Annotated in this window: 45 protein-coding genes (1 of these 45 running past the window's edge); 24 read left to right on the forward strand and 21 right to left on the reverse strand. The window is 73.1% G+C overall.

Features of this window, described 5'->3' with window-relative positions; translation table 11 throughout:
• Window positions 1–139 precede the first annotated feature (139 nt).
• From AB0I42_RS20190 to AB0I42_RS20205, 4 genes are read right to left on the reverse strand one after another with little or no spacing between them, the layout of a single operon-like run.
• Window positions 140–1,216 carry an ABC transporter permease gene (locus tag AB0I42_RS20190; RefSeq protein WP_357539069.1) on the reverse strand — a complete coding sequence of 359 codons (1,077 nt, stop codon included), beginning with the start codon at window positions 1,214–1,216 and terminating at the stop codon, window positions 140–142.
• Window positions 1,213–2,106: an ATP-binding cassette domain-containing protein gene (locus AB0I42_RS20195; RefSeq protein ID WP_357539070.1), complete on the reverse strand. Its 894-nt coding sequence runs from the start codon at window positions 2,104–2,106 to the stop codon at window positions 1,213–1,215. The genes AB0I42_RS20190 and AB0I42_RS20195 overlap by 4 nt, the downstream gene beginning before the upstream one ends.
• 53 nt (window positions 2,107–2,159) lie before the next feature.
• Window positions 2,160–2,855 carry a response regulator transcription factor gene (locus AB0I42_RS20200; protein WP_357539071.1) on the reverse strand — a complete coding sequence of 232 codons (696 nt, stop codon included), beginning with the start codon at window positions 2,853–2,855 and terminating at the stop codon, window positions 2,160–2,162.
• Entirely contained in the window at window positions 2,852–4,114 is a 1,263-nt protein-coding gene (locus AB0I42_RS20205) for a sensor histidine kinase (RefSeq protein ID WP_357539072.1), read from the reverse strand. The genes AB0I42_RS20200 and AB0I42_RS20205 overlap by 4 nt, the downstream gene beginning before the upstream one ends.
• Before the next feature lie 157 nt (window positions 4,115–4,271).
• Here AB0I42_RS20205 and AB0I42_RS20210 point away from each other — a divergent pair, with 157 nt between their 5' ends.
• From AB0I42_RS20210 to AB0I42_RS20230, 5 genes are all read left to right on the forward strand, one after another.
• Window positions 4,272–4,781 carry a hypothetical protein gene (locus AB0I42_RS20210; RefSeq protein WP_357539073.1) on the forward strand — a complete coding sequence of 170 codons (510 nt, stop codon included), beginning with the start codon at window positions 4,272–4,274 and terminating at the stop codon, window positions 4,779–4,781.
• Window positions 4,782–5,029: 248 nt separating this feature from the next.
• Complete coding sequence (locus AB0I42_RS20215; protein ID WP_357539074.1) at window positions 5,030–5,764, forward strand: ATP-binding cassette domain-containing protein; 735 nt, start codon at window positions 5,030–5,032, stop codon at window positions 5,762–5,764.
• A complete protein-coding gene (locus AB0I42_RS20220) occupies window positions 5,761–6,561 on the forward strand; it encodes a hypothetical protein (RefSeq protein ID WP_357539075.1) in 801 nt (266 codons plus the stop codon). The genes AB0I42_RS20215 and AB0I42_RS20220 overlap by 4 nt, the downstream gene beginning before the upstream one ends.
• A gap of 21 nt (window positions 6,562–6,582) precedes the next feature.
• On the forward strand, window positions 6,583–6,924 hold the full coding sequence (locus AB0I42_RS20225) for a hypothetical protein (RefSeq protein ID WP_357539076.1): 342 nt from the start codon (window positions 6,583–6,585) through the stop codon (window positions 6,922–6,924).
• A 41-nt stretch (window positions 6,925–6,965) separates the two neighbouring features.
• Window positions 6,966–7,985, forward strand: coding sequence for a helix-turn-helix transcriptional regulator (locus AB0I42_RS20230; RefSeq protein ID WP_357539077.1), 1,020 nt, complete (start codon window positions 6,966–6,968; stop codon window positions 7,983–7,985).
• Here AB0I42_RS20230 and AB0I42_RS20235 read toward each other — a convergent pair.
• Entirely contained in the window at window positions 7,979–8,950 is a 972-nt protein-coding gene (locus AB0I42_RS20235) for an ornithine cyclodeaminase family protein (protein WP_357539078.1), read from the reverse strand. The two genes, AB0I42_RS20230 and AB0I42_RS20235, sit on opposite strands and share 7 nt — an antisense overlap.
• 153 nt (window positions 8,951–9,103) lie before the next feature.
• Here AB0I42_RS20235 and AB0I42_RS20240 point away from each other — a divergent pair, with 153 nt between their 5' ends.
• The 4 genes from AB0I42_RS20240 (at window position 9,104) to AB0I42_RS20255 (ending at window position 19,315) form a co-directional block, all read left to right on the forward strand.
• On the forward strand, window positions 9,104–10,552 hold the full coding sequence (locus AB0I42_RS20240) for a hypothetical protein (RefSeq protein WP_357539079.1): 1,449 nt from the start codon (window positions 9,104–9,106) through the stop codon (window positions 10,550–10,552).
• A gap of 1,465 nt (window positions 10,553–12,017) precedes the next feature.
• On the forward strand, window positions 12,018–12,269 hold the full coding sequence (locus AB0I42_RS20245) for a phosphopantetheine-binding protein (protein WP_357539080.1): 252 nt from the start codon (window positions 12,018–12,020) through the stop codon (window positions 12,267–12,269).
• Complete coding sequence (locus AB0I42_RS20250; RefSeq protein ID WP_357539081.1) at window positions 12,266–14,590, forward strand: beta-ketoacyl synthase N-terminal-like domain-containing protein; 2,325 nt, start codon at window positions 12,266–12,268, stop codon at window positions 14,588–14,590. Before AB0I42_RS20245 ends, AB0I42_RS20250 begins: the two co-directional genes overlap by 4 nt.
• A gap of 6 nt (window positions 14,591–14,596) precedes the next feature.
• The gene (locus AB0I42_RS20255) at window positions 14,597–19,315 is read left to right on the forward strand and encodes an SDR family NAD(P)-dependent oxidoreductase (protein ID WP_357539082.1); all 4,719 of its coding nucleotides are present in this window, start codon (window positions 14,597–14,599) and stop codon (window positions 19,313–19,315) included.
• Between the two features lie 42 nt (window positions 19,316–19,357).
• Here AB0I42_RS20255 and AB0I42_RS20260 read toward each other — a convergent pair whose 3' ends face one another.
• On the reverse strand, window positions 19,358–19,795 hold the full coding sequence (locus tag AB0I42_RS20260) for a MarR family winged helix-turn-helix transcriptional regulator (RefSeq protein ID WP_357539083.1): 438 nt from the start codon (window positions 19,793–19,795) through the stop codon (window positions 19,358–19,360).
• A gap of 9 nt (window positions 19,796–19,804) precedes the next feature.
• Here AB0I42_RS20260 and AB0I42_RS20265 point away from each other — a divergent pair, with 9 nt between their 5' ends.
• Complete coding sequence (locus AB0I42_RS20265) at window positions 19,805–20,134, forward strand: hypothetical protein (RefSeq protein ID WP_357539084.1); 330 nt, start codon at window positions 19,805–19,807, stop codon at window positions 20,132–20,134.
• Here the strand turns inward: AB0I42_RS20265 and AB0I42_RS20270 are convergent.
• The 9 genes from AB0I42_RS20270 to AB0I42_RS20310 form a co-directional block, all read right to left on the reverse strand.
• On the reverse strand, window positions 20,101–25,701 hold the full coding sequence (locus tag AB0I42_RS20270) for an SDR family oxidoreductase (protein ID WP_357539085.1): 5,601 nt from the start codon (window positions 25,699–25,701) through the stop codon (window positions 20,101–20,103). The genes AB0I42_RS20265 and AB0I42_RS20270 overlap by 34 nt on opposite strands.
• A gap of 2 nt (window positions 25,702–25,703) precedes the next feature.
• Complete coding sequence (locus tag AB0I42_RS20275; protein ID WP_357539086.1) at window positions 25,704–27,056, reverse strand: acyltransferase domain-containing protein; 1,353 nt, start codon at window positions 27,054–27,056, stop codon at window positions 25,704–25,706.
• A gap of 293 nt (window positions 27,057–27,349) precedes the next feature.
• On the reverse strand, window positions 27,350–27,958 hold the full coding sequence (locus AB0I42_RS20280; protein ID WP_357539087.1) for a GNAT family N-acetyltransferase: 609 nt from the start codon (window positions 27,956–27,958) through the stop codon (window positions 27,350–27,352).
• On the reverse strand, window positions 27,951–28,568 hold the full coding sequence (locus tag AB0I42_RS20285; RefSeq protein WP_357539088.1) for a helix-turn-helix domain-containing protein: 618 nt from the start codon (window positions 28,566–28,568) through the stop codon (window positions 27,951–27,953). The genes AB0I42_RS20280 and AB0I42_RS20285 overlap by 8 nt, the downstream gene beginning before the upstream one ends.
• A gap of 75 nt (window positions 28,569–28,643) precedes the next feature.
• Window positions 28,644–29,444: an NAD-dependent protein deacylase gene (locus AB0I42_RS20290; protein WP_357539089.1), complete on the reverse strand. Its 801-nt coding sequence runs from the start codon at window positions 29,442–29,444 to the stop codon at window positions 28,644–28,646.
• Between the two features lie 57 nt (window positions 29,445–29,501).
• Window positions 29,502–30,728 carry an epoxide hydrolase family protein gene (locus tag AB0I42_RS20295; protein ID WP_357539090.1) on the reverse strand — a complete coding sequence of 409 codons (1,227 nt, stop codon included), beginning with the start codon at window positions 30,726–30,728 and terminating at the stop codon, window positions 29,502–29,504.
• A gap of 180 nt (window positions 30,729–30,908) precedes the next feature.
• A complete protein-coding gene (locus tag AB0I42_RS20300) occupies window positions 30,909–31,901 on the reverse strand; it encodes a hypothetical protein (RefSeq protein ID WP_357539091.1) in 993 nt (330 codons plus the stop codon).
• A complete protein-coding gene (locus tag AB0I42_RS20305; protein ID WP_357539092.1) occupies window positions 31,898–32,950 on the reverse strand; it encodes a DUF916 domain-containing protein in 1,053 nt (350 codons plus the stop codon). Before AB0I42_RS20305 ends, AB0I42_RS20300 begins: the two co-directional genes overlap by 4 nt.
• Before the next feature lie 68 nt (window positions 32,951–33,018).
• Window positions 33,019–34,530 carry an HtaA domain-containing protein gene (locus AB0I42_RS20310; protein ID WP_357539093.1) on the reverse strand — a complete coding sequence of 504 codons (1,512 nt, stop codon included), beginning with the start codon at window positions 34,528–34,530 and terminating at the stop codon, window positions 33,019–33,021.
• A 207-nt stretch (window positions 34,531–34,737) separates the two neighbouring features.
• Between AB0I42_RS20310 and AB0I42_RS20315 the strand changes: the two genes are divergently transcribed.
• The 9 genes from AB0I42_RS20315 (at window position 34,738) to AB0I42_RS20355 (ending at window position 43,911) form a co-directional block, all read left to right on the forward strand.
• Window positions 34,738–35,583, forward strand: coding sequence for a hypothetical protein (locus tag AB0I42_RS20315; protein ID WP_357539094.1), 846 nt, complete (start codon window positions 34,738–34,740; stop codon window positions 35,581–35,583).
• Window positions 35,580–36,605 (forward strand): ABC transporter substrate-binding protein, encoded by a 1,026-nt coding sequence (locus tag AB0I42_RS20320; protein WP_357539095.1) that lies wholly within the window; start codon window positions 35,580–35,582, stop codon window positions 36,603–36,605. The genes AB0I42_RS20315 and AB0I42_RS20320 overlap by 4 nt, the downstream gene beginning before the upstream one ends.
• On the forward strand, window positions 36,602–37,717 hold the full coding sequence (locus AB0I42_RS20325; protein ID WP_357539096.1) for an iron ABC transporter permease: 1,116 nt from the start codon (window positions 36,602–36,604) through the stop codon (window positions 37,715–37,717). Before AB0I42_RS20320 ends, AB0I42_RS20325 begins: the two co-directional genes overlap by 4 nt.
• Entirely contained in the window at window positions 37,714–38,565 is an 852-nt protein-coding gene (locus tag AB0I42_RS20330) for a heme ABC transporter ATP-binding protein (RefSeq protein ID WP_357539097.1), read from the forward strand. Before AB0I42_RS20325 ends, AB0I42_RS20330 begins: the two co-directional genes overlap by 4 nt.
• Window positions 38,549–39,244, forward strand: a complete 696-nt coding sequence (locus tag AB0I42_RS20335) for a biliverdin-producing heme oxygenase (RefSeq protein ID WP_357539098.1) — start codon at window positions 38,549–38,551, stop codon at window positions 39,242–39,244. Before AB0I42_RS20330 ends, AB0I42_RS20335 begins: the two co-directional genes overlap by 17 nt.
• Window positions 39,245–39,378: 134 nt before the next feature.
• Entirely contained in the window at window positions 39,379–40,551 is a 1,173-nt protein-coding gene (locus AB0I42_RS20340; protein ID WP_357539099.1) for a radical SAM protein, read from the forward strand.
• 31 nt (window positions 40,552–40,582) lie between these two features.
• Complete coding sequence (locus AB0I42_RS20345; protein ID WP_357539174.1) at window positions 40,583–41,563, forward strand: toll/interleukin-1 receptor domain-containing protein; 981 nt, start codon at window positions 40,583–40,585, stop codon at window positions 41,561–41,563.
• Window positions 41,563–41,937 (forward strand): signal peptidase I, encoded by a 375-nt coding sequence (locus tag AB0I42_RS20350; protein ID WP_357539100.1) that lies wholly within the window; start codon window positions 41,563–41,565, stop codon window positions 41,935–41,937. Before AB0I42_RS20345 ends, AB0I42_RS20350 begins: the two co-directional genes overlap by 1 nt.
• Before the next feature lie 123 nt (window positions 41,938–42,060).
• Window positions 42,061–43,911 carry a double-stranded RNA binding motif domain-containing protein gene (locus tag AB0I42_RS20355; RefSeq protein ID WP_357539101.1) on the forward strand — a complete coding sequence of 617 codons (1,851 nt, stop codon included), beginning with the start codon at window positions 42,061–42,063 and terminating at the stop codon, window positions 43,909–43,911.
• A gap of 13 nt (window positions 43,912–43,924) precedes the next feature.
• Here the strand turns inward: AB0I42_RS20355 and AB0I42_RS20360 are convergent, their stop codons facing one another.
• The 6 genes from AB0I42_RS20360 to AB0I42_RS20385 all read right to left on the reverse strand — a co-directional run bounded on the left by AB0I42_RS20360 (window position 43,925) and on the right by AB0I42_RS20385 (window position 52,909).
• The gene (locus tag AB0I42_RS20360) at window positions 43,925–46,549 is read right to left on the reverse strand and encodes a WD40 repeat domain-containing protein (RefSeq protein ID WP_357539102.1); all 2,625 of its coding nucleotides are present in this window, start codon (window positions 46,547–46,549) and stop codon (window positions 43,925–43,927) included.
• Entirely contained in the window at window positions 46,539–49,283 is a 2,745-nt protein-coding gene (locus AB0I42_RS20365) for an ATP-binding protein (RefSeq protein ID WP_357539103.1), read from the reverse strand. The genes AB0I42_RS20360 and AB0I42_RS20365 overlap by 11 nt, the downstream gene beginning before the upstream one ends.
• Window positions 49,280–49,846 (reverse strand): hypothetical protein, encoded by a 567-nt coding sequence (locus tag AB0I42_RS20370; RefSeq protein ID WP_357539104.1) that lies wholly within the window; start codon window positions 49,844–49,846, stop codon window positions 49,280–49,282. Before AB0I42_RS20370 ends, AB0I42_RS20365 begins: the two co-directional genes overlap by 4 nt.
• A 167-nt stretch (window positions 49,847–50,013) precedes the next feature.
• On the reverse strand, window positions 50,014–50,646 hold the full coding sequence (locus AB0I42_RS20375; protein ID WP_357539105.1) for an LUD domain-containing protein: 633 nt from the start codon (window positions 50,644–50,646) through the stop codon (window positions 50,014–50,016).
• Window positions 50,643–52,145 carry a lactate utilization protein B gene (locus AB0I42_RS20380; protein ID WP_357539175.1) on the reverse strand — a complete coding sequence of 501 codons (1,503 nt, stop codon included), beginning with the start codon at window positions 52,143–52,145 and terminating at the stop codon, window positions 50,643–50,645. The genes AB0I42_RS20375 and AB0I42_RS20380 overlap by 4 nt, the downstream gene beginning before the upstream one ends.
• Window positions 52,146–52,159: 14 nt before the next feature.
• Entirely contained in the window at window positions 52,160–52,909 is a 750-nt protein-coding gene (locus AB0I42_RS20385; RefSeq protein ID WP_357539106.1) for a (Fe-S)-binding protein, read from the reverse strand.
• A 58-nt stretch (window positions 52,910–52,967) separates the two neighbouring features.
• Here AB0I42_RS20385 and AB0I42_RS20390 point away from each other — a divergent pair, with 58 nt between their 5' ends.
• From AB0I42_RS20390 to AB0I42_RS20410, 5 genes are all read left to right on the forward strand, one after another.
• Entirely contained in the window at window positions 52,968–53,693 is a 726-nt protein-coding gene (locus AB0I42_RS20390) for an FCD domain-containing protein (protein ID WP_357539107.1), read from the forward strand.
• Window positions 53,694–54,007: 314 nt separating this feature from the next.
• Entirely contained in the window at window positions 54,008–54,850 is an 843-nt protein-coding gene (locus tag AB0I42_RS20395; protein ID WP_357539108.1) for a sugar ABC transporter permease, read from the forward strand.
• Window positions 54,851–54,879: 29 nt separating this feature from the next.
• On the forward strand, window positions 54,880–55,725 hold the full coding sequence (locus AB0I42_RS20400; RefSeq protein WP_357539109.1) for a carbohydrate ABC transporter permease: 846 nt from the start codon (window positions 54,880–54,882) through the stop codon (window positions 55,723–55,725).
• A gap of 68 nt (window positions 55,726–55,793) precedes the next feature.
• A complete protein-coding gene (locus AB0I42_RS20405) occupies window positions 55,794–57,113 on the forward strand; it encodes an extracellular solute-binding protein (RefSeq protein ID WP_357539110.1) in 1,320 nt (439 codons plus the stop codon).
• A gap of 64 nt (window positions 57,114–57,177) precedes the next feature.
• A protein-coding gene (locus AB0I42_RS20410; RefSeq protein WP_357539111.1) for a glycoside hydrolase family 43 protein crosses the window boundary here: on the forward strand, window positions 57,178–57,671 show its 5' portion. The gene runs 706 nt beyond the window's last position; the window shows 494 of its 1,200 coding nt (coding positions 1–494); the start codon lies at window positions 57,178–57,180; the stop codon falls past the right edge of the window.

Raw genomic sequence — 57,671 nt, forward strand, 5'->3', positions numbered from 1 at the left:
GCGCCGAGTCGGTCAGCCCACAGGTCTCCACCAGCCGCTCGATCGACCGGCGGCGCCCGAGGACCGCGAAGAGGTCCTGTGCCGCCGCGTTGTCGTGCCGGCGGGTGCCGGCCGTCGCCCACGTGATCGATCGCGTCGCTCACTTGGTCAGCCGGGCGGCCTCCCGGTCGCGCCAGGCCGCGGCGAATCCCGTACGGCCGCCGGTCTTGAGCAGCGACCCCTCGTAGATCCGGGCGCCGACGAACAGCATCGCCACCGCGGTCGCCGCGAGGATCACCAGCGACAGGATCGGCTCCCAGCCGGCCGCGTCGCCGTCGAACAGCCGTACCGGCATCGCGGTCGGCGACGACACCGGCAGGTACGACAGCAGGGTCATGACCGTCGGGTTGTCCTGCAGGAAGATGACGGCGAAGAACGGCAGCATCACGACCATCTGCATCGGCGTCGACGCGGCGCCGATGTCCTCCTGCCGGCTGACCAGGGCGCCGACGGCGGCCCACAGGGCGGCCAGCATCACGAACCCGACGACGAAGAACGGCAGGAACCAGGCGATCGCCGGGCCGAGCAGCGAGAGTAGATCGCCCGGTACGCCGGCTGTCGACACCCCGATGTAGGCGACGGCGGCGATCAGCGCGATCTGCCCGAAGGCCAGGATCGCCCCGGCGATCACCTTCCCGGCGAGCAGTGCCCGGATCGGCACGGTCGCCACGAGGATCTCCACGACCCGGGTCTGCTTCTCCTCGGTGACGCTCTGCGCGATCTGCAACCCGAACGTCAGGGACGTCATGAAGAAGACGAACGCGAACGCGTACGGGATGAGGAACGCGAGCGCCGGGTCGACCGCGCTCGGGTCGAGCAGTTCGACTGGCGGGCGGGCGCTGAGGGCGTTGACCACGTCCGACGGTGCGTCGTCCATCGCCAGTACGCGCGGACCGGTGACCACCGCCGCGTCGACGTCGCCGGCACGGACCAGCCGTTCGGCCTCCGCGTCGTCGCCCACCGTGCGGACCTCGAGCCCGGCGTCGGCCAGTGCCGTGGCGGCGGGGCCCTGGACCACGGCCACCGAGGACGGGCCGCCGCCGAAGATGTTCGGCAGCACCGTAGAGGCGGCCACGATCACCAGGAAGATGATCGTGCTCCAGATGAACGTCTTGTCCCGCAGCTTGACCCGGATTTCCCGGGCCGCGACGATGCGGGCGGCGTCGAAGGTGGTCATCGGACGACCTCCCGGAAGATTTCGGCCAGGGAAGGGGTGACGGGGCGGAACACGCGTACCGGCCCGCGGTCGAGCGCGGAGCGCAGCACCGACTGGTCGTCGGTGCCGGCGGCCAGGTCGAAGACGGCGTGCGCGCCGTCGAGGTCGACCAGCGTCACGCCGGGCTGGTCGCGCAGCCATCCGGCGTCGCCGTCGACGCGGATCTCGTAGCGCGGCAGGGCGTGGGCCTGGCGCAGCTGCTCGCGGCTGCCGGCGGCCCGGATCGCGCCCTCACCGATGATGACCAGGTCGTCGCAGAGGCGCTCGACGACCTCCAACTGGTGGCTGGAGAACAGCACGCCGACGCCGCGCGCGGTGTATTCGCGCAACACCGTCAGCACGGTGTCGACGGCGAGCGGGTCGAGGCCGGAGAACGGCTCGTCCAGCACCAGCAGGTCCGGTTCGTGGACGAGTGCGGCGGCGATCTGCGCCCGCTGCTGGTTGCCCAGTGACAGCTTCTCCAGCTTGTCGCCGGCCCGCTCGGCCAGCCCGAGGCGGTCGAGCAGCGCGTCTACGTTGCGGGTGGCGGCGTCCGCGCCGAGGCCGTGCAGCCGGCCAAGGTAGATCAACTGCTCACTGACGGACATCTTCGGGTAGAGCCCGCGCTCCTCCGGCATGTAGCCGAAGCGGCGCCGGTCGTCGCGGGTCAGCGGGGCGCCGTCCCAGGTCACCGTGCCGGAGTCGGCCGCGAGAGCGCCCATGATGATGCGCATCGTGGTCGTCTTGCCCGCGCCGTTGGCGCCCACGAATCCGGTCAGGCGGCCCGGTGTCACGTCGAAGGTGACGTCCCGGAGCACGCTGCGATCCCCGAAGGCGCGGTGTACCGCCTTCAGTTGCAGGAGCGAAGTCATGCATCGACGGTAGGCGCGACGGATGCCGTTGACCTCCGTCCCACGATCGATCGTCAGGGTCCGTCGCGCGACGGATGCCGTCCTCCGGGGGTGACGACGCCGTGCTCGTACGCGTACACGACCGCGTGCGTCCGGTTACGCAGTCCCAGCTTGGTCAACACGTGGCTGACGTGGGTCTTCACCGTCGCCTCGCCGAGGAAGAGAGCGGCCGCGATGTCGGCGTTGGTGGCGCCGCCGGCCAGCAGCACCAACACCTCGTGCTCGCGCGGGGTCAGTTCGGACAGCCGGGCGCCGTCGGTGCGACCGCTGTCGGCCAGCCCGCCCGGCCCGGTGAAGCGGGCGATGACCCGGCGGGTGATCTCGGGGGCGAGCAGGGCGTCGCCGCGGGCCACCACCCGTACGGCGTGGATCAGTGCCTCCGGTGTGCCGTTCTTCAGCAGGAAGCCGCTGGCGCCGGCCTGCAGGGCGGCGAACAGGTAGTCGTCGCGGTCGAAGGTGGTGAGGACCAGCACGGCGGGTCCGGCGCCGGCGGCGACTATCCGCCGGGTCGCCTCCAGCCCGTCGATGCCGGGCATCTCGATGTCCATCAGCACCACGTCGGGCCGTTCCCGCTCGGCGAGGTCGACCGCCCGCAGCCCGTCGTACGCCTCGCCGACCACCTCGATGTCGTCCTCGGTTTCCAGGATGACCCGGAACCCGGTCCGTACGAGGTGGTGGTCGTCGGCGAGCAGTACCCGGATCGTGTTCATGCCGTCACCCGTGCCAGGGGGAAGCGGGCCCGGACCCGGAACCCTCCGGTGGGCCGCGCGTCGGTCGTCAGCGTGCCGTCGTGGGCGGTGACCCGCTCACGCATGCCGATGAGGCCGAGGCCGGCACTGGGCCGTCCCGCCGTGCCACGCCCGTTGTCGGCCACGTCGATCTCCAGTTCGGCGGCGTGGTAGCGGATCCGTACGTCCAGGTTCGTCGCGCCCGCGTGCTTCAGCGTGTTGGTGACGGCCTCCTGCACGATCCGGTACGTGGCCTGCGACAGCGACTCCGGTAGCGGCGCCGGCTCGCCGTACACGCCGAACGAGGTCTCCAGGCCGGCGTCCCGGGCGTTGACGACGAGTTCCCCGACCTGGTCGACGCCCGCCCCGGGCGGCTCGTCGGGGACCGTGCCGCCGGCGCGCAAAAGGTTGAGCATCCGGCGCAGTTCGTCGACGGCCGTCCGGGCGCTCTGCTCGACCGCCGCCAGGGTGGTGCGGGCCTTGCCGGGATCCTTGTCCATCACCCGCCGGGTCGCCGCGGCCTGCACACCCATCACCGACACATGATGGGCCACGACGTCGTGCAGTTCGCGGGCGATACGTACCCGCTCACCCATGACCGCGGCCTGCGCGGCGTCCGCCTGCGACCGGCGCAGTTCCTCGGCCTGCACCTCCAGTTGGTGCTGCCGGCGGGCGGACGTCCACGCCGTGTCGCCGAAGAGATAGGCGAAACCGAAGAACAGCACGTTGACGAGCACGCCGCTGACGATGGACGCGAGCAGCGGCTCCAACGGACCGCTCGCGTTGGGGAACGCGTTCGGCGGGAGGTTGACCAACGACAGTATCGCGGAGACGGCGAGCCAGCCGAACATCGCGGCGATGATGCCGAGCCGCACCCGGCGGGCCAGGACCCGGTCGACGCTCCAGGCGCCGACCGTGTACAGGGCCACGTAGAGCGCCCCGCTGGCGACCTGCTGCTCGGGCGAGTGCCGGTACTGGCCCCCGATGAGCGCCACGGAGATCACGATCGCGACGGCGATCGGGAAGCGTCGGCGCGCGACCAGCGGCAACGTGCAGGCCAGCGTCCAGAACACCTGCTCGGGCCACGCGGGCGGCCGGCCGAGGAAGAACTGGCCGACACTGTTGACCAGGGTGAGGTTGAGCATCGCCCCGGCCGCCACCGCCACACCCGTCAGGACGTCCGTGCGCCGCTGCTCACGCGACGGCCCGGGGCGCCGCCACGGCGTCAGCTCCACGCTCATGCCGCGACGATGGCACACCGGATCGGCCGGTGACGAACCGCCCCGCGGAGGTGTTTCGCGGAATGGGCCGCTTGTGGCGCCGCTCACCGTTGTGGCCGGCGCGTGCCACACTTGCGGCCGCCCGAACGATGCCGCGGGCCGGGTCGAGGAGTGCGAGATGAGCAACTATGTTTTCGTGGACGTGGAAGCCCTCGGCACCAGCCCGGTCAACGGCACGATGACGGAATTCGGTGCCGTTCACGAGAAGACCCGCCGGACATTTCACGGCGTGCTGTTCGAGGGAACGCCCGACCCGGCCAATCCGGCGGTTCCCGTGGTGGGGGCCAGGATCAACGACGCCGCGACCGTGGCCGGGGAACTCTCCGACTGGCTGCGCGAGGTCGGTGGCAAGGGGCGCCCCGTCTTCGTGTCGGACAATCCGGCCTACGACTTCATGTGGATAGCCGGGCTGTTCGACGAGGCCGGACTGCCCAACCCGTTCGGTCACAGCGGGCGGAGACTGGGCGACTTCTATGCGGGGCTGATGAACAACTGGGGCGACACCCAGGCCTGGAAGCGTTTCCGTCAGACGCCGCACGACCATCACCCGGTGAACGATGCGATGGGAAACGTCGAGGCGTTCCAGGAACTGAAGCGGATGGCGAAGGAGCAGCGTGCTGCCCGGTAGGGCGCCGCGGGTGTGAGCCGTACCCGGCTCAGGCGGTCGGGTACCGGGTGGCCCGGCCGGTGGTGTCCGGCTTCGGTCCGGCGTCGCGGTAGTCGATGCCTCGCACCGCCGAGAGGTGACCATGCGTGAGGTGGCGGTTGCCGACAGTGTCGTCGGGTGGGCGTCCGGCGAAGGGGCCGACCTTCGTGACACCCGGCGCATACGAAGGTCGGTAGCGGCGTGCCCGGTGCGTTGCTGCAGTTGAGGACATGATCGAAACGTTCCGTCTCACCAAACGACATCGGGTGCTCACCGCGGTCGAGGACCTTTCGTTCACCGCCCCCGACGGGCAGGTGACCGGGTTCGTCGGCCCGAACGGATCGGGCAAGACCTCCACGATGCGGATCGTCGTCGGCCTGGACCGGCCGACGTCCGGCCGCGCGACGATCGACGGACGGCCGTCGCGGGAACACCGCTCACCGCAGCGGGTCGTGGGGGTCGTGCTCGACGCGCGCGGCGCACCCGGCGGCATGACGGCCAGGGGCCACCTGCGTTGGCTGGCCGCCGCCGGCCGGATTCCCGACCGGCGCGCCGACGAGTTGCTGGAGGAGGTCGGCCTGGGGACCGCGGCGTCCCGCCGGATCGCCGCGCTGTCGCTCGGCATGCGACAGCGGCTGGCCATCGCGGCGGCCCTGCTCGGCGACCCGGGCACGCTCATCCTGGACGAACCGGTCAACGGCCTCGACCCCGACGGCGTGCGATGGGTACGCCACCTCGTGCGCCGGCTCGCCGCCGAAGGTCGCTGCGTGCTCGTCTCCAGTCACCTCATGGCCGAGATGCAGCAGACGGCGGACCGGGTGGTGGTCATCGGCGCCGGCCGGCTGCTGGGCCAGTTCGACATCGGCGATCTGGAGCACGGCACCTCGCTCGAGGACGCCTACCTGAACCTCACCGCGGGCGTGGCCGAGTACCGCGCCGCCGTCACGGGAAGGAAGAGGCGGTGAACGGCGCGCAGTCGACGGCGGCCCCAGGGTTCGCCGCCACCTTCGTCTCCGAGTGGCGCAAGATGCGCGCCCTGCGCTCGACCCCGATCGGGGTCGCCCTGATCGTCCTGGTCAGCGTCGGCGTCGGCGGCTTCATGACCGTGATCGGAGACAGCGCCGCCATCGCCGACGCCCAGGCGGAGAGCGAATACTCCGTCATCTTCTACAGCTCCGGGCTGGTCACCTGGGCGTACGCGTACCTGGCGGCGAGCTTCGTCGCGGCGGAGTTCCAGGGACTGGGCGAGTCGACCTTCGTCGCCACCGCCCGCCGCGGCCGGGTCCTGGCGGCCAAGCTCGTCCTCGTCGCGGCCGGCGGTCTGATCGTCGGCCTCCTCGCGTCGGTCATGACGGTGGCAGCGACCCAGGGCGCGCTCGCGCTTCGCGGTTCCGGCTCTCTCGACCTGACCGACCCGGGACTGGTCCGGGCGATCGCGCTGCTGGTGGCGGTATCGATGGCGGTCCAGGGACTGCTGGCCGCGGGCTTCGCGGTCCTCGTCCGCTCGGCGGTCGCGGCGGTGGTCGTCACCGGGCTCATCTCGCTTCTGCCGGTGAGCCTGGCGCCGTTCCTCGGCGACGGGTACGCCGCGAGCGTGCCCCGCTGGCTGCCGGGCGCCGCGGTGGAGAGCCTGGCCGGTGTCGCGGCTCCCGGCTCCCACGGTTACCTGGACTGGCCGCTGGCGCTCGCGTGCGTGACCGCATGGGTCGCCGCCGTCGGCACGGCCGCCGCACTACGTCTTCCCCGCATGGACATCCGCTGACCGGACCGAGAGGAGCCACCGATGGCAAGGGTGAAACTCGCCGCCGACGCCCGACCGGAGCAGGTGCTGGCGACCGTACGGGAGACCTTCGAGAGCCGCGACTACCTCTGGGAACAGACCGGCCCGCTGACCGCCGTCGCCAGCGAGGGTGGTGAGCCGGTGCGGCACGCCCTGATCTCCCGGCGACTGCGGGTGGACGTACGCGTCGATCCCGAGGCGCACCGCCTGGAGTTGACCCAGCGGACACACGGCGCGGCGTACGCCGCCAACGACGCGCCGTACTTCTTCGTCCGGCTGACGATGCGCTTCCGGCGGATGACCAGGGCGGTGCGGGAGGACCTCGCCGCCGCGCCCCACCACTGAGCCGTACACGCCGACGACCATCGACCAGGAAGGCGGGTGCCGTGCGAACGCAGGTTGACCGGGAGGCCTGGTGGCCGACGATCGGGCTGGTCACGGCCGCGGTGCTGGGCGCGGTCATCGGCGTCGTCGCGATCCCCGCCGCGACGCCGGTCATCGTCGCGATGGCCGGCGCGCAACTCGGTGTCACCGCGCTCGGGTTCCTGGCCCCGGACCGGCCGGTGCTCTGGGCCGTCGCCGTCGCCGTCGTGGCGTTGGGCTCTCCGCTGCTGGACCCCCGGCTGGCGGAACTCACCTACAGCGGGGCCGTCCCGTGGATCGCCCTCGGCATCGCGATGAGCGCGCTGAACCTCTACCGCCGGGCCGGCGACTGGATCGCCGTCGCCTGCGGCACCGCCGCCCTGGCGGTGGGCTCGGTCGGGGTCGTGGCGGTGAGCGTCCGGGCCGGTGTACCCGCGGCGATGGCGATCCTGTCGGCCAGTGTCCCGTTCCTCATCGGCGTGCTCATCGCCCTGATGCGGCACCTGCGGGAAGCGCGCGCCGACCGGGTCCGGCGCCCGGCGATGTCCGTCGAGATGACCGGGTACGACGAAGGGGCGGAGCTTCCGGCCGGGACCCTGGAGGCGGCCCGGCGGGCCCTGGCCATCGTCGCCCTGCGCAGCGACGAACTCGTCGCGTCGGCGGGTGACCCGGCCACCCGTCGCGCGGCGGCGGACCTGCGTGACGTCGCCCGGCGTGGGCTCACCGGGGACAGCGCGGGCGGGAACACCGTGGCCCGGATCGAGCTGTACGACTCGACCGCGGCCCCGCCGTCCGGGGCGCCCGCCAGCAGGCCGGCCGGACCGCCGGTGCCGGACCTGTCCGACCGCGAACGCGAGATCCTGCGACTCGTCGCGACCGGCTCGTCGAACGCGGCCATCGGGCGCAGCCTGTATCTGAGCGAGGCGACGGTGAAACAGTACGTCTCCCGGCTGATGCGCCGGTTCGAGCGGGAGAACCGGACCCAGTTGGCGTTGCTGGCCGCGCGCTGGTTCGACGAGGATCCGCGACCGGACGGTCAGTAGGCGAGGGTCGATTCTTCCTCGCCGGTGGCCCGGGCGACGACGGCGTCGGCGATCACGAGGTCCTGCCAGGACATGCCCGAGCTTTTGAAGACCACCGGGCGGTCGACCGCCAGCGCCGTGGCGCCGGTCACCACCGACCGCACCGGCACCAGGTCGCCGACGTCGACCGTGCCCTGCCTGACGGCCATGACCACGTCGCCGCACTCGCGCAGCGCGGTCGCGACGTCCTCGACCACGACCTGGGCCCGGCCGAGCAGGGCGGAGTCGAGTTCCCGGGCGTCGGGCTCGTGGGAGCCGACGGCGATCACGACGGCGTCGGCGCGTACCAGGTCGGCGGTGAAGAGCGGGGTACGGGCGGTGGTGGCGCACACGACGACATCCGCGGCCCGTACGGCCCGCTCCGCCTCGCCGGTGCCGGCGCCGACGACGTGTACGTCCGTTCCCGCCAGTTCGGCGTACGCCGCCGGTCGCCGCACCACGTACGTGAGGCCGGCGATCTCGCGGTGTCCGTCCACGATGGACCGCAGGGTGGCGGTGTGTCCGACGGCCTGCGGTCCGCCGCCGTGGACGACGACCCGCAGTGGTGCGGTGTGCCGCAGGAGCGCGGGCCTGACCGCCGCGACGGAGACCGCCGGGGTACGCAGCGCGGTGAGCGCGCCCGCGTCGATCAGCGCGGTCGGTGCCAGGGTCTGCGCGTCGAACAGCACGTAGACGCCCTGGATGCGGGGCAGGCCCCGGGCGGCGTTGCCGGGGCTGACCGTGGCGATCTTGATGCCGGTGCTGGCGCCGATGTCGCTGGGCATGAGCAGGAAGTGCCCGTGGCGCACCTCGACCTGGCTGCGGGCGGGGTCGGTGGCCGGGTCGAAGCCGTCACGCAGTGCGGCCTCGATGGCCTCGACGGCCGCACGCGGCGACAGGAGTTCGGCGACCCGCTCGGCGGTGAGGTAGGGCAGGGATGCGGTCATCGCGGCGGGGTCCTTCGGCGGCCGGGGCCGGTACGTCGTCCTGCTCCCTCCGGCACCCCCACAGGGTAGCCGTCGCCGGATGCCCGGCCTGGTAGTAGGTCAAATGGTACATATGCTATGAAAGTGCGTCGGTCCTCGGGTGCGGGAGAAGGAATGAAGAGAACGAGACTCACCGAGCGCCTGGGCGCCCGCGAACAGGTGGCGGCAGGTGAGGTGCTGGTGGCCACGGCGGTCGACCACCCCGTACGCGGGACGGTGCGCTGCCCCGCCGCGCCACTGATCGGAGGATCGCTGACCAGGCTCGGCCGCACGGTGCGGTACGGCACCCTGACCACCACGCCCCAGCCTTCGACCACCACCGTGCTGGCCACCACCTACCTCGACCGGCACGGCGCGGCATGGGGGATCGCGGCGGCCGTACATCCATCCGACGACGAACTCCGGCAGGTGGTGGAAGAGGTGCTCGACCGGTGGTCCGCGGTGTTCCGGACCCGGCGGCTGCTGACCGGAGCCACCCCGCCGGCGTGTGCCGGGGTGCGCCGGACACTCGCCCTTGTCGACCGGGCTCTCACCACGTCGGCGGGCCCCGTGTTCATGCTGAACCCTCCACCGGAGATCGGGCCGCTGCTCGACGGCACCGACCCGCGGGACGTACGCGCCGTCGGCGACCTGACCGGCGTACCGGCCGGGTCGGTGGTGGTCGTCCCCGCCGCCGGCGCGCACCCCGACCTCCCGCGAAGCGCCGCGGCGAGAGGGCTGACGCTCGTCGACGCGACGTGCCCGTTCGTCGCCGCGGCGCGGGCCGAGGCCGACAGCCGCGTCGCGGAGGGCGACCGCGTGGTCGTCGCGGGCAGGGCCGGATACGCGGCCTACCCGGGGATCACCGCCGGGCTGCCCGTCCCGCCGCGGCTCGTCGAATCGGAAGCCGACGTGGCCGCACTGGCCCTGCCGGAGTCCGATCCGGTCTCCTGCGTGGTGCAGCCCGGGATCGCGATGTCCGAAGTGCTGCCGGTGGTGGCCGCCCTGCGCGGGCGCGTACCCACGCTGCGCGGCTCACACCCCGACGACTTCTGCTACGAGGCCACCGACCGCTCGGACCTCGCGCACCACCTGGCCCGCCACTGCGACGTGGTGCTGATCTGCGGTGAGCCAGACGCGGAGGACACGACGCTGCTGCACCGTTGGGTGGCCGGCGCGGGAGGCGAACCTCTCGTGCTCGACGCGGTCGAGGCGATCAGGCCGCAGTGGCTCGTTCCCGGCGCCGTGATCGGCCTGCTCCCGTCGACGTCGGCGCGGCCGTCGCTCGCCCGGGACGTCATCTCGGCGCTGTCCGGGCTGGGCCCGCTGAGCGTCGTACGCCGCCTGGCACGCAGCCAGGCCGACGGCGACCCGCCCGCGGATCCGCTCACCGGCGATCCGCGACCGTCGACGGCACCGGCCCGGAATCCGTCTGGCGTGCCTGGTGAAGAAGCGCCGCGACCTCGGGTACCCGCCGATAGGGCCGCAGCCCCGCGTCAAGGGAGGCCCGCGCCCGGTGGATCCGGCCGGAATCCAGATGCGGGTAGTCGTCCAGGAACAGGTGCCACTCACGAACGGCCCTGAGCACGTGCCCCTGGCCGAGGTGCAGTTCGGCCAGGCGGGCCCGCAGGAGCGCACGGGACCGGCGCTCCCGCACCGGCCGCAGGCGCGTCGAGGACTGCAGGGCCCTGATCGCGGCACCCCGCTCACCCAGCGACGCGTGCACCGCGGCCCGCTGATGCGCGAACGCGGCCGCGTGGTACGAGCCCAGCAGCGGGCCGTCCCGCTCGGCGCGCTCCAGTTGCGCGCCGCAGGCCCGTAGCTGAGCCATCGCGGCAGGTCGGTCACCGGCGGCCGCGTACGCCACGGCGAGCTGGCCGTGCAGGAACGCCCGGGTCAGCGGCGGCGTCCGGGGACCCGCCGCGGCGATCGCCCCCTCCGCCAGCCGGCGCGCGTCCGCGTGGTGACCGAGACCGCGCGCCTGGACGCTGAGCGCCCGCAACGCCATCGCCGCGAGGCGCCGGTCGCCGGCCTCGGACGCCAGTGACCGGCCGACGTGGAAGTACCGCTGGGCCGGACCGTGCTGCTCGTCGTCGAAGCACATGAATCCACACAGGTAGGCCAGTTGCGAGGCGCTCGACAGCAACCGGGCACGCAGGCGCGGTGGACCGCTGGCGCGCAGGAGGGGTGTCAGGCCGGTGGCCAGGTAACCGCCCAGCGCCATCCTGCCCCGGCCCCCGCCGAAGACGGCGTCGACCTCGTCGAAGACCTCGATCATCCGCTCGGCCGCGGACACGTCCTGGGAGGTCAGCGTCCGGCCCGGCTCCGTCGCGACGAGCGGGTCCACCTCGTCGTACGCCGGGGGTGTGTCCCGCCGGTAGACGAGGGACCTCGTCAGGCCCCGCCGCTTCGCTCCGCTGCCGTAGAGCTCGTGCAGTTCGTCGACGAGGTCCAGGTGCCGCGCCTCCGCGACCGGTGCCGGCCGCTGTGCCGGCAGCCCCACCTCGGGCAGGGAGATCTCGCGGTCGAGCCGGCGGCTGAGTGCCTCGACCACCAGCGCGGCCACCGGCTGTCGGGGACGGGATCCGGCGAGCCAGTACGCCACCGAGGTGCGGTCGTACCGCAGCGTCATGCCGGACTCCGCGCCGCAGGCGTTGACCGCCCGGGCGAGGTCCGCGCCCGTCCAGGCCGCCTCCCGCAGCAGTGCGCGGAGGCGTGCGTTGGGCCGTGCCGGCATGTCCACCTCCCCAGCGCCACGCTCGGACCGTGGGGGACGGGAGCGGTACGCCCTCGAGGGCATCTCCCCTATTAGGACATGTCACGTGAGCGATGAGGAATCACCCGCAACGGTGACCAGGAGCCGATGGTGGCCGGAGGCGGATCGAGACACTTGCCGGCTTCGTTCAACGTCGTCCGCGATTCAACAGATCCGCAGCTCTTCGCCCGACTCTCAGAACTTATCGATGTCTATATTCGGATTTCGGCGGGGGACAGAGTGGAACCTCACCCCCAGAAGCCAACAAATCGGGCCGACCCAAGGAGCAACGACATGGACAAGGCCGACGTGCTGGACGAGCTGCGGACCATCTACGCCGAGGCGCTGGAATATCCGAAGGAGGTGCTCACCCCCGACGCGCACCTGGAGGCGGAGCTGGGGATCGACTCGCTCAAGCAGACCGAGCTGCTGAACAGGGTGACCGAGCACTTCGGGATGGAGCGGGTACCGGACGGTGGCGTGGAGACCCTGGACAGCATCGCGGCCGTGGTGCTGGCGTCCGCCCACCGGACGGAGTCGAAGTGACCGCCGTCGCCGTGGTGGGCATGGGCGTCGCGCTGCCCGGCGCGAGCACCCCCGACGAACTGTGGGATCTGCTGCGCAGCGGGCGAAGCGTGCTGTCGGCCGCCGACGCCGACGCCGACGCCGACCCGGCCGGCCTGGCCGGACTCCACGACCCTGACCGCGCCGTTGCCGACCGCAGCTACAACCGCGTCTACGGCCCGCTGTCCGACCTGCGCCCGCACCCGCGACTGCGGGCGGAGACGGACGCCGGCGACGCGCCACCGGGGCTGACCACCTACTGGCTGCGGCACTGCCTCCTCCAGGCGCTGGACACCACCACCGTCGCCGACCGGGACCGGTGCGCGTTCGCGATCGGCTACGGCGTCAGCGGCTCGATCAACGCCGAGCAGGCATTCCTCGTCGAGGCCGTCGCGCAGGGCGTCGGCGCGTACGACCCGGACGCCGGGCAGATCCCGGACCTCGTACGCCGCGCGCTCGCCGGCACCTACCCGTTCGCCGGCCCCGAACCGCACGTGTTCCTGCCACACGAGGTCGGCCGGCGGGCCGCCGCCGGGCTGCTGCCGCCACGGACGGAGATCGTGACCATCGACACCGCGTGCTCGGCGAGCCTCTACACGGTGCAGGCCGCGATCAGCGCCCTGAGCACCGGCACCGCCGACGTGGTGTTCTGCGGCGGAGCCTGCAACGTCACCCCGTCGGAGTACGTGATGCTCAGCCAGGTCGGGCTCGTCTCGGCGGACGACCAGCTCCGGTCGTTCGACGTGGCGGGCACCGGCAGCCTGTGGAGCGAAGGGGCGGCGGTCGTCGCGCTGAAGACCCTCGACCGGGCGGTCGCCGACGGCGACGAGGTGCTCGGCGTCATCGCCGGCCTCGGCACCTCCTCCGACGGCCGTGGACGCGAGGTGCTGGCGCCCGACAGCCGGGGCCAGGCCCTGGCCATCCGGCGGTCCCTGGAAAGCGCCGGCGTCGCGGCCGCCGGCGTCGACTGGATCCTGGCCCACGCCATCGGCGTCCCGGCCGGCGACGCGGTCGAGTTCGCCGCGCTGCGCGAGGCTGCCGACTCCGCGACGGACTGCCTGGTCACGGTGAACAAGCCGCAGTTCGGCCACACCTCCTGGGCGTCCGGCCTGCTCTCCCTGGTCCACGTCCTACTCGCGCTGCGCAACGAGACGGTGCCCGCCCAGCGCCGGTTCACCCGTACTCCCGAGTCGTACCGGCAGGAGGCCACCAGGCTGCGGATTCCGGTCACCGACGCCCCCTGGCCGCGTACGGCCGACCGCCCCCGGATCGCCGGCGTCAACAGCTTCGGGTTCGGGGGGACCAACGTGCACGCCGTGGTCACCGACACGCCACGGGTGGGCGGGTTCGCGCGGCGCTCCGGCACGGGGGAGATCGCGGTGGTGGGGTGGGGAGCACACCTGCCCGGTGCCCCGACCGCGACCGAGGTCATGGACCAACTCCGCGGCGCCGAGTGGCACGTTCCGCCCGGATTCGGGGAAAGCTATCCGCTGCCGGACCCGGTCCAGCTACGCATGCCACCGATCGCGGCGCGCAACCTCGACCGGACGCAGTTGATGCTGATCCAGTCGATGCTCCACCTCGCCGGCGAGCACGGCGAGGTGTGGGCGCCGTTCACCGACACCACCGGCGTCTTCGTCGGTCACCACGGCGTACCGGGCGCCTTCGGCCCGGTGGTCCTGCGCATCAACCGCGACCTGATCGCGGGCGCCCTCGCCGGCGTGACCGATGCGACGGCGGCGCCGGCGGTCGACCGCTTCCTCAAGTCCCTGCAGGCGCTGGCCCCCGACCCCGACGAGACCGTCGGCGGGCTGCTGCCGAACTTCATCGCGTCCCGGGCGACGAAACGCTTCGACCTGCGCGGCATGGCAATGGTCGTCGACCAGGGAATCGACTCCGCGCTGGGCGCCGTCCACCTGGCGATGCGGGCGCTGCACACCCGGGAACTGGACATGGCCCTGGTCAGCGGGGTGAACGGCAACTCCGGGCCGGAGCTGCGGGCGATCCTCGGCGCCCCCTTCCGCTCGCCGGCGGTGGACCCCGCCGAAGGGGCGTTCACCCTGGCCCTGGCCCGGCCCGACACCGCGGCGGAACACGGGCTGCCGATCCTGGCCCGGCTGCGGGCCGGGCAGGACCCGCACGACGGCCCGGCCACCGTGCGGTGCGGTCCGAGCGCGGGACGCAGCTATCTGGGTGGCGACGGGGCACTGGCGATCCTGAGCGCCGTCGCCACCGGCGGCACCGTCCGGGTGGAACCCTACGACCCGGCGATCCAGCCTGCCGGCATCCTCGTGAGGGCGTGAAGCGCGATGACCGAGGAGTCGCTTCGCCCCGCGGCGGCCGGGAGCCCGGCCACTACGGCGGATACGGTCGCAGTGGTGGGCATGGGCCTGGCGCTACCGGGAGCCGTGACAGTGGAACAGTTCTGGGCGCTGCTGACCGGCGGCGAAGCCCAGATCACCGCACCACCGGCGGGCCGCTGGCGGACCGGGGACTTCGTCGACGCCGACCGCTCCGCCACCGACAAGGCTTATCAGCAGGCCGGGGGATTCGTCACCGGGCTGCCGGACGCCGGCACCGACGACTACGCCCAGGTGTGGCTGCGCCACTGCGTGGAGCAGGGACTCACCGGGGTCGGCCGCCGGGACGGCGACCGCTTCAGCCTCTGCCTCGGCTACACCGCCGACGGCAGCCTGCACCAGGAGGAGACCCTTGTCGTCGGCGGAGTCCTGGCCGAGGCCGAGTCGCTGGGCCGCCGGGACACCCGCGAGATCGAGAAGGCGCTGCGGCGCCGGTACGTCCGCGCCGCCGAACCCACCGACCACACCGCACACCGGATCGTCACCAACGCCATCCGCGGGCTGATGCCGGCCGACACCCGGGTGCACGTCGTCGACACCGCCTGCTCGTCGTCGCTGTACTCCATCGACCTGGGGATGCGGGAGATCCTGGCCGGGGCCGTGGACATCGCCGTGTGCGGCGGCGCCATGGCGCTGACCCCGTCCGTCTCGGTGATGTTCGCCAAGAACGGCGGACTCTCACCCACCGGCACCGTACGCGCCCTCGACGCCGGCGCCGACGGCGTCATCTTCTCCGACGGCGCCGCCGTCATCGTCCTCAAGCGACTCGACCGGGCTCTCGCCGACCGGGACACCGTCCTCGGCGTCGTCGCCGGCTCGGGACTGTCCGCCGACGGCAAGGGCACCTCCATCTACAAGCCGGCGCCCCACGGCCAGGAACACGCCCTGAACCGGGCGTACGACAACTCCGGACTGCCCCCCGACGACGTGGACCTCATCGTCGCCCACGCGACCGGCACCCCCACCGGCGACCTGACCGAACTCGCCGGGCTGCGCCGCCGCTACCCGGGCCGCCCCCCGGTCCACGTCGTGTCCAACAAGTCCCTCGTCGGCCACACCGGCTGGGCGGCCGGGGCGGTGTCCGTCATCCACCTGCTCCTGGCCATGAGACACGGGACGATCCCCGCCCAGTACGGCTTCCGGGAACTGCCCGCACCCGCCGCCACGGACGACTCCCGCCTGGTCGTACCCACCACGGCACAGCCCTGGCCCCGGCGGGGCCGCCCGCGCGCCGGCGCCGTGTCCGGCTTCGGATTCGGGGGCACCAACGCCCACCTGCTGTTTCAGGAGTACACCGGCGACCCGCCGGCCCGCCGTCCGATCAGCGTGATCCCACTGGACGAACTCGTCCTCGTCGGGTGGGCGAGCCGACAGCCCGACGAGGGAACCGGTTTCGGCGCCGAATACCCGATGCCGGGCATGCGGGAGCTGCGCCTGCCGCCCGCCACGGTACGCCGCATGGACCGGACCCAGCTCATGCTCGTCCAGTGCGTCCACCAGCTCGACGACACCCTCAAGGACGTGCTGGCCCGCCGCCACCAGCGGGTCGGCGTCGTCGTGGGACACACCGGGCCGACCCGCAACGCCCTCCTCTGCCGGCTCCGCGCCCACCTCGACGAGATCCAGCGGGTCCTCACCGACGACCTCGGGCACGAAGCCGACGACTTTCTCGACACCCTGCGGTCGACCGTCCACGGCCTCGTGCCACCGATCACCGAGGACTCCTACCCCGGGGAGATGCCCAACGTCATCTCGGGCCGGGTGGCGAACCACTTCGACCTGCGCGGCCTCAACGTCACCGTCGACCAGGGCGCGGCGTCGCTCCTCGAGGCGTTCGAGGTGGCGGCCCGCTACCTCCAGTTCGGCGACATCGACCTCGTGCTCGTCGGGGCGGTCAACGGGAACAGCCGACCGGAGTGGCAGGCGATGCTCGGCAGCCCGACCCCGCCGCACGAGGGCGCCTTCCTGTTCGCGCTGACCACCCGGCAGGTCGCGGCCGCCACCGGCCTACCCGTCCTGGCCGGGGTCGACGACCTCGGCGTGTGCGGAGACCGGGAGACGCACCCGGCGACGCACCTCGCGGGCGCGGAGGGCGGTGACGAACTGCTCGCCTTCCTCACCGGGACAGCGCCCACGGCCCGGATCGTCCGGCGCCCCGAACCGCGGGCCCCGGCCCGGGCGCTCACCCTCAGCCGGCCGGCGGCCGGCGGCGAGCCGGCACCGCCCGCCGTCCGGGCCCTGGAGCGCTACGAGCTGACCCTCGCCCCGCTGCCGGCCACCGGGGCGGCGCACGACCGGCCGTTCGTCCCGCCGTCGGCCGTCGTACTGACCAACAACAGCGCGGCCCTGGGAGCGCTGCCGCACGACACCACCGTCATCGCCGTCGGCGACGGTGACGCACTGCTGCGGCGCGGCGGGGCGACCAGCCGGATCGACCTGTCGGAGGCGGGCTTCGACAACCTGCTGTCCGATGTGGAGCCGACGCACATCAGGGTCGTCTGCGACCTGACCACGGTCGGCCCGCGGTTCGAGCCGGCGGACGCCGGGCATCGCGGTGTGGTCGGACTCCACGACGCGATGTTCCTGGCCGCCCGCGGCGCCGCGGCCGGCTGGACGCCCCGCCACTCGTTCGCGGTCCTGCTGCTCGGCGGCGTACGCCCGGACCGGGTCCCGCACCCCCTGACCGGCCTGTTCACCGGCTTCACCAAGGCGCTCGCCCGGGAGTTCGCGTCGTCGGAGGTGTACGCGGTGGCGCACGAGGCGGCCAGCGTCGACGCCATCACCGACCTTCGACCCCCGCCGCTGCTGCCGGTCGCCTACCACGTCGGCGGGCAGCGACTGGCGGTGCGGGCGCGGCACCGACCCGCGCCCGCCGCCCCGATCGGCCTCACCGCGGACTCGGTCGTCGTCGCCGCCGGCGGCGGCCGGGGAGTCGGCGCCGAACTGCTGCGTGCCGTGGCGCGTACCGCCGGGCCGCGACTCTACGTGCTGGGAACGACCCGCATCGACGACACCGACACCCGCCCGGTCGCCGGCGGCCGGGCCGCGTTCATCAGGGCGCGGGTCAGCGAAGGCGGTACGACCGCCGTACGGGCGAGCCGGGCCTTCGACCACCTCACCCGGGTGGCCGAGATCCGTGCCACCCTCGCCGAACTGGCCGGCCACTGCGGCAGGGACCGGGTCACGTACCTCGTCTGCGACCTCGGGAACCCCCACGCCGTCCACGCCGTGATCGACCGGATCCTGGGCACCGAGCCACGGATCGACCTGCTGCTCAACGTCGCCGGCCGGATCGGCACCGCACCGGTCGGCGCCAAGTCCCTGGCCGGCTTCACCGCCGTCCGGGACCTCAAGCTGCACGCCCACGCCAACCTCACCCACGCCTTCCACGGCCGGCGCCCCGCCGCCTGGTGCAACGTCGGCTCCTTCAACGGATACTTCGGCCTCGCTGGCGACACCGACTACGCGGCGGGCAACGACTACCTCCTCCACGCCGCACAGCACGCCGCCGCCGACGGCCACCACGAACACACCATCGGGTTCGGCCTCTGGGCGGAGACCGGCTTCGTGGCCGCGCACCACCTGGGCGGCCGGGCCGACCTCGGGCGTACCCCGGGCCTCACCCCGATGACCACGGCCGAGGGCGTCGGACACTTCCTCGGCGAACTCGCCGCGCCCGGTCCGGCCGGTGTCGTACACCTGGGGTCACGCGAACGTGCCGCCGTCGAGCGCGCCGCACCGGGCTACCTCGCCTGGTGCGGTGAACCGGACGGGCCCGCGCCGCGACACCCCGGGGCCGCCGCACCCGGCTACCGGGTCGAGGAGCACGACGAGCGCGGTACGACCCTGCTCCGGGTCTTCGACCTCGAGCGGGACGGCTACCTCGCCGACCATCTGGTGCGGGGCTATCCGACGCTGCCCGCCTCCTTCTACCCCGAACTCGCCGCCACCGCGGCCGCCCGGCTCTGCCCGGGGCGGGTCCCGGCCGTCTTCACCGACCTGGAACTGCTCGGCCTCCTCCGCGTCCAGCCGGGCCGGCGGCACCCCGTACGCGTCCGCGCGCGGCTGCTGACCCACGGCGCCGAGGAATCGGTGGTCCGGGTCGACATCTGCGGCGACGTGGTCGCGCCGACCGGCCAGCTTCTCGTCCGCGACCGGCCGTACGCAAGCGTCACCGTCCACCTGCGAGGGTCCGTGCCGGCCGCGAGCCGCTGGACCGGTCCCGCCGGCACCGGCGGCGAGGCCACCCAGCCGCTGTACGGGCCGGCATCCCCCGTCGGGCTGGCCGGGATGTTCCGGTCCCTGACCCGGCCACGGATCCACCCCGGCGGCCGGGACGCCCTGCTGTGGCTGGACCCGGTCGACACGGACCGCTGGTTCGCGAACGAGGCCACCCCGCAGCGGATTCTCGAAGGGCTCGTGCAACTGTCCTACCTGCGTGCGCCGGGGGAGTCACCGGCCATCGGCATCCCCCGGACGATCTCGTCGATCGAGTTGTTCGCCGCCCCGGACCGGAACCCGCACGTACGGTTGCACGGGTCCGTGTACGACCTCGACGGGGCGGCCCCGCGTGACCGGGGGTTCGCGGTCACCGCCGACGGACTGGTCCGGGCGCGGATGACCGGAATCCGTACGGCGCCCCTCGACGGGCGCGATACCCCGGATTGACGATGCGGTGGGTTGCCCGGGGCACGCCCCGGGGATGAGCCCTCAACGGCCCGAGCGTCCATCCTCCCGCTGTCTCAACACCCCGAGCAGGGTGTGGAGCGCGTCGGCGGCCTGGCCGGCCTGGTCGGGGCCGAGGGCCGAAGTGATCTGCTCGTGGAAGACCTCGGCGCGTTCGGTGAGGCGGTCGAGTTTCTCCTTGCCGGCCGCGGTGAGGCGCAGAAGCGGCGAGGTGCGGTGGTCGCGATTCGGTTCGGGGGCCAGGAGTCCTTCCTCGACCAGTTCGTTGGCGACTCGCTGCACAGCTTGACGGGTCACGCCGAGCCGCCGCGCGGCCTGGGAAACGGTCATGGGCCGGTCGGACGTCACGCTCAGCACCTGCCAGCGGGCCTGTGTCTGGCCTTCGGCGGCGGCAATGGCCTCACCCGTACGCCGGAGGTGGCCGGCGGCCTCGACCAGCAGCGCGACTCGGCTTGTCATCATGCTCCCATCTTGACAACATGCTGTCAGCCCATCCGGCCCCGGGTCGGCGGCTTTCCCTACCTCGCCGAGGTGCTCCGCCAGGCCGGTGTCCGGCGCAACGACTGGTTCCTTCCGAGCATGCAGAGCCTCTACATCACGGCTGCCGGGCCGGCGGTGGACCAGGGAACCCCGCTGGTCACGGGCACGGTCGACGTGGCACCGTTCGATCAGGACGCGGTCATCCGCGCATTGCGTGCCGACCAGGGCGGCGAGAGCACCTTCACCGAGTTCTGCGAGGCGATCTGGGCGGCTTGGAACGACGAGTCCTACGTCGAGTCGTATCCGGCCGTGACGATCTGACCCGCCGCCGGCTCACCAGGAACGAGCATCGGGGTTGAGCCCCGGGCCGCGAGGTCGGTGAACGTCGGCCCCAGGATCTCGGCGAGCACGACCCCGTCCGGCGCGACCGCCACGCAGATGCCGCGCTCCCCGTCGGCGGCTATCCGGATCCCGTCGCGACAGGTGCCGGCCAGGTGCGTGTCGGGCCCGGCGTGGTGGACCCGGACCTCGCGCAGCCGGCGGGGGACGGCGGCGGCCGTCCGGCCCGCGGCGACCAGGGGCAGCGCCGCCACCCGCACCATCGCGTCGAGCAGCAGCGCGGGCACCGCGCAGCCCTCGAGGTGTGCGTCGAGGTGCTCCGGCGGCGGACGCCACAGCGCGCTGGCGTACCCGGGATCGGCGCGGCATTCGCGGGTGTTGTGGAACATCCCGGTCAGCCGTACGGGGCCGCCCGGGTGGTAGGTGGGATCCCGCACCGGTCGCGCGCCGTCGGTCCCGCCCGCCCAGCGCCGCTGCGGCGTGGGGCCGGTGCCGACCGTCACGACGGCGGTGCAGTGCGGGCGGTCGCGACGCAGCACCCGTCCGGCGCGTACGACGTCGGAGACGATCGTCACCTCGACATCGGTCTCGGTGTCCCGGCGCGCGATCACCGTGGCCCGGACGGCGTACCCGCGGGTCCGGCCGGCGTCGGCGCAGATGAACGCGTCGAAGGCCGCGCCGCGGAAGGCGATCGGCCGGGTCCCGGGCAGCAGGTCCAGTGCCGCCTCGGCCGCGACCTCCAGCGCGAAGGTGCCGGGCAGGGTGGGCGTGCCGTCGACGAGGTGGTGACGGAGCACGGAATCGAGGCGTCCGTCGAGCACCAGCGACCACCGGGCCCGGTCCGCGTCGCGGTGTTCGGGCCGGCCGAGGTAGGGCCGGGCGGGCGCACCCCGTTCACCCCGCCGGGCGGTCGGGTCGTCGGCGAGGCGGAAGCCGGGAAACCGGTCCCGTATCGACCTGATCTCCAGGTCCCCGGCGACCGCGACGACCGCGTGGGCCGTGTCGCGCCGTGGGGGCCGCAGTTCCGCCAGGAAGTGCGCGACGCCCTCGGCGTCGCGGATCGCCGAGAAGCGGTCCCCGGAGTACTCCTGGTTGTCGACGAAGTCGCGGGTGACGATGCCGGAGTCGGCCCACTTGGGCCACTCGATGGTGTATTCGTGGGTCGGCCGGTGGCGGGCGGCGGCCGCGAGGATCTCGTTGGCGGCGGCGTAGTCGGCCTCACCGGGCAGCCCGCAGAAACCGGCCATGGAGCCGAAGTTGCACCAGCGCCGGGGTGGGCGGGCGGCGAACGCGGTACGCAGGTGGTGGCCGCCGAGCAGTTTGACGTCCCGGACCCGCCGGAAGGTGGCCAGGTCCTTGCCGGGCAGGGAGGCGGCGTGGTGCTGGCCGGCGCCGTTGATCAGCAGGTCGACGTCCCCGTGGTCGAGGATGGTGGCGGCGGCGTGGTCGACCGCGGCCGGATCGGTGATGTCGCATCGCAGGTAGGTGACCCGGTCGGCGCCGACGTGCCGGGCGAGGGTACGGAGGTTGGTGACGGCCTCGTGGGCGTCACGCAGCCGGTCGAACCGCCGGTTGATCTCGGCGACACGTGATCGGGGGTCCGCGGTGCGCTGTTCGCGGATGTAGCGGGTCCGGCCGCCGTGGACGTCCCGGTCGAGTGCGGCCAGGTCCGTGGCGGAGAACCGGTCGAGATCCCCGCTGCCCAGCACCCACAGTCGTGGCCGGTGGCGGCGGGCCAGCGCGGCGACGACCGCGGCCGTGATGCCCCGGGCACCGCCGACGGCGACGACCGTCGACCGCTCGGACAGACCGGTGTCGTCGGCGGGCGGCGGTGCGGGGGCGAGCGTCTCGGCGAGCCGGCGACCGTCGTGGTACCAGGTGACGGGCAGGCCCCCGGCGCCGCCGAGCTCGTGGTCGACCTGAGCCAGCGCGGTCTCCGGCGCGCCGGTGTCGGTGATCAGCGCGTGGACCGAGGCCGGCGGCAGCTCCCAGGCCATGCTCTTGACGGTCCCGGTGAAAAGGGCGGTGTCGGGATGCACGGCGCCACCGGTCGCCGGATCCATCAGCGCGACCGCCACCGATCCGCCGTCGACGATCCCCGCGAAGTTGGTCTTCACCGCGAGAAACATCAGTTCGTGCAGGGCCAGTCGCGCCGCACCGGGTGGCTTCGGCCGGTGGCCGGCGCCGAACGACGCCACGACGCGGATGTGACGGGCCGGTCCGGTCGCGTCGAGACTGTCCTCGTCGACGTGGGTGACGACGGTGGCCTCCGCCGATGCCGCGGGATCGGTGCACAGCAGCCGCCCGCCGGCCCGGGCGACCATCGGGGCGAGCGCCGCCGCCGTGGCGGCCGAGTCGGTGAGCACGAGGGCGTTTCCGGGCAGGTCGGGTGTCGTACCGGCACGGTGTGGGCGACCCTGTTCGGCGAACGTCGCCAGGTACCGGCGGGCGGCGTACGGCGGGTCGGGTGGAGTGGGCGCGGCCGCACTCTTGCGGACCGGGAGGACCGCGACCTGCGGACTGTCGGGCGCGCCATGGACCACGGTGCCGGCCTCCGGCCGCAGCGCGGCGCGCAGGACCGCCAGCACGGAGTCGGCGCCCCCGTAGCTGTACCGGCCGACCGGTTCGACGGCGCGGACCTCACCGGTGCCGGCCCCGGGCCGCAGCGCGGGCCGGAGCCGGGCCAGGACCGGCCAGTTGTTGTCGGCGACCGTCCGGCCGCGCGCGACGGCCAGCAGGAACGCCCCTTCCGCCAGCGGCGGACCGCCGTCGGTGGGGTACGGGTCGAGCAGGTTTCCGTGGGCGCCCAGCACGAGAGCGAGGTCGATCTCCGCGCGGCGCAGGTACGCGGCGGCGGCGTACAGCGCGGCGAGGCCGCTGTCCGGGCCGGTGTCGAGCGTCATGGTGGGCCCGCGCAGGTCGAACTGCCGGGCCAGCCGGGCGGGGATGACGTTGGGCATGAGCCCGGGCATGGTGTCCTCGGTGATGGCCGGCGTCTGTTCACGCAGCCGCCGCAGCCATTCCCCGTATGGCGCCGCCTGCGGGGTGCCGGCGAGGACGCGCTCGATGCCGTGGGCGTACGAGCGCGCGGTCGCCTCCATCGACAGCCGGGTCAGCCCGGTGTGGGCGCAGAAGACCCCGGTACGTTCCTCGAGGCCGTGCCAGAGCCGGCCGTGCTCGCCGGCGAACGCGGCGGCGGCCGACAGCGCCATGAGTTGGCACCGGTCGACGGCGCGGGCCGTCCGGCGCGACATGCGGATGTCGGCGAATGGCGGCAGCGGGTGGTCGTCGCCGAAACCCGGCTCGGTGGCCGGGTCGAGGCCGGCGGCGATGCGCGCGGCGACCTCGTCGTGTCCCGGGCCGCCGGGCAGGTGCGCGCTGAACGCGACCAGCAGCAGGTCGTCGTCGACGAGGGGCCGGCCGGAGGCGGGTGGCGGCCGCCCGGCCGGGGCGTCACGCAGCAGCAGGTGCGCGTTCGTACCGCCGAAGCCCATCGACGACACCCCGACGGTGCGTACGGGCGCGGCGAACGCGGCGGGCTCGGTCGGCACCCGGACCGGCAGGTCCCGCGCGCCGTCGGGCAGGCCGGTGAACAGCGGCTGGGCCGGGATGCTCCGCTCGCGCAGGCACAGTGCGGCATGGATGACCGACACCACACCGGCGGCCCAGCCGGTGTGCCCCAGCAACGCCTTGTTGGCCACGCACGTCATGGCACGGGAGGTGGCCCCGGTCGCCAGGGCGGACAGTTCGGTGCCGTCGCCGGCCACCGTTCCGGTGGCGTGCGACACCACGAGATCGACGTCGTCACCGCCGACCCCGTTGACCTCGTACGCCCGGCGCAGTGCGATGCGCTGGCCGTCGACGTTCGGGGCGTAGATGGCGGTGCCGCGCCCGTCGGACGAGGCGCCGAAGCCGGCCAGGACCGCCAGCACGCGGTCGCCGTCGGCGCGGGCGCGGCTGAGACGTTTGAGGGTCACGATCCCCGCGCCGTCGGAGAACAGCGTGCCGTCCGCGGCCGTGTCGAAGCTGCGTACGTGGCCGGCCGCCGACAGGCCCTTGAGCTTGGCGAACACGACGAGCACGCGGGGGCCGAAGGCGTTCACCCCACCGCAGTGGGCCACGTCCGCGTCGCCGTCCAGCAGGGCGCGTACGCCGAGGTCGATGGCGTACAGGGAGGAGGAGCAGGCGGTGTCCACGGTCAGGCAGGTGGTGTCGGGAGCCAGCACCCCTTGCATCGCGGCCCGGGCGATCTCCCGCGGGGTGTGGCGGGCGGGGGTGTCGCTCACGCAGCCGAACTGCCGGCGCAGCAGGTGCAGGGCCTGTTCCCCGTCACCGCCGGCCGTGGCGACGCCCCGCGCGGCCAGCCGTACGGCGACGCTCTCCTCCAGGTGCTGGCTGCCGTCGGGCCACATACCGACCACGAACGCCGCCCGGTCACCCGGGGCGCGGTGGACGCCGGCGGTGGCCTGCCGCAACGCCCGCCGTAGCCAGGTCGTGGCGAAGTCCGAGCCGTCGGCCGGCGGGTCTTCGTGGATCACGCCGGCCACGCGGGCGTAGGTGCGGTCCATCGCGGCCGGGTCAGTGGAGTGGAAGTCCGGCAGCCGGTACCGCCCACCGGGCTCGCCGTACGTCGGCCGGCCCACGCCGAGCACCCGCCACAGGCCGTTGACGTCGGCGACGCCGGGTGCCACCAGGCCCATCCCGACGATCGCGATCGGATCGGGCTCGGTCGTCGGCGCGCCGGCCACCGGTGGGGTGGCCGCCGTGTCCTCCCGGCCGCCGCTGGTGCTCACGCCGACGACGGAGAATCCGCCGTCGGCGATCAGGGTCTGCCCGGTGACCCAGCCGGCTTCCGGGGCGGCCATCAGCAGTACGGCCCGGGCGAGGTCCTCCTCCCGGGTCATGCGCCCGCCCGGCGTGCCGGCGATCAGCGCGCCGCGCATCCGGTCGGGGTGGGGAAAGTAGTCGGTCACGCGGTTGTCGACCGGCGGCGCGGACACGACGTTGACCCGTACGCCGTGTCGGGCGAACTCCCCGGCCTGGTAACGGGTGAGCGCCTCCAGCGCCGCCTTGCTGACGCCGATCACGCCGTACCCTTCGAGCGTCCGCTCCGAGCCGGTCGACGACATGTTGATCACAATGCCGTGGCGGGCCGCCAGCAGCGGCAGCGCGGCCTGCGCGCACCGGCGGGCTCCGTGCAGATTGGTGTCCAGCACGCGGTGCCAGTCGTCGTCGGTGGCGTCGCACAGTTCGCCGAACACGCCGCGGGCGGCGTTGTTGACCAGGACGTCCAGGCCGTCGAGGCGCGCGGCGAGCGCGGCGAACATGTCGCGTACCTGGTCGGGTTTCGCCACCGAGGCGCGGACGGTCTCGGCCGACCCGCCAACTTCGACGATCTCCTGTGCGGTGGCGGTGGCGGCCTCGGGGGAGTGGAAGTAGTTGACGATCACGTGCGCGCCGTGGGCGCCGAAGGCCCGGGCGATCACCCCGCCGATGCCCCGCCCGCCGCCGGTGACCAGTACGGTCTTTCCGCTGAACCGGCCCCGCACGGCTACGCCGTCGCCCGCGACGACGACAGCCGGACGAGGCCGTCGGCGACGGCCGGCAGCGTCCGGAAGCTGGTCACCCGTACGTCCGCACCGGGCGTGGGCAGGCCGAAGCGGTTCCTGAGCCGGGCGAACATCTCGACCTGCTTCAGCGAGTCGACGCCCAGGTCGGCATCCAGGTCCGCGTCGTCGCTGAAGACGTCCTCGGGATAGTCCAGCGCCTCGGCGTACTCCCGGCGCAGCACGGCCATCAGCTCGTCGCGGGGCGGCAGCCCGGCCGCCGCTGGCAGCCCGGTCGCTTCCGGCAGGGGGGCTGCTTCCGGCGGTGCGGTCGCTTCCGGCGGCGCGGGCGGCACGTCGGTGGCCGGCACCGGCGGCGGCGGTGGGGGTGCCGGCGCGGCGCCGCCCCGGGCCGCGGCGACGGCCGACGCCGCGCCGACGCGCTGCTTGAGCGGGGCGTGCGTGGTGACCCCGGACAGGTTCTGTGCCACCAGGTCGGTGAGGATGGACCGGGCGCCGCACTCCACGAAGGTCTCGACGCCCTGCTCGTACAGGGCGCGTACGGCGTCGGCGAAGCGCACCGGTGTCGTCAGGTGCGACGCCAGCGCCTGGCGGAGGTCGTCGTCGGCGGTGTAGTAGCGCAGGCCGATCGCGGAGAAGACGCGTACCGCCGGCGGCCGGACGGTGATGTCCCGCAGGCCGGCGACGTACTCCTCGGCCACCGGACGCAGCACGCGGTTGTGGAACGGGTACGGCGCGCGCAGCCGCCGCGCCTGCACCCCGGCAACGGCGGCCAGGGCCTCGACCCGGGACAGTTCCTCCTCGGGGCCGGACACCACCGTCTGCCGCGGCGCGTTGACCGCCGCCACCTCGACCTCCCACGTGCCGAGGGCGGTCAACATGGCACCGGCGCGGGTCGCCCCGGCCGACAGGCTCACCATGCCGCCGTCCGGTGGCCGCCGCCGGGCGCAGGCGGCGTCGCGGGCCGCGACCATCCGGGCGCCGTCCTCGACCGTGAGCGCTCCCGCCGCGGTCAGTGCCGCGATCTCCCCGAAACTGTGGCCGAGCAGCACGTCCGGGCGTGCGTCGGCGGGGTCGGCGAGCAGCCGGTACAGGGCGACGGAGGTGGCGAAGATCGCCAGGTGGGCCCGTGGTGGGTCGGTGCCGGCGAGTTCGTCGGCCGGCACGGCACCGGCGTCGAGCAACAACGGCGAGACCGGTTCGTTCCCGTTCCGCCGGGCCACCAGGTCCACCGTCCCCAGGACGTCGCGGACGGCCGCGTCGTCCGCGAGTTCCATCAGTACGCCGGGCAGGTAGGCGCCCTGGCCGGGAAACAACAGCGCACGTCGAGATCTCATGTACAGCCTCCTGCTGTGGTGCCCGGCTCACGCCACGGGCCAGTCAGTCGGTGATGGGGGCGCCCGGCATCTCCACGGCCTGGAGGCGGGACACGCTCTCGGATCGAGGTGGCAACTGGTCGTGCAAACCGCCAGTTATCCGCATGGATCAGGCATACCTAGAAGCTACGGCAGCTCAACGGCTCATGTGTCCCGATCATCGAAAGTTGCGGACCGGTCGATGACGGTCTCGCGCGGTGGGTCCGACGCCGCCGGTTCCGAAGGCGGGAGCAAGTGCCGGTGCGGCCCGACGGTCAGCCCGCCGGAGATGGTGGACGCTGTTCGAGTCTCATCGAGACGTACTCGGTGAACCCGGCGCGCCGGGCGAACCGCACCGGACGCCGCCGGTACGGGGTGAAGCCGAGCTTGCGGTAGAGGGCGAGGGCCGCGACGTTGGTGTCCTTGATGTCCTGCAGGACGTACGTCCGGTGCTCCGGCAGGGCGAGCAGGTGCGTGAGTAGTGCCGTGGCCACCCCGCGCCCCTGATGGGCGGGGGCGGTCGTGACGAAACCGATCTCGGCGACGTCCTCGCCGGCGTCGTCGGGAACACCCATGAACTGACTGCGGACGACCAGATGGCTGATCGTGCCGTGGACGAATCCGAGGTGCCGCCGGAACTCCCGCCGTCTGGGGGCGAAGCACTGCTGCTCCCCGGTGGTGAAGGAGGCGACCGCGGCGGGCTTGCCGTCGACGAGGGCGACGTGGAAGCGGTCGGGCAGGATCATGTGCGCGAACGCGTCGGTGACCTTCGCCGGGTCGGGCGAGAAGTACGCGAAGTCCTCGGCGAATCCGCCGACGAGGACCTCGGTGATCGGCCGGCGGTACTCCTCGCCGAGTTCGTCTCCCCGTACGACGTCAGTCATCGGTGGGTGTCCGTCCTGTGGTGAGCACGCGTAGAACCGCGTCCGGGCTGGGCACGCTCACCTCGTCGGGCAGGGCGAGTCTGGTCGTGACGATGCCGCTGAGCAGTGCCAGATAACAGATGACCATCTCGGCCGGATCCCCGTCGCCGAACCGGCCCCGGCGTTGACCGCGCCGGATGACCTCGGTCAGCGCCTGTCTGAACGCCTGATGACCGGGCCGGAGGCGGTCGCGGACGCCCGGCGGCTCGTTGGCCAGGAAAGCCTGGTTGACGACCATGAAGAACTCCGCGGCGTCCTTGTCGGTGGCGATGTCGGCGAGGAAACGCCGGGTGAAGTCGTACAGCACGGACGCCGCGTCACCGTCCCCGGTGAGGATGCGCGCGGTCGCGAACAGGCCGTCGGCCGCCCGGGTGACCACCTCGGTGAAGAGTTCGTCCTTGCTCGCGTGGTGCTGGTAGATCAAACCGGTGCTCACCCCGGCCTCGCGGGCGATGTCGCGCATGTTCGTCGCCGCGAACCCGTGCCGGGCGAACAGCCGGACCGCGGCGGTCAACACGGCCTCGTGGGTGGCCGCGCGCATCGCCTCGTTACGGGCCGCCGAGCGTGGCACCGGACCCTCCCATCATTCAGTGAACCAATGTTCACTGTACAGAAATGGGTCCGCCTGCCGGTTTCCGGGCGGTCCTCATGTCCTGCCGGCGGCACCCCACGCGGCCTCGACCAGGGCCGGGAGTATCCGGGCGGCGGATCCGCGCAGGTTGACGTCGCAGATCGCGTCGAGCGGTGTCGGCAGCGGGTTGACCTGCACGACGGTGGCCCCGGAACGGGCCGCGATCCGGGGGATCTCGGCGGCCGGGTACACCACGCCGGACGTGCCGACGGTCAGCAGCACGTCGCAGGTGGCGGCGGCCTCGGCCGCCGCCGTCAACGCGGCCTCCGGCAGCGCCTCGCCGAACCACACCACCCCGGGCCGTACGAGCGCCCCGCAGTGCCCGCACCGCGGCGGTGCCAGCCGGCTGCCCTCGCCCGGATCGGCGGCGTCGTGATCGGCGGCGTCGTCCGCCGGGTCTACGAAGGCGACGGGGTGGGCGGCCCGGCCCACACAGCGGGGTGCGAACAGGCTGCCGTGCAGGTGGATCGGGGCCCGGGAGCCGGCCCGCTCGTGCAGGTCGTCGACGTTCTGGGTGACGACGACGGTGCCCGGGACCAGGTCCTCGATCGCGGCCGTGGCCAGATGCCCGGGGTTGGGCCGGGCCCGGCGCACCCGCGCGCGCCGCCACTCGTACCATCCCCAGACCAGGTCCGGGTCCGCGTGGAACGCCTCCGGGGTGGCGAGCTGCTCGGCGTCGTACCGGGCCCAGAGCCCGGTGAGGTCGTCACGGAAGGTCGGCACGCCGCTCTCGGCCGAGATTCCGGCGCCGGTGAAGACGACGACCCGACGAGCCTGCCCGAGGAGTGCGGCGGCACCCGGAAGAACACTCTCCATCCGGGGGATCCTGCCATCAGCGGAGGCTCGTCCACGTGCCGTGCGTCCGCCGGCCGACTAGCGCAGCGGCCGGAAGCCGGCGCGGACCTCTTCCGAGAAGGCGTCCGGTCGCTCCCAGGCCGCGAAGTGCCCGCCCTTGTCCAGCTCGTTGTAGTAGACGAGACCGGGGTACGCCGTCTCCACCCAGGTCCGTGGGGCCTGGTACAGCTCGTCGGGGAAGACGCTGACGGCGGTCGGCGTGGCGACACCCTTGGTGGCGAAGAACGAGAGCTTGTTCTCCGCGTAGAGACGGGACGCGGACACCGCCGTGTTCGTCAGCCAGTAGAGCGTGAGGTTGTCGAGGACGTCGTCCCGGGTGAGGCCGCCGGGGCGACCGGCGAAGGCCTGGGAGATCAGCTCCAGGCTGCGCGCGTCGTGGTCGAGCAGGAAGGCCGCCATGCCGACGGGTGAATCAGCGAGTCCGGTCAGCGTCTGCGGCCGCGTACCCATCATCAGGGAGTAGGCGACGTGCTTCCAGACGAAGTCCAGTTGCTCGCACGCGCGCCGCTCCTCGTTGGAGAGGTCGGAAGGAAGCGAGCCGAGTGCGTTGTTCGCCCCGGTGATGTCGCACTGGAACAACTTGTCGATGTCCGGTGGGACCGCGCCCGGCATGTTGGTGTGGATGCCGATCAGTTCCGGCGGTGCCTGCACGCCCATCAGGTCGGTGATGATCGCGCCCCAGTCGCCGCCCTGCGCGACGAACCGTGCGTACCCGAGGCGTTTCATCAGCTCGGTCCATGCCCGGGCGACGTGCTCGGGGCCCCACCCGGGCGTGGTGGGTTTGCCGGAGAAGCCGTGGCCCGGCAGTGACGGGATCACCAGGTGGAAGGCGTCCGAGGCGCTGGCACCGTGGGCGGTGGGATCGGTGAGCGGTCCGATGATCTTCAGTTGTTCGATCACCGAACCGGGCCATCCGTGGGTGACGATGAGCGGCAGCGCGTCGTCGTGTTTCGAGCGGACGTGGATGAAGTGGATGTCCAGCCCGTCGATCTCGGTCGTGAACTGCGGCAGGTCGTTCAGCCTCGCCTCGACCTTCCGCCAGTCGTAGTCGCTCTCCCAGTAGCGCGCGACGGCCTGGATCGTCGCGAGCGGTACGCCCTGCGACTGATCTCCGACGGTCTCCTTCTCGGGCCAGCGGGTGGCCGCGACGCGCCGGCGCAGGTCCTCGAGTGCCGCCTGCGGGATCTCCACGGTGAACGGGCGGATCTGTGCGGTGCGCGTCGGCGCTTCGGTCTTGACAGCCACGTCGGTCTCCTGCTCCCGTCCTCTTTGGAAGGTCGAGCGGGGATCATGTCCGCCTGGCCTTTCCGGCCAGCCCTCCAGCCGACACTAGAGCGCCGTCAGCGTGGGCCGTGGGGCATCCGAACAATCTCGTTCGTCGTCTCGTTCGACGCCGTTCGGGGTGTTCGTCACCACCGGGTCTCTTCATCCCGGGTCGCCGCCGGCGCGACCGTCAGCGGGATCGACCGGGCCGGTCGTCACCGGTTCCGCCGGCCGGAGCGGGCGTCGGCGCGAGCGCACGTACCAGGCGGCGGCGAGCGCGACGCCGAGGCCGGGCAGCCCCCACGGGTGGTTCCGGACGGTCGCGCTGAAGACGACCGGCTGGCTGAGCCCGCCGATCTCCCCGCGTACGGTGTAGCGGCCGACCGCCGGGGCGGGAATGGTGAAGGGCAGCCGGACGACCCGCTGCTCGCCGGGCGCGATGGTGTCCAGCAGCGGCGGGGGCACGAAGCCGGTCGGTTCGTCGCCCCGGTCGAGGGTGACCGAGACGGCCGGCTCGACCGCCGGGGCGGTGCCGTCGTTGCGGACGGTCGCCACGAGCAGTTGTCGCGCGGATCCTCCGAACACGCTGCTCCAGGACGGCTGCGCGCTCACCCGCAGTTCGGTGACGACGAGTTTCGCCGCCGGCACCGTGTCGGTTTCGGTCGCGGCGGCGGCCGGTGCGGTGCTGCCGGTGACGCTCAGCGGTACGGTCCCGCTCGTGCCCTGGTCCAGGCTGGTCGCGCGGACGACGCACGGGCAGGCGGCCGGTGGGGCGGCGACCCGCAGCCGGGTACGGGCCGGCCGGTTTCCGGTGACCGCGACCTGGACCGCCGAGGTGACGGCGCAGTCGGCCGACCCGCGCCGCCCGGCGTTGCCGCACAGTTCGACGTTCACCAGGCCGGCCGGCCAGCCGGTCAGCGTCACGGTGAGGTGGGCGCCGACGGCAACCTCCGCGCGGTCGATCCCGATCGTCGGCGGGCCGGCGGTCGGCTCGGCCGCCGCGGCGACGGGCGTGCCCAGGGCGGCCGCGACCGCGAGCGCCGCGGCTCCGGCCGCGAGCCGGGTGCCGCGCCGCCCCGGCCGGGACCGGCCGGCGGCTCGGGGATGGCCGGCGGCTAGGGAATGGCCAGCGGTTGGCGAATGGTGGCGGGTCATCCGGGCCGGCCGGCCGGTGTCGTCGCGGTGTCGGCCGGGCGCCCGTCGGTGTCGGCCGCCGATGCGGCCCGGCCGGCGGTGCGGGGCTTGCGCCGACGGGTCGCCCCCACGGCCAGGGCGGCAGCGAGCAGGCCGAGGACCAGCAGGACCCAGGGGACGGCCCAGACCCCGTGCGTACGGGTCACCGCCGGCAGCGGTACGTCCATGGTGGAGGGTGTGACGGTGACGGCGACGTCGAGTCGGCCGGCGGCCGGCAGGCCGGTGATCCGTTCGGTCACCTCGGTCACCCCGCCGGGCAGCAGTTCCGGTACGTCGACGGTGCCGGTCCGCGCCAGCTTCCACCGCAGCGGCCCGTCGACGCCGACGTGGGCCGTACCGGCGATGCGGACGTTGCCGGTGTTGCGCAGCCGGTACCGCACCTCCACGGTGCCGCGGTCGAGCGGGTTGAGCGGCAGGTGGCTGGTGACCCGCAGGGTCTCGATCTGGAGGGCGGGGGTCAACGGCCCGGCGACGCGCAGGTAGATCCGGGCGGCGACCCGCCGGTCGACGTTGACCCGCTGGCCGTCGGCGGTCGTGCCGGCGGCCGTCACCGAGGCGATGAGGCCCCCGGCGTGGTCGCCCGGGGTGGCGTCGGCCGGGACGATCAGCTGGAACGGGACGACGACGTGGCGCCCGGCCGGCACCACGACCTGCCTGGTGGCGATGGTCGCCCAGGTGCCGACGCCGGTCGGCGGCTGGCTGGCCGGGAGCAGGCCGAAGCTTCCGTCGGCGGTGGTGAACGCGTCGGTGCCGTACAGGTTGAGGGTCAGTGGCGTGCGGCCGAGGTTGCGGACCGCGATCTGGTCGTCGATGCGCTGCCCGGGGCTTGCGTCGTAGACGAAGTAGCTGCGCCCGGTGGGACCGGTGGCGTCGGAGGGCTGGACCGCCCAGGTGATTCCGGAATCGGTGGGGGCGGTGGCGGGGCTGGAAGGTTCGGGCGCCGCGGCCACCGGCGTGGGTACGCCGACGAGCGCCGCCGCGAGAAGTGCTGGCAGCCAACGGTGCCGCATGGGAACTCTCCGGTACGGGGATGACGCGGAGGCGCCCGCCGCAGCGGCGGGCGCCTCCGCAGGGCGGATCAGGACAGGGTCACGGTCAGGGTCGCGGTGTAGTCGCCCGGCGTGCTGGACGCCGGTACGCCGAGGTTGAGCTGCGCCCCGCACTCGAACTGCCCGCCGCTGGCGCCGGCCGCCGAGGAGCAGAGGGTACGGGCCGTACCAAGGCCGGTGCCCGCGCCCGGGTTGGCCGCGGCGCCCGGAGTAACCACGCCCGGGGTGCTGACCAGTCCGTCGTTGACGAACGAGGCGGTCGGCACCCAGCCGAGGTTGTCCGGTGCGATGGTCCCGCCGAGCGGGCTGGTGAACTGCTCCACCTGCCCGACGAGGTTCCAGCCCGCGTTGGTGCCGCGCTGGTCCTTGACGGTGACCGTGTTGAGGGCACCGGTGGCGGTGCCGCCCGGCTCGACCGCGGACAGGGCGACCGTCGAACCCGCCACGGCGAGCGTGAGCGGGCCCGTCTGCCGCACCTGGGCGGTGATCTCCTGGTCGGCGCTGCCGGCCGCGGGGGTGGCGAAGCTGACCGGGGTGAAGGTGTCCTGGCTCCGGTCGGCCGAGCCGTGCGCGGCGAAGGTCAGGATGTAGCACTGCACCACGGTGCAGTCGACATCGTTGCCGTTGCCGTCGGTGTAGCGGGCCGCGACGTCGAGCGTGGTGTCGAACGTGCCGTCGGCGTTCAGGACGTCCTGGCCGCCGCTCGGCGTCGTGACGTTCTTGTTGACCCACTTGACCGACTTGTAGCGGCGCGAGTTGACCCAGTAGTCGGCGTCGTTCTTCGGGCCGAAGGCGACGTAGATTCCGCTGCCGTTCGCCGCCTGCGGGTCGAACCCGGAACCGGTGACCGTCGCCGTCGTACCCGCCGGGTCGATGCCGGTGGCGGGGTTGACGGTGACGGTCGGTGCGGCCGCGCCGCCGCCGGCGGTGATCCGTACGGTCGCCGGGTCCAGGGCGGTGCCGGCACCGTAGAAGCCGGCGAACGCCGACGCCCCGATCTCGGTCATCGTCGTGGCCAGGTTGGACCAGGTCACGGTGGAGCCCTCGGACTGCGGGCCGCCGGTGGCCAGCGTCGCGATCTCGGCCTGGTCGACCGAGATCGGTTCGAAGCCGCCGCCGGTGACCGTCAGGTCGACGTCGGCACGCAGCGACCCGGCCGCACCGCTGAGGACCACCGTGGGGTTGGCCATGGTGATCGTGAAGAAGTGCGACGGGTAGGAGAAGACGACCGTGCCGTCGTAGTGGACGGTCGCCGTTCCGGCGGCGGCGTCGTAGTTGCCGTCGCGGAACGAGAACCGGAACGTGCCGTCGGTGTTGCGGGTCGCCCCGTCACTGACCGCGATCGGCGGGTTGCCGTTTCCGGTGGCGACGTAGTTGCGGAACGACGCCTTGAATCCCCAGTCGAGGCTGCCGGCGGTGACGTCCACCGGGGCGGCCGACGCCGGGGTGACCACGAAGAGGGCGGTGGCCCCACCGAGTGCGGCGGCCGTCACCCAACGTAGCGGACTGCGCCGGCTGGTTCCGGCGCGGAGTCTGCCCATGTTGCTTCCTTTCGTTAGGTCGGGGGAGATCCCCCAAGAGCAACTTAGGTTAGCCTCACCCAACCTCACGTCAACTCGACGTTCCGGTGGGGATTCGGCCGGTCCCGGTGCGTCTGAACTGCCCGGTTGACCGACTTGATCTTTGTGGGTGGTGGACTTAGGTTAGGCAGTCCTAAGCTGTCTCGCGTGGAGAGCGTGGAGAGTCTGATGCCATCCCGTCCCAACCTTCGACGCCTCGTCGGCACCGGCCCGACGCTGGCCCTGCTCTGCGTCACCGCGGTCACCGCCGTCGGGCTCACCCCCGCCACCGCGTGGGCGGAGACCGTCGGCCAGGGCGCCAACGGACAACGACTGACCGTGAGCAAGACGACCGGGATCAACCGGCAGGGCGAGACGCTCTCGGTCTCCGGCACCGGCTACGACACGAGCAAGGGCATCTACGTCGCCTTCTGCGTCGACAACGGCGCCGGCGCCGCGCCGTCGCCCTGCGGCGGCGGCATCGACATGTCCGGCAACTCCGGCGCATCACAATGGATCTCGTCCAACCCACCCGCGTACGGCGAAGGACTCGCCATCCCGTACGGGCCCGGCGGGTCCTTCTCCGTCCAGGTGAAGGTCAGCACCAAGATCGGCGACGTCGACTGCACCGTCACCCGCTGCGCCGTCGTCACCCGCACCGACCACCTGCGGACCGCCGACCGCTCCCAGGACGTCCGGGTACCCGTCACCTTCACCGCCGCCCAGCCGGCACCGGGCAACCCGCCCCCTCCCGCCGCGAACCCGGGCAACCCCGGCCCCGGCCGTACGACCCCGGCACCCGGCGCCCCGACCACCGCGACTGCGCCCGCCACCGCCGGCGTCGCGGCCACCGCCTCCGCCGCCACCCCCGGCGGCGCACCCGCGGCCGACGACGCCGCGACCGCCGCCGACGTCACCCGCGTCAGCCAGAGCACCGCCGCCGACCGCTGGTGGAACGCCGCCCTGATCGCGCTCGCCGGCGTCGTGGCCCTCCTGCTCGTCCTGCGGTTCCGGCGCCGACGGGGGGAACGGTGAGAGGCCGCCGCCTGGTCGCGACCCTCGGCGGGATCGCACTGCTCGCACTGACCGCCTGCGCCCCGGGACCGACCGGCGCCACCGCGTCCGGCGTGGACCCCGCGATCGGCTGCGGCCCCGCCACCGCCCGGCTCCCCGACCAGGACGTCGCCCCGGTCGACGACAACCCGCCGAGCCACCTGCCGGTCACCGTGACCTCCGCCGACGGCACCGACGTCACCGTCACCGACGCCAGCCGCATCCTGCCGGTCAACCTGTACGGGTCCATCGCCGAGATCGTCTTCAGTCTCGGCCTCGGCGACCGGGTCGTCGGCCGGGACACCTCCACGACCCTCGCCGCCGCCGCCCACCTGCCGGTGGTCACCCCGGCCGGCCACGACCTGTCCGGCGAGGCGATCCTGCGCCTCGACCCGACCGTCGTCATCGCCGACAACAGCATCGGACCCCCCGAGGTGCTCAACCAGCTCCGCCGGTCCGGAATCGCCGTCGTCCTCGTCGACGACGAACAGACCCTGCCGGCGATCTCCCGCCACATCCGGGCCATCGCCACCGCGCTCGGCGTGCCGCAGAGCGGGGAGAAGCTGGTCGCGCGGGTCGAGGGCGAGATCGCCGGCGCCCGCCGGCAGGCGCCGTCCGGCCGCCCCCTGCGCATCGCCTTCCTCTACCTGCGCGGCACCGCCGGGGTGTTCCTCATGGGCGGCAAGGGCGCCGGATCCGACGAGATGATCCGGGCGATCGGCGCGGTCGACGCCGGCACCGAGATCGGGCTGGTCAAGTTCCGCCCGCTGACCAGCGAAGGACTGATCAACGCCGCGCCCGACGTCATCCTCGTGATGACCCACGGGCTGGAGTCCGTCAAAGGCGTCGACGGCCTGATCGCGATGCCCGGCGTCGGCCAGACCCCGGCCGGCCAGAACCGGCGCATCGTCGACATGGACGACGGCCTCCTGCTCAACTTCGGCGCCCGGACCGGGCCGGCGATCGCGGCACTCGCCGAGGCGGTCTACCGCTCATGCCGGTGAACCCGACCACCGAGCGGCGGCCCACCGCCGTACCGCCGCCGGCCGGCACCGCACAGCGGCCCCGGCCGACCGGACGCGCCCGCCGCCGTGGCTGGCTGCTGGTCGCTGGCCTGCTCGGCCTGCTCGCGCTGCTCTGCCTGGTCGCCGCCGGCACCGGCCAGGTACGGATACCACCGGACGAGGTCCTCGGCTCGGTCCTGCACCGTCTCGGCCTGCCGATCGGGCCGACACCCACCGCACCACAGGGCGACAACGCCCTGTGGGTCGTCCGGTTCCCCCGCGTCGCGCTGGCCGTCGTCGTCGGCGCCGCACTGGGCTGTGCCGGCGCCGTCATGCAGGGTGTCTTCGGCAACCCGCTCGCCGAGCCCGGCGTCATCGGCGTCTCCTCCGGTGCGGCGGTCGGCGCCGCCGCCGTCATCGTCACCGGAGTGTCCGTCGCCGGCGGCTGGACCGTTGCCGCGGCCGCCTTCTGCGGTGGCCTGCTCACCACGTTCCTGGTCTACGCCCTCTCCCGGTCCAACGGCCGTACCGAGGTCGTCACCCTGGTCCTGACCGGCATCGCGGTCAACGCCGTGGCCGGCGCGCTGCTCGGGGTGCTGATGTTCTTCGGCGACGCCGACGCCGTACGCGCCGTCGCGTTCTGGCAACTGGGCAGCCTCGCCCAGGCCAACTGGGCGGCCGTCGCCGTCGCCGCACCGTGCGCGGCCGTCGGCATCGCCGCCTCGGTCGCCGCCGCCCGGCGGCTGGACCTGCTCGCCCTCGGCGAGCGACCGGCCCGGCACCTCGGCGTCGACGTCGAGCGGCTGCGCATCGTGATGATCACCGTCACCGCGCTGCTGGCCGCGTCCGCCGTCGCGTTCACCGGCGTGATCAGCTTCGTCGGCCTGGTCGTACCCCACCTGATCCGGATGGTGACCGGCCCCGGCCACCGCATCCTGGTCCCGGCCAGCGCGCTGGGCGGGGCGGCGGTCGTGGTCGTCGGCGACCTCGTCGCCCGCACCCTGATCGACTATCAGGAACTGCCGCTGGGTGTGCTGACCGCGCTGATCGGCGGCCCCTGCTTCTTCTGGCTCCTGCGCCGCACCCGGGCCCGCGCCGGAGGCTGGGCATGACCGGGTGGCGGCGCGGCGACCGGGCCGCCAAGGCGGCACCATCCACATCAGAGCCGCCGGTCGCCGCGCACGGACTGCACGTCCGGCTCGGCGGCCGGCCGGTGTTGCACGACGTCAGCCTGCGGGTCCGCGCCGGCGAGGTGCTCGCCCTGGTCGGGCCGAACGGCGCCGGCAAGTCGACCCTGCTCGCCGCCCTCTGCGGCGACCTACCCGTCACCGCCGGCGAGATCCGGATCCAGGGGACGCCGCTGTCGGCGTGGCGGCCGATCGAACTCGCCCGCCGCCGGGCGATGCTGCCCCAGCGGGCCACCGTCGCCTTCCCGTTCACCGCGGCCGACGTCGTGCACATGGGGCGGGCCCCCTGGGCCGGCCGGCCCGAACAGGCCGAGGACACCGAAGCCGTCGCCACGGCGCTGCGCCTGGCCGACATCGAACACCTCGCCGACCGGCCGTTCCCCAGCCTCTCCGGCGGGGAGCAGGCCCGGGTCGCGCTCGCCCGGGTGCTGGCCCAGCGGGCCCCGATCCTGCTGCTCGACGAGCCGACCGCCGCGCTCGACGTACGCCACCAGGAACTGGTGCTCGGCATCGCCCGCGACCGCGCGGCGGCCGGCAACGCCGTCGTCGTCGTGTTGCACGACCTGACCCTGGCCGCCGCGTACGCCGACCGGATCGCCCTGCTCGCCCAGGGCCGCCTGGTCGCCGACGGCCCTCCGGCCGAGGTGCTGACCGCGGAGCAGCTCAGCGGGACCTATCAACACGACATCGAGATCGTGCTCCATCCCCGCACCGGCACCCGCCTGGTGCTACCGATCCGAACGACGGAGAATGCAGATGACCGACACCCTTGACGCCGCCGCCGACGCCGGGATCGCCGCCCGGCTGCGTGCCGCCACGGACGCCGCCCACCAGGCGGCGGAGTCGACCACCTACGTGACCGACCTGATCGCCGGGAAGTTCGCCGTGGAGGGCTACGCGCTCCTGGTCACCCAGCACTACTTCATCTACGAGGTTCTCGAGGAGGCGGCCGGCGCGATGCGCGACGACCCGGTCGCCGGACCGTTCGTCGCCGACGAGCTCACCCGCCTGCCCGCGCTGGTCGAGGACCTCGACTACCTGCGCGGCCCGGGCTGGCGCGAGGAGAGCGCCGCGGGCGCGGCGACCGAGGCGTACCGGCAGCGGCTGCGGGAGGTCTGCTTCACCTGGCCGGCCGGATTCGTCGCCCACCACTACACCCGGTACCTCGGCGACCTGTCCGGGGGCGCCGTCGTGGCGAAGGCGATCCGTGAGACGTACGAGTTCCCGGCCGGGCGCGGCACGAGGTTCTACGAGTTCGACGGCATCCCCAGCCGGGGCCGGTTCAAGCGGGAGTACCGCGAACGGCTGGACGCCCTGCCGTTGAGCCCGGAGGAGTTCGACCGGATGGCCGGCGAGGCCGTCGTCGCCTTCGACCTCAACCGGGCGGTCTTCACGGAGCTGGCGCAGGCGGCCCGGCCTTACCCGCGCCGGCTCGGGGAGCCGGCCGGCTGACCGCCGGTGCGCGGGGCGGGACGGGACGTTCCTGTCCGGCCCCGCCGGTCGGCCCGATGTGCACCCTGGTGGGGCGGCGACGGGATGGTTACGCTCAGTGTGCCAGTGGTCGATGTCCTGCATGGGAGAGTCGGATGGCACCGTTGCCGGCCAACCAGGACCTGCTCCGTGGTGCCGGGGGCGGGATTCCGGCGGCGGCCGTCGACGCCGGGCTGCGCTGGCTCCGCGCCGGTGGACCCGCGCCGAGACCCCTGTCGGTCCACCTCGACGTCACCCTCCGCTGCGCCGCGCGCTGCACGCACTGCGCACAGTGGACCTGGAAGGAGCGGCCCGACCTCGACCCCGCGCGAATAGACCTGCTGATCGCGACGCTCCAGAGGTGGCGGGTCCGTACGGTGACGCTCGGCGGGGGAAACCCCCTGCTGCACCCGCACCTCGACCGGATCGCGTACGGCCTGCGCGCGGCCGGCATCCGCGTCGGCCTGATAAGCGAGGGCGGTGTGCCGATCACGCCGGAGACGGTCCGCCTGGTCGACGAGTGCCTGTCCTGGATCCGCTTCTCGATCGACGGCGCCTCGCGGGAGGTCCACGACCGCATCCGCGGCGTCGAGGGCTTGTTCGACACGACCACCGCCGGGATCCGCGGGCTGCGGGCGGCCGACACCGGTGCCGCCGTCGGGGTCAACTTCGTCGTGCAGCGCCGCAACATGCACCAGATCGGTCCGATGGTGACGCTCGCCCGGCAGCTCGACGTCGACGTGCTGCTGTTCAAACTGCCGCACGGCTCGGATCCGCGCGGCCGCTACGTGCCGACGGCCGCCGAGTGGTCCGGCATACGGGACCAGGTGGCCGGGCTGGCCGGGGCGCTGCCCGACCGCCCGCGCACCAACCTGGTGCGGTTCGCCGCGCTGCTCGACGAGCTGGACGCGACCGACGTCGCCACCGGCAGGCCCGTACGCGGCCACTACCTACGTCACGCGGCCCGCTGCTTCGTACCGCTGTTCTTCCTGGTCATCGATCCGATCGGCGACGTCTATCCGTGCGACTACCTCCAGGCCGACACCCGCACCGAGACGGACGACGCCTGGCGGTCCCGGCCGGCCTACCGCGCCGGCAACGTCTTCGAAGACGGTGACGCGGTGCTCGACCGGCTCGGCGATCTCCTGCGCGCGACGGTCCACGAGCTGCCGGGCGCCGGACACCACGAATGCGGCACCTGCACCCGGTTCTTCCAGATGAACACCGCGTTGACCGCCGGCCGTACGGGCGGCCCGGCGCCCGACGGCGCCGCGGCGCCGTTCCTCTAGCGGTGACCCGCTGTTCAGGAGAGGGGTGACCATGGCCGCCGGCGACGGGCTGGTGTTCATCAGTTACGCACGTGCCGACGAGGACCTTGCCCGTTCGCTGCGGGACCGGCTCTCGCAGGCCGGCGTCAGTTCGTTCCTCGACACCGGCGAGATCCGCGCCGGTGACGAGTGGCGCCGCGTCGTGACGTCGGCGCTGGACCGGGCGTCGCTCGTGGTCGTCGTCTGCACCGGCCGGTCGGTCGCGTCGGTGGAGGTGACATTCGAGTGGGCGTACGCGATGGCGCTCGGGGTGCCGGTGGTGCCCGTCCTCTACGAGCCGGGGCTGACCCTGCCGGGCGCGCTGGCCTCCCTGGACCGGCTGAGCTTCGTGGATCCGGCCCACCGGCCGTGGGACCGGCTAATCGTGCGGGCGGTCGAGGCGGGCTGGAAGGACCGGATATCTCTCGGCCGGCTGCGCCGGCTCGGCGTCGAGCGGATCTTCACCGGCCGGACGAACATCGCCCGGCAAGGCGTCCGGGACCTGCTCGACCGTGTCCTTCCGCAGACCGAGCTGCTGGTCGTCGGGCGCAGCCTGGAGAGCTGGGCCCGCGAGTTCCAGGCGATCCAGGACTGCGTGACCCACAAGGGCGTACGCGCCCGCTTCGCACTGGTCGACCCGGCCCTCGCTCCGGACGGCTGGATGGTGCCCGCCGACTACGCCCACCTCGACGTCGGTGCGGCGGTCGAGAAGTTCCGCAAGATCTCCTCAGCGCCCGGGTCGGACGGCTCGTTCGAGGTCTACTTCCTCCCCAACGCGCCGACCTTCTCGTTCGTCCACCTGCACGACGCCGGGGGCGCGTACGGCTTCCTGGAGTTCGGGGCCAGTCTGAGCTTCGCCGAGCGGTTCGCGATCGAACTGCGTTCCGGCGACGGCGACGGCCTGCTGAGAAGCGTGTTCAAGGTGCACGACGCCATGCTGCACACCCGTCCACCCGTGATTTCGTCCGCCGGTCCGAGCCGAGGTGAGCAGTGATGGTGTCCACGCAGCGGGCGGCCGACGAAGGCGACTTCGCGGTCGGTAACGCCGCCGAGTCGGGGCGGGCCGGGGGATGGTTCGTCGGCCCCTTCCTGGAGAGGGCCGGCATCCGGCGCACCGACCGCGTCGAACTCAAGTGGGGCGTGCACCGCGCCGGTGAGCGCCGGGACGGGATCAGCGACGGTGCCGGCGTCGGCAGCGCCGCCGTGCTGGTCACCGGCTCGTTCGTGATGGAGTTTCCGACCAAGCGACGACATGTGCTGCTGAGCCGCTGCGGCGACTACGTGCTGTACGGCCCCGGGGTCGCGCACAGCTGGCACGCCGTGACCGACTCCACGGTGCTGACCGTCAGGTGGCCGGCTGACGGATGAGGGCCGCCCGACGTACGGGTTGGCTTCCCGACGGTCCGGTTCCACCCCGTGGGTGGCACCGCCTACGGTGTACGTGCCACCGGCAGCCGGGCGGCAGAAAGCGGGCGGGCGATGGATCTTGGTGTGCTGAGGGGCAAGGGACACGGGCTGCCGGATCTGGTCGCCCCCGCCCTGGGAGCACTCGCCGGCGCGGGACTCACCACCCCCGGCGACGAACTCGTCGACGCGGTCCGCCTGACGCTGACCCACAGGTCCTATCTGAACGACGACCGGCACCGGCCGGACCCGCCCGACCCGCGCTACCTGGAAGCGCTGGAGACCCTCGGTTCCATCTTCCAGCAACATACGGCCACCATCGCCGCCTATCGCAACCCCGGCGCCGACCAGCGGCACCTGCACCGCGAGGTGACCCGACTGGCGGCCGGCTTCCCCGGCTGGGCGGCCCGCCTCGACTGGCTGCGCGAGTCCGCGGTGCTGGGCCAGAGCCTGGGGCGGGGACCGGTCCCGGATCGCGTGTTCGCGGCACTGTTCAACCGGTTGCTGGGCCTGCTGTGCCTGGTCGGCGAGACCCGGACCGCCGAGAACCTGATGGCGGGCCTCCTGGCCGAGATCCGCGACGACGGCGGCGGCACCGGCAATCCGAAACAGCTGCTGCAGGAGTCGCTGCCGGAAGGGTCGACCCGCTTCGAATACCACCAGGAGGGCCCCGGCCACGCGCTGGTCTACCACGCGGTGGTCACCGACGCGACGGGCCGCAGCGGCACCGGGACGGCGAGCAACAAGAAGGCCGCCAGCCAGGCCGCCGCCCTCGACTTCATCCGTACGCACAGTCCGGGGCTGCTCGCGGCCCAGCGGTCGGCGGCCGGCGACAGCCGCCCCGAACCGCAGCCGGTCGACGAGTCCACCGCCCACATGACCGTGGTGCTTCGGCTGCGCCGCACGCTCCGCCTGCCGGACCGCTGCCTCGGCCTGTTCTCCCAGGCGCTCATCCACGGCTCGTGGGCGCACGAGAACCAGGCCCTGCTGCGCAAGTACGGCCAGCGCGACAACCAGGCCCTCGCCGCCCTGGGAGCCCGGGCACTGATGTACGAGTACTACCTGTCGATCGTCCGGACGGTGCTGCTGACCGGCGCCATCGACAGCCTGTCCCTGGCCACCCCCGAGGGCACGATGTACGCCCGGGCGCTGGAGTTGATCGACGCCGGTCCCGGACTGCTGCTCGGCGCCGGCCAGGCCCAGCAGCAGTCCAGCGTCACCGTGGCCGCGGCCGCCTTCCAGGCCCTGTACGGCGCCGCGCTGGCCGCGAACGACTTCGCCCCGCTCGGCGATAGGTGGCCCCGGTCGTACCAGGCGGCGTGGGACACGATCGCGCCGGGCGGCGCCCGCCAGGAGGACGGCCGGACCCGCTTCGACACGCTGTGCACCGCCCTGGACCTGCACGCCCAGTACCAGGTCAGCCGACACGGGCCGGAACACGAGCCGCGCTACCGCACCGTCGTCGACCTGCACAGCCTCGCCACCGGCGAGGTGGTGACCCTGGCCGGTCCGGACGGGCGCAGCCAGTCCGTCGCGAACAACCACGCCGCCGAACTCTTCCTGGCCCTGACCGACAGCCTCGCGCTTCCGGTTCCGCACCACGTCGACGACCCGGCCGCCCTACGGTTCCTCGTCGCCCACCAGGCGACCGTCTTCGCCGCCGAACCGGCCCTGTGGCGCAAGTGGGCCAAGCGGAAGCTGTTCGGGCTGCACCTGGCCGACGCCCCGGACGACCTCCTCGCCTGGGCGGTGGCGGTGGACCGGCTGGTCGACGACGACATCTCACCCTGCCTGCCGGACGACCTCACCGCCGCCTACGCGTACGCCCTGCGCGGCGCGGGCGCCGCCCGACCGGAACCGGCGCCACCGGCCGACGGGCCGAGCGGACCGCTCGCGAGCGCCGTCCGCGCCGCCCTGGCCCGGATCGCCGACCGGTGACCGGGCGCCCGGCTCAGTCCAGTTCGGAGTCGAAGCTCAGGTCTCCCTGAAGGAACTCGACCCGGTCGAACAGCCGCCGGTCGGTGCTGTGCAGCACCACCGGCAGCCCCTGAGCCAACTCCTCCACCAGCAGCGCCTTGATCTGGCCGTACTGGGCGTTCCGGTCGCGGTCCACATTGTGCAACTGGAGGCCCTTGGCCCGCAGCGCCGAACGCATGCCACGAAGCTCCGGAATGTCCGGGCAGACGACGATGCTCCGGGCGGTCCGCCCGCCGGCGATCCGGCGCGACAGCCCGGTCTGGTCGATCCGGCGGCCCTGGCGGGCCAGCCGGCCCAGCCCCCAGTTGTCGATGACGACGACGAGTTCCACCGGCCCGGCCGGCGCCTGCGCGTCGACACCGAACTCGGGCTCCTCGGCCAGCCGGACGTCCACCCTCGTCAGGCCGCCGTAGCGGTCGGCGACGAGAAAGCCACCGGGAACGGCGGCCAGCGCCCTGGGCAGCGCCACCGGGATCAGTTCGCTGCCGGCGGGCAGCCCGGCCACCGGCCAGCGCCAGCACCGGACCGCACCGTCGTCGGCGACCGTGGCGACCCAACGGTTGTCCGGGTCGACCACGATGTCCCGTACGGCGGAGCGGCTGCGCCCCTCGTGCAACTGCATCGCCACCCGGTGGTCGTCCAGCGACCAGACGATGGTGCGGCCGTGCTCGTCCCCGGCGATGACGAAGCCGCCGTCCGGGGCGACCGCGATCGCGGTGACCCGGGCGTGGTATCCGCTGAACGGCCGGGGCAGGCCCGGGCCGAGCGCACTCCACCGGAAGACCTCGAGGCCGTTGTTGGTGGTGATCGTCGCCGCCCCGTCGGGGGTGACGGCCACCGCCCGGGCCCGGCCGCTGCGGTGCCACCCGAGCCGCATCACGTCGACCTGGCCGCCCCGCCCGATGTCGATGCGTTCGACGTTGCCGTTCTGCCTGGTCGCGATCACCGCACGGGCGCCGGGCACGGCGGCCAGCCGGTAGTACGGCGCGTCGCTCGGCTTCGACCGCAGCAGCACCGTCGGTTCGCCGCCGGCCAGCGTCCACAACTGCAACTCGTCGCCCGTGCGGACCGGCTGCTCGCTCGCACCGGCCTCGTCGGCTTCCCCGGGTCCGCCGGTCTCGCCGGGTTCGCTGGTCGCAACGGTCTCGGCGGTCTCGACGGCCACGGCGGTCTCGCCGGCCTCGCCGGCCTCGCCGGTTTCGTCCGGCTCCGGCGGGGGCGGTGCGGGGCGTACGAGGGCGACGAACTCGTCGCGGGTGCCGTGCAACCGCACGAGCGTCCGCACGTCGACATCGGCGATCCGCTCCGGCGCCGGCAGCTCCGGGCCGTCCAACGGCCAGCGGTGGATGCCGGTGCGCCCACCCGTGACCGCCGTCCGCTGGTCACCGGTCACGGCGATCGCCCGGATCTCCGGCTCCTCGCTTCGCGTCCGGCCCGGCCGCCCCGTCACCGCCCGGTCGCCGACACCCGACCAGCGCAGCAGCAGCCCGTCGCGACCACCGCTGATCACGGTGCCGTCGCGTGCCGCGCCCAGGGCGGTCACCGTGCGGTCGTGGGCGCCGACGACCGTACCGGCCGCGGCACTGCCGTCGACGGGCCAGGACAGCAACGTGCCCACCCCGGTGCTGGCGACGACCCAGGTGTCGTGGGCGGTCAGCACCCCGCGCCAGAGCCGGCCCTTGTGCCGGCCGACGATCGACGGCTCACCGGCACCGTCGGCCACCGGCCAGCGCCGGATCGTGCCGTCGTATCCGCAACTGACCACCCACTCCCCGGAGCGGGCCGCGACCAGCCCGGTGACCACGGTCGGCCGGCCGTGGTCGCCGACGACGTGGCCCTGCCCGGTGGCATGGCTCCAGCGGTGCAGCCGACCCCGGGCGTCCGCGGCGAGGACGTGGTCGTCGGTGGCGGCGAGCGCGAAGATCTCCTCGCCCAGGTCGGCGAACACCTCGGGGCCGGCGTCCGGATCCCGCCGGTCCCACCGCAGCAGGTGGCCGTCGACACCCGCCGAGAACAGGTGGGTGCCGGTGGCGCAGACCGCGTGCACGATGCCCGCGTGGGCGCCCAGCCGGACGACCGGCCCCCAGCCGTCGGCGAGGTCGACGACGTGGACCGCCCCGCTCTGGTCACCGATGACGGCGACGTCCCCGGCCTCGGGGGCCAGCGCGACGGCGGTGGCCGGAGCGGACAGTTCGCCCACCGGTCGCCAGCCCGGGCCGCTGTCCGCCCGCCAGCCGAACAGTGTCCCGTCGTCGCCGCTGGCGATGACGAGGGACGCGTCGTCGCCGACCGCCACCGCCGAGATCGCGCCCCGCCCGATCCGGTAGCGGTGCCGCAGCCAGCTCGTGGAATAGCGGGTGATCAGTGCCGGCGCGGGGATGCCGGAGCCGAGCAGGTCGTCGACCCGGGCGGCGATCACCGGGGCGATCAGGTCCGTACGCGGTCTTCCGTCCGGGCTGTCGGCCCTGGTCCGGGTGGTGTAGAGCAGTTGCTGCGCGAGCGTGGCCCGGGCCCCGCCGGCCGACTCGACGCTCAGCTCCGGCAGTTCGGCCGCGGCGGCCCTGAGCAGGCCGAGCAGCTGCCCGACGCTAGAGTTCATCGGGGCCGCCCTCCGGGTCGAAGTCCTCGTCGACCGCGCGCACGACGTAGCCGCCGACGGTCGCCTCGATCCGCAGCGAGTACTGGTGCGTCGGCTTCTCGCTGCGCTCCCGGCGCCACCCCTCGTAGACCAGGACACCCAGTCGCCCGGCCCGCCAGGCGGTGCTCAGCGGGTAGTCCTCGCGCAGGGTGTCGAGCTGGGACTCGGCCTCGGCACGGGTGGCGAAGATCTGCGGCCGCTGCTGCGGCCGCGGACTCCCCAACGCCCTGCGCAGCACCCGGTGACCCCAGTTCGGGTGTGCCTGTCCCGGCGAGCGCCGTTCCGGATGCCGGTCGATACGGTCGACGCGGTGCTTGTGCACGCCGATCCGCCACTGGCCGGCCCCGACGGGTTCGGGCTCCAGGTCGACGTAGTGGCCGACGAAGCCGGCCTCCCAGTCCTGGATGGTCAGCCCGAACCACTTCACCCACAGCCGCACCGAGTCACCGTCGTCGTCCTCGCGCCGGGCGATCGGGTAGACCTCGCGCAGCCGCTGCAGTGAGGCCACCGCCTCGGCCCGGCTGGTGTAACGGAGTTCGCCGGTGAGGAAGGCGACGATCTCGCCCTGTCCCAGCACCGCGTACCGGCGCTGGCCGGGCGCCGGCGTCTCCGCCGATTCCTCCACCGGCGGTGGCGGCGGCGCGCTCGCGATGACCCGCGACGGCCTCGGCAGGACCGGGACACTCCGCGCGGACAGCAGCCCCGGCGCGAGCCGCCCGGTGTCCAGGAGCCGCTGGGTCACCGTCAGGCCGGCGATGGCGGCGTCCAGGCCGAGCGGGATGTCGCCGGCGGCGGGCGCGGGAGCCAACAGGCAGGCTTCCAGCCACTCCCACGACTCGACCAGCAGCGCCAGCCGGCCCTGCCACAGCGCCAGGTCCTCGTCGTCGTGGCCGAGTTCGGCCGCCGCGTCGATGATCTCGGCGAGCTGTGCCGGCGTCTCGGCCAGGGCGAGCCGGCCGGTACGGGCATCCCACTCGACCCCCTCGGGGAACAGCGGGGTGAGTGCCCGGACGAACCGGCGCCGTTCCAGGTCGGCGCCGGTCCACTCACTGTCGGAGGCGGCCATGGCCCGTACCGCCGCCGCGGCCGCCGGATGGAAGAGCATCACCCGACCGGCCGGCTCGGCACCCGCCGCCGGATCCGGCAGCACCAGGTATTCCCGTACCGGCCCACGCAGGACGTTCTCCCGGGCCCCGCGCCAGGTCTGCGAGCCCGGCCGGCTCCGGCCGGGCTCGTCGGCGACCGTCCACACCCGGGACATCTCGGCCTCGGTGAGGCCGTGCCGGGTCGTCGCCGCGATGAACAACGCCCGTTCGCTGTCCCGCAGCACCCGCTCCGGCCAGGCACCCGGACCCAGGTCACGGCCGAGCAGCCGGGGCAGCGCGCCGTGGTAGTAGTCGACCAGGCTCCCGATCGGTTCGGACCGCCACAGGTCGGCCGGCACCTGCCCGGCCGCCCGGATCTCCGCCAGGTAACCGGCGGCGACCAGGAACTGGCCCGCGCAGCGGCGCACCACGGCGGCGGCGACGGCGTCCATCCGCTCCGCGGGAAGCCGTACGGCCAGCGCCGGATCGGTGAGCGCGGTCAGGACGTATTCGCCGATGTCGGCGTCGGCGCTGTCGGCGAGGTCGAGCCGACGCGGGTACGGCCCGTCCGGCGGGAAGCCGACCGGCGGGTACTGGGAGAACAGCAGCAGGCGCAGACCCCAGCGGGCGAAGTCCGCGTAGCGGGTGAGCAGTTCGGTGAGCACCCGCAGGCTCTCCGCGTCGCGGCGCTGGTCGTCCACCGCGTCGACGACGAGGACCAGCGTGTCCGGTTCGTCGCCACGTTCCCGCGCGATCCTGGCCCGGGCTTCCAGCACCCCGTAGAGGAAGCCCAGGGTCGGGGTGGCGATGACCGGCTTGTTGACACCGATGGCGGTGCCGCTGCCGACCTGCTGGGTCAGCTTGATGAAGGTCGCACCGTGCGCGAGCAGCGCCTCGGGCGCGTCGCGGCCGATCACGTCGGCGACCGCGTGCACGAGTTCGCTCTCCCGTACGGCCGGACCGCCGGCCTGCCCCACCTGGTCCCAGACACTCGCGTAGGCGACCGTCACCCCGGCCTCGTCGGCGAGCCGGTGCAGGACCGTACGCGCCAGCGTGCTCTTGCCGGCACCCGGGCGACCCGTGACCAGCAGGACGTCCTGCGCGGAATCGTGGCGGGCCCAGGCGGTGACGTGGTCGAGGGCGGCGGTGCGCGGCTGGATGAAACCGACCTGCTCCACCCTGCCCTGGAACGGTTCGGCGGGACGCTGCGCCATGCCCACGACCAGCGCCAGCCGGTGCCGGTGCACGTCGGTCACGCTGCGCACCGCCCGCGCCACCAGGTCGGCGAGTGGCGGGTTACGGTCCCGCAACGCGTCCAGGTCGGCGGTCAGCAGCAGCGTGGACCGTCGCGGTGCCGGCGGTGGTTGGGTGCCGGCGGCGGCGACCGCCTCGCCGAACGGGGCGAGCAGGCTGAGCGCCCGCTCGTCGGTGCCCGGATCGTCGAGCCAGACGAGATCGACCTCGACCGGTCGTATGTGGTGCCCGAGCTGGCTCGCCGCCTCCCGCAGAAGCTGCCGCTTGCCGAGGCCGGCCAGGCCGGTGAGGCAGAGCACCGGCCTGGTGCCGGTCAGTGCCCCCTGCAGCCAGCCGACGAAGTCCTGTGGCCTCATCCAGCGGTGGGCCGGGTGAAGTCCAATCCGGTCACGGGGCCGTCCGCTTCCTCGACGACCTGGTCGATCTCGTAGCTGCCGGCCGGAAGTTCACCGTGGACGGCGCGCAGCGGCTGCCGCAGCTTCTTGACGTCCTGCTTGAGCTTCACCCGTACGCCGGTGGCCTCGCGCGGCTCGCCGACGAACGTCAGCCGCTGCCCGACGACCGTCTCGGCGAGCCGGCGCAGCGTGTCGAGCTGCGTCAGCAGGTCCTGGTCCGTGCCGCTCGCCGGTAGATGGCCCTCCCGGTAGGGGCTGAGCATCGCCCGCGCGGTAAGGATCTCCCTCTCCCGCTCGGCGAGGACGTCGTGGTCGATCGTCACCGACCGCAGCGGCTGGTCGAGCACCTGCTCGCCGCCGGACACCGCGACGACCTCCTGCGCGGGCTCTTCCTGCCCGGCCGCGCGGGCGGCGTTCCGCTCCCGTCGGCGCTCCAGCCAGGCGCCGGTCTGGTCGTAGAGGAAACGCACACCTTCCGCGAGAACTATCGCGCTCACCGCGGCGATCGTCAGAGGTTCGGGCACGTCGGCCTCCTACCGGGGGTGAAGGTCTCCACCGTACCGCCGGCGGTCACGCGGCCAGCCCGATCGGACGGTCGCGAATCCGTCAGCGGTTCCGGTTGCGTGGATGGGCCGACCGGCCGGTTCCAGCGGCCGCATCGTCCACCGTGGAGCATTCCGGCCGTCGGCGGTCAACCGACGATGACGACGTCGAGCCGGCGTGGGCCGTGCACCCCCTCGATGCGGTGCAGTTCGATGTCGCTGGTGGCGCTCGGGCCACTGACGAAGGTGAGCGGCCGGGTCGCGTCCAGCCGGGCCAGTGCCTCGGGGACGAGGCCGACGACCTGTTCGGCCCGGACCACGCAGACGTGGTGGTCGGGGACGAGGGACAGGATCCGCCGGCCCTGGCCCGGCCCGCAGTCCAGGACGATGGTTCCGGTGTCGGCGACCGCGACGGCGCAGCCGGTGACGACGGCGTCGGCGACGTCGAGGTCGCCGACGGTCAGCGGCGGCTCGTCGGTGAGCACGGTCGCGTCCGCCGTCGCCCGCCAGCCGGTCAGCCACTGCGGCGGGGTACCGGCGGGGACGACGAGCCGCCGTACGTCGTGGAGTGCCGCCGCGACGGCGTCCGCCACCTCGTCGGCGCCGCACCGGCGTACGCCGGCCCGGTAGTCGTGCAGCCGGTCGGCGAACCGGTCGAGCAGGTCGGGGTGGCCCGGGGGAAGGGCGCCGGCCCGGCGGTAGTCGCGCGGCACGGTGACCCCGCCGGCACCGTCCGGCACCGCCTGCCGGAGGCGGGCGAGGATCCGTTCGCGGGCGTTCATGGGGTGTTCCCTCCGTCTTCGGCCCGGCCGGACCGGGCCCACCATTCGCGGAACGTCTGGGCCGGTGGTGCGGGCAGGTCCCGGCTGCGGGTCCAGGCCGCGCCCGGGCCGGGCAGCCGGCGGATCCGGGGCGGGGCGGGGTCGCGGCGGCTCTGCCAGCGGGCGAGGAGCCGGCCCCAGCGGCTGAGCCGTTGGGCGATCCGTAGCCGGCGGGGGTCACGGAGCGCCCACGCCACCGCGCCGAGGCCGGCCGCCTCGGCCGATGGCAGCGGCCCGGACCGGGCGTCGGTCGCCCGGGCGCGCAGGTGCACCAGCATGGCCGGGATGTCGATCCGGACCGGGCAGGCGTCGAAGCAGGCGCCGCAGAGTGACGACGCGAACGGCAGCGCGGCGTTCGGGTCGTCGTCGCCGGTGATGCCGGTCAGTTGCGGGGAGAGCACCGCCCCGATCGGGCCGGGGTAGACCGACCCGTACGCGTGCCCGCCGGCGCGCTCGTAGACGGGGCAGACGTTCAGGCACGCCGAACAGCGGATGCAGTGCAGGGCGGCGCGGCCGTGCGGGTCGGCGAGGACGGCGCTGCGGCCGTTGTCGAGCAGGACGACGTGGACGTGCTGCGGCCCGTCGCCGGGCGTCACCCCGGTCCACATCGAGGTGTACGGGTTCATCCGTTCGCCGGTGCTGGAGCGGGGGAGGAGCTGCAGGAACACCTCCAGGTCCTGCCAGGTCGGCACGAGCTTCTCGATCCCGACGACGGAGATGAGGGTTTCCGGGAGGGTGAGGCACATCCGGCCGTTGCCCTCCGACTCGACCACCGACAGGGTGCCGGTCTCGGCGACGGCGAAGTTCGCCCCGGAGACGGCGACCCGGGACCGCAGGAACGTGGCGCGCAGGTGTCGGCGGGCCGCCTCGGCCAGCGCGGCCGGGTCGTCGCTCAGCTCCGGGTCGACGCCGGGCATCTCCCGGCGGAAGATGTCGCGGATCTCCCGCCGGTTGCGGTGGATGGCGGGGACCAGGATGTGGCTGCCCTCGTCCCGGCCGAGTTGGACGATCAGTTCGGCGAGGTCGGTCTCCACCGCCCGTACGCCGGCATCCGCGAGCGCCTCGTTGAGGCGGATCTCCTGGGTCACCATCGACTTGACCTTGACGACCTCGTCGGCGCCGGTGGCCCGGACGAGGTCGGTGACAATCCGGCGGGCGTCGGCGGCGTCGGCGGCCCAGTGCACGGTCGCCCCGCGGGCGGTGGCCGCGGCCTCGAACGTGGTCAGCAGCTCCGGCAGCCGGGCCAGCACGTCGGCCTTGATGGCGCTGCCGGCCAGGCGCAGCTCTTCCCAGTCGGGTACCTCGGCGACCATCCTGCGCCGCTTCTCCCGGATGGTGGCGGTGGCGTTGCCGAGGTTGTGGCGCAGTTGGGTGTCGCGCAGCGTACGCGCCGCGGCGGCCGGGAACGGCTCGTCACCGCGCAACCGCGACCCGGGGTCCGCGGTCGGTGGGCCGGGCATGCCGAGGAACGTCGTCACGGTGTCGCCTCCGTCGCCAGGATCTCCGCCAGATGCGCGGTCCGCACCCCGCCGTGTGGTGTCGAGGTGGTCAGCCGGGCCAGGCCCCCTCCGATGTGCAGCAGGCACGACGCGTCGCCGGCGGTCACCACCCGGGCCCCGGTCGACCCGACGTGCCGCAGCTTGTCCGCCAGCATCGCCGCCGAGGTGTCGGCGTTCTTCAGCGCGAACGTGCCGCCGAAGCCGCAGCACTCGTCGGCCGCCGGCAGTTCGACCAGGTCGATGTCGCGTACCCGGCGCAGCAGGCGCAGCGGGCGGTCGCCGACCCGGGTCATCCGCAGCGAGTGGCAGGTCGGGTGGTAGGTGACCCGGTGCGGGTAGGTCGCGCCGACGTCGGTGACACCCAGCACGTCGACCAGCAGTTCGCTCAGCTCGTAGGTGCGGGCGGCGACGGCGCGGGCCCGCGCCGCCAGTTCGTGGTCGCCGGCCGCCTCGGCGACCACGGCGTGCTGGTGCCGGATCGAGCCGGTGCAGGAGCCGGACGGCACGACCACCGCCTCGGCGTCCTCGTACGCCTCGACGTAGCGGCGGACCAGGGGGAGTGCCTGGCGCGGGTAGCCGGAGTTGACGTGCATCTGTCCGCAGCAGGTCTGGGCCGGGTCGAAGGTCACCCGGTGGCCGAGGCGACGCAGCAGCGTGACGGTGGCGATACCGACCCGCGGGGCGATGGTGTCGGCCAGGCAGGTCACGAACAGGGCGATACGCACGGCTAAATGGTCAGGCCATTTCTCCCGTGGTGCAAGCCCGGATGTCTAGACTCGCGCCGTGACGGTGGAACAGCTCTTCTCGCCGGTGGTCGGCGCCCGCCCCCACGAGGCGATCCTCGGCCAGGTCGAGCAGCTGCTCAGCGCCGGACTGCTGCGCCCCGGCGACCGCCTGCCCAGCGAGCGGAGCCTCGCCGAACGGCTCGGTGTCAGCCGTCCCACCGTCCGGGAGGCGATGCGGACCCTGGAGGCGCTCGGCGTCGCCCGGCCCGCCGACACGGCCGGACGCGGCAGCGCCGCGGTGATCGCCGGTCGGGCCGACACCGCGCTCGGGGCGGTGCTGCGGCTCGCGATCGCCACCAGTGACCTGTCGGTGCCGGACGTCGTCGACACCAGGGTGCTGCTCGAGCGGGACGCGGTGTCCCGGCTGGCGCGTACCCCCGAACCGGCGCTCACGGCCGCCGAGGTGCTGCTGCGGGAGATGGACGAGCCCGGGCTCACGCCAGAGCGGTTCCATGCCGCCGACGTACGGTTCCACATCGCGCTCGCCGAGGCGGCCGGCAACCGGGCGGTGGCCCTGATGATGTCGTCCCTGCGGTACGCGATCGAGGGGTACGTCCTCGACCTGGTCGCCGGACTCGACGACTGGCCGGGCGTCAGCCGGCGGTTGCGGGTCGAGCACCGGGACATCCTGGCCGCGATCGCCGACCGCGACGCCGACGAGGCGGCCCGGCGGGTCGAGCGGCACATCCGCGCCTTCCACGGCACCGCGACCGCGTCCCGCTGACCGCCGGGTCCGGCGTCACCGGCCCCTGTACTCCCGTCAGGAGTGCGGGCGAATCGAGCGACGCCGACGTCTCCGGCGAAGCGACTCGATGCCTTGACAGTCGTCGTAACACGGTTGATACTTCCAGGCTAAGTGAAACGATTCATAGAGTTGTCGAGATCACGAGTGACGCTGAAGAACAGGTGGGCACTGTGGAGATGGCCGAGGTGGTGAGACCCTCCACCGCGCCCCGACCGGGGCGGTCCGCGGACGGCGGGGCTGACCGGAAAACCCGGCGGGCGCCGCGCCGCGGCGGCCGCCGGGCACCCGGCGCGGTGGCCGTCCTCCTACTGCCGTTCGTCGTACTCTTCCTGCTCTTCTACCTGGTGCCGATCGGTTACGCCATCCACCAGTCCTTCTTCAAGGTGCGGCGCGAGGGGACGTTCGGCCGTCCGGAAACCGTCTTCGGCGGCTTCGAGCAGTACGTCAGGGTCTTCGAGAACGAGGCCTTCCGGGAGAGCGTCGGGCGGGTGCTGCTCTTCGGGGTCGTCCAGGTGCCGGTCATGCTGGGACTGGCCCTGCTCTTCGCCCTGCTGCTCGATTCCGGCCTGCTGCCGTTGAAGCGTTTCTTCCGCCTCGCCTACTTCGCGCCGTACGCGGTGCCCGGCGTCATCGCGGCCATCATCTGGGGATTCCTCTACTCGCCGTCGCTGTCGCCGTTCAGTTGGGTCACCGAGCGGGTCCCGTTCATGTCCGGCTCGCTGGTCCTGTGGTCCCTGGCCAACGTCACCACCTGGATGTTCACCGGCTACAACATGTTGATCATATATGCGGCTCTCAAGGCCGTCCCCCAGGAGTTGTACGAGGCCGCCAGGCTCGACGGAGCCGGCAACATCCGTATCGCACTGTCCATCAAGGTGCCCATGGTGCGCCCGGCCCTGGTCCTGACCGGCGTCTTCTCCATCATTGGAACGCTACAACTCTTCACCGAGCCGCAGGTCTTCCGGTCGCTGACCACCGCGGTCACCGGCAGCTACACGCCCAATCTCGTCGTCTTCAGCACCTCCGTCATACCCAACTTCAACCTCGCCGCCGCCTTCTCGGTCGTCCTGGCGCTGGCCACGTTCGCGTTGTCGTTCACCTTCCTCCGGATCGCCCAGAGGGGATCGTCGCTGTGACCGGGACCGCAAAGACCTCGGAGCGACACGTGTCCACCAGCCCATACGTCCGGAAGCTGCTGCCGCTGCTGGTCATGGTGGTCTTCGCCGGCTACATGCTCGCGCCGCTGTGGTGGCTGCTGATCGCCGCCAGCAAGAGCCGGGCCGACCTGACCTCGACCAACCCGCTGTGGTTCGCCGACTTCAACCTCGCCGACAACCTGGGCGACCTGTTCGCCTTCCAGGACGGCCTCTTCCTGCGCTGGATCCTCAACAGCGTCCTGTATGCCGGCGTCGGCGCGCTCGGCGCGACCGTCATCGCCGCGATGGCCGGCTACGCCCTGGCGAAGTTCGAGTTCCCCGGCCGGGAGGTCGTCTTCAACGTGGTGCTGGGCGGCGTACTGCTGCCGGCCACCACGCTCGCACTCCCGCTGTTCCTCCTGTTGAGCCAGGCCGGTATGGCCGACACCCTCTGGGCGGTGCTGCTGCCCAGCCTGGTCAGCCCGTTCGGCGTCTACCTGAGCCGGGTGTACGCCGCCAGCAGCGTTCCGGACGAGCTGCTCGAAGCCGCCCGCGTCGACGGGCACGGCGAGCTGCGCGTCTTCTTCCGGGTGGCGGCGCCGCTCATGGCGCCCGGCCTGGTCACCGTGTTCCTCTTCCAGTTCGTGCAGATCTGGAACAACTTCTTCCTGCCCCTGATCATGCTGCGTGACGAGTCACTCTTCCCGGTCACGCTCGGCCTGTTCGCCTGGAACAGCCAGGCGACCCAACAGGCACCGGAACTGCGCACGCTGGTGATCGTCGGCGCCGCCGTCTCGGTCGTCCCGCTGATCATCGCATTCCTTTCCCTGCAACGGTTCTGGCGGTCCGGGCTGACCACGGGCGGACTGAAGTAACGCCCTGACCGGCCCGGACAGGCACTCACCCCGAATGAAAGAAAGAGGGTTCTATCGTGGATCGCTGGATGAGGCGCGGCGCCGCGGGCGCGCTGGCGGCGGTGCTCGCCGCCACCGTCGCCGGCTGCGGAGGCGGTGACGAGCCGGACAACGCGGCACAGGCGTGCGAGCCCGCCGACGGCCCGGTCACCCTGGAGTACTACTCCTGGGTGCCGGGGATCGACAAGGTCATCGACATCTGGAACGCCAAGAACCCCGACATCCAGGTCAAGTTCGTCACCGGCCCCGCCGGCCCCGACGGCGCGTACCAGAACTTCTTCAACGGGATCAAGGCCGGCAACGCGCCGGACCTCGCGCAGGTCGAGTACGACTCGCTGGCGAGCTTCCGGCTGCAGGACGGCCTGGTCAACCTGGCCGACTGCGAGGGCGTGCCCGAGGTCAAGGACAAGTTCGTCCCCTGGACCTGGCAGCAGGTCTCCTTCGGCGAGGCCGACGCGGTCTACGCCGTGCCGCAGGACATCGGCCCGATCGGTATGTACTACCGCGCCGACCTGTTTCAGGAGGCGGGGCTCCAGCCGCCGACGACCTGGGAGGAGTACTACGAGGCGGCGAAGGTGATCCGTACCAAGGGCGGCCACATCCACCACTTCGCCTCCGGCGACGTCAACTGGTTCCTGGGCCAGATCTGGCAGGCCGGCGGCAGCTGGTTCTCCGTCGACGGCGACCAGTGGACCGTGAGCCTGACCGGATCGGAATCGCAGCAGGTCGCCAACTACTGGCAGCGGATGCTGGACGAGGACCTGGCCCGGCCGATGGCGGGCTGGTCCGACGAGTGGTGGAACGCGATGAACACCGGTGAGATCTGGACCTGGGTCAGCCCGTACTGGGCCAACGCCCTGCTGTCCCAGAACGCCCCCGACGCCAGCGGCAAGTGGGCGGTCGCCTACATGCCCCAGTGGACGGCCGGACAGCGGGCTGCCGGCAACTGGGGCGGATCCACCACCGCCGTGCTGCGCTCCACCGAACACCCCTACGAGGCGGCCAAGTTCGCGACCTGGCTCAACAGCGACCCCGAGGCCCTGCAGGCACTCAACGAGAACGGTGGCCTCTACCCGGCCACGGTCGAGGGCCAGCGGATGCCGGCACTGGCGAAGCCGTTGCCGTACTTCGCCGGCCAGGACATCTCCGGCATCTTCGCCGAGGCGGCCGGAAACGTGGAACCCGACTTCCCGTGGGGCCCGACCATGACGCAGACCTACAGCGACGTCCGGGACGGATTCGCCCGCGCCATCGAAGGCAACGGCAACCTGACCACCGCCCTCGAATCCGCCCAGAACTCCACCATCGACGCACTGAAGTCGCAGTCGATCCCCGTCGCGGGCAACTGACCCGACGCCGACCGCACCCCCGCCCCCGGTCCGTCAGCACAGTTCACGAAGGAGACCTGAATCGATGTTCTTCAAACGCGCCCTGCACGGCAGGTTCCGCCGGCACCTGGCGGTCGCCCTGACCGTCACCGTCGTCGCCGGCGGGTTGTCCGGCTCTGCCACCGCCAACGCCACCCGTACGTTGGACCACGTGGCGGGCACGATGGGGGCCACGGCCGCCACGAGCCTGCCCTGTGCGGCCACTCAGCAGCTGCGGGACATCCGGGTCCACGACCCCTTCATCATGCCGGACCCGGTGACCGGCATCTACTACCTCTACCAGGGCAACACCGTCCGCCGTAGCATCGACCTCAAGCACTGGTGCGCACCGGTGACGGTGTTCACCAACCCGCAGGGCTCGTGGGCGAACGCGGCACACGGCACGTGGGCACCGGAGGCCTGGCACTACAACGGCAAGTACTACTGGTTCGCCACCCTGCACAACCGGGACCGGGTGCTGGCCACCGCGTCGACCAACGGACAGCACTGCGGCGACTGCGGCCAGATCTGGCAGAACCA

Origin of the sequence: Polymorphospora sp. NPDC050346 (assembly GCF_040655695.1) — a bacterium.
Lineage (GTDB): Bacteria > Actinomycetota > Actinomycetes > Mycobacteriales > Micromonosporaceae > Polymorphospora > Polymorphospora lycopeni.

Excerpts from the sequence above, each read along its gene's own strand:
- AB0I42_RS20190 (WP_357539069.1), bottom strand. The coding sequence starts at position 1,216 with ATGACCACCTTCGACGCCGCCCGCATCGTCGCGGCCCGGGAAATCCGG.
- AB0I42_RS20195 (WP_357539070.1), bottom strand. The coding sequence starts at position 2,106 with ATGACTTCGCTCCTGCAACTGAAGGCGGTACACCGCGCCTTCGGGGAT.
- AB0I42_RS20200 (WP_357539071.1), bottom strand. The coding sequence starts at position 2,855 with ATGAACACGATCCGGGTACTGCTCGCCGACGACCACCACCTCGTACGG.
- AB0I42_RS20205 (WP_357539072.1), bottom strand. The coding sequence starts at position 4,114 with ATGAGCGTGGAGCTGACGCCGTGGCGGCGCCCCGGGCCGTCGCGTGAG.
- AB0I42_RS20210 (WP_357539073.1), top strand. The coding sequence starts at position 4,272 with ATGAGCAACTATGTTTTCGTGGACGTGGAAGCCCTCGGCACCAGCCCG.
- AB0I42_RS20215 (WP_357539074.1), top strand. The coding sequence starts at position 5,030 with ATGATCGAAACGTTCCGTCTCACCAAACGACATCGGGTGCTCACCGCG.
- AB0I42_RS20225 (WP_357539076.1), top strand. The coding sequence starts at position 6,583 with ATGGCAAGGGTGAAACTCGCCGCCGACGCCCGACCGGAGCAGGTGCTG.
- AB0I42_RS20235 (WP_357539078.1), bottom strand. The coding sequence starts at position 8,950 with ATGACCGCATCCCTGCCCTACCTCACCGCCGAGCGGGTCGCCGAACTC.
- AB0I42_RS20240 (WP_357539079.1), top strand. The coding sequence starts at position 9,104 with ATGAAGAGAACGAGACTCACCGAGCGCCTGGGCGCCCGCGAACAGGTG.
- AB0I42_RS20245 (WP_357539080.1), top strand. The coding sequence starts at position 12,018 with ATGGACAAGGCCGACGTGCTGGACGAGCTGCGGACCATCTACGCCGAG.
- AB0I42_RS20255 (WP_357539082.1), top strand. The coding sequence starts at position 14,597 with ATGACCGAGGAGTCGCTTCGCCCCGCGGCGGCCGGGAGCCCGGCCACT.
- AB0I42_RS20260 (WP_357539083.1), bottom strand. The coding sequence starts at position 19,795 with ATGATGACAAGCCGAGTCGCGCTGCTGGTCGAGGCCGCCGGCCACCTC.
- AB0I42_RS20275 (WP_357539086.1), bottom strand. The coding sequence starts at position 27,056 with ATGAGATCTCGACGTGCGCTGTTGTTTCCCGGCCAGGGCGCCTACCTG.
- AB0I42_RS20280 (WP_357539087.1), bottom strand. The coding sequence starts at position 27,958 with ATGACTGACGTCGTACGGGGAGACGAACTCGGCGAGGAGTACCGCCGG.
- AB0I42_RS20290 (WP_357539089.1), bottom strand. The coding sequence starts at position 29,444 with ATGGAGAGTGTTCTTCCGGGTGCCGCCGCACTCCTCGGGCAGGCTCGT.
- AB0I42_RS20300 (WP_357539091.1), bottom strand. The coding sequence starts at position 31,901 with ATGACCCGCCACCATTCGCCAACCGCTGGCCATTCCCTAGCCGCCGGC.
- AB0I42_RS20305 (WP_357539092.1), bottom strand. The coding sequence starts at position 32,950 with ATGCGGCACCGTTGGCTGCCAGCACTTCTCGCGGCGGCGCTCGTCGGC.
- AB0I42_RS20310 (WP_357539093.1), bottom strand. The coding sequence starts at position 34,530 with ATGGGCAGACTCCGCGCCGGAACCAGCCGGCGCAGTCCGCTACGTTGG.
- AB0I42_RS20315 (WP_357539094.1), top strand. The coding sequence starts at position 34,738 with ATGCCATCCCGTCCCAACCTTCGACGCCTCGTCGGCACCGGCCCGACG.
- AB0I42_RS20330 (WP_357539097.1), top strand. The coding sequence starts at position 37,714 with ATGACCGGGTGGCGGCGCGGCGACCGGGCCGCCAAGGCGGCACCATCC.
- AB0I42_RS20335 (WP_357539098.1), top strand. The coding sequence starts at position 38,549 with ATGACCGACACCCTTGACGCCGCCGCCGACGCCGGGATCGCCGCCCGG.
- AB0I42_RS20340 (WP_357539099.1), top strand. The coding sequence starts at position 39,379 with ATGGCACCGTTGCCGGCCAACCAGGACCTGCTCCGTGGTGCCGGGGGC.
- AB0I42_RS20345 (WP_357539174.1), top strand. The coding sequence starts at position 40,583 with ATGGCCGCCGGCGACGGGCTGGTGTTCATCAGTTACGCACGTGCCGAC.
- AB0I42_RS20350 (WP_357539100.1), top strand. The coding sequence starts at position 41,563 with ATGGTGTCCACGCAGCGGGCGGCCGACGAAGGCGACTTCGCGGTCGGT.
- AB0I42_RS20360 (WP_357539102.1), bottom strand. The coding sequence starts at position 46,549 with ATGAACTCTAGCGTCGGGCAGCTGCTCGGCCTGCTCAGGGCCGCCGCG.
- AB0I42_RS20365 (WP_357539103.1), bottom strand. The coding sequence starts at position 49,283 with ATGAGGCCACAGGACTTCGTCGGCTGGCTGCAGGGGGCACTGACCGGC.
- AB0I42_RS20375 (WP_357539105.1), bottom strand. The coding sequence starts at position 50,646 with ATGAACGCCCGCGAACGGATCCTCGCCCGCCTCCGGCAGGCGGTGCCG.
- AB0I42_RS20380 (WP_357539175.1), bottom strand. The coding sequence starts at position 52,145 with ATGCCCGGCCCACCGACCGCGGACCCCGGGTCGCGGTTGCGCGGTGAC.
- AB0I42_RS20405 (WP_357539110.1), top strand. The coding sequence starts at position 55,794 with ATGAGGCGCGGCGCCGCGGGCGCGCTGGCGGCGGTGCTCGCCGCCACC.